Consider the following 56,947-nt stretch of genomic DNA (forward strand, 5'->3'; position numbering starts at 1 on the left):
GGGCATCTGCTTTTGACGTTCCAGCGTCCGCGGATGCTCGTCTTTTTTGTTCTGTTTTATCCATGAGTGTTTCGATTTCGTGTGCGAAGTCTTCCAACTCCCGGCCTAGTCGCTTTACCGCCCTATCAAACGCGGTTGTGTATGCTTCACCCAGAAAATGTTCAAAGGCGTTTTTCGTCAAAACGCTTGCGCCTACCTCCACGCGTAAGCCGCCATCAGTCAAATCCGCTTGCGCAAAGATCACGCATTTAGGTCCGGGGCTTTTTCTTCTACCGTTCTCTGCAATTTCCAAAAGCTTTTCTAAATCAAGCATGTTACTCCTCCTCTATATCTTGGCAGTCACAGCATTCTATTTCACTTGATTGCCCGCTCTCATCCATACAAGTATCAAGCAGCTTTACTCCGTCAATCTGTTTTAGGGTAATGCATAAATCTATGAAGTCTTCGTGATTTTGATCTAGCGCTTCATCTATTTTCGCATCTGCTTCCCCGTCTCGTATCTCAAGGTCAATGGTGTGATGGAACGCCACTTTCTCTTCTACTGTAATTCTTTGTTTCATGTTCTTCTGCCTCCTTCAATTCATTCTTCAACTCGTTCAGCCGATTTACGCAGTGAAGCTGTTTGTGTACTGCGGCCTTTTTCGCCTTGTTTACCTTTTCCATCTCCCGCAGAATTTCTTCTCTGCTTCTCATGCTTCCTCCTTACCTTGTATGTACCGTTAGCCGGATCGCTGTCCGATCCTCACCACGTACCTCAATGTCTTTAAATGCTGCTGCGATGAGTAGGTCAACGCCGCTTGGCGCAAGGTATCCTCTCGCGATAATGACAGCTTTCACCGCCTGATTGAGCGCTCCGGCCCCGATGGCCTGTAACTCAACTGTTTCTCTGTTATCTCCCCGAATCGTATTGGCCAGAGCGCCGGCGACTTTGTTCGGGTCTGATTTCGCTGCTACTTTGAATGGTTCCATAATTTATTTCTCCTTTCCAATCATTACAGACACGCCCAGTACTTTCAGGGCTTTGTCTGCCATTTCTATAGTGATCGCTCGCTGCCCTGCGTCCCAAAGCGAAACCGCCCTTGGCGAGCATCCAATCATTTTGGCGAATTTCCTGACTGATATTCCTTGTTTTACTCGCTCTATCTTAATTAGCTTTTGTATTTTAAACGCTTTTTCATTTATCATATTGACTTCCTTTCTCTACCATGTATACTATATGTAGTGTAGAACATACATTCTACATCTAAATATTTCAATTGGGATAATGGAAAGGAGGAAACGCTTATGAATATGTGCCCGGTTAGTTCAAGCAACTTAGTTGCTGTCGGATATGATGCAAGCACACAGGTTCTTCGAGTTCAATTTAAAAGTGGGACTTATGACTACTTCAATGTGCCTGAATCAATATACAACGGACTCATGTCTGCGCCGTCAAAAGGTCAATATCACGCTGCATACATCAAGAACGCTTACAGATATTCCCGCCTAGGTTAATCTGTAACAACCATGACTATAGCGGGTCCATTGGCATGAACACTTACATCTTCATAAGGAGCTGCTATAGTCGTTTTTACACCTTCGCGCCCTTGAAGCTCCTGTACTAGACTTTCTGTCCCCACATACGCCAAATTTACAATTTTATCCATCTTCCTCTCCTTTCAATTCCCTCCCAGCCCCATCAGCAGTAAGATCAGGGTGCCGAATAGGTAGTTGTACCATTTCATGCGCTGCCTCCTGTCAACTCTTCAATTCTCTGTTCCAGCACATCCACATCGACCAGGTACTTGTTGCCTGTTTTTATGCTCGGCACCATACCCTGCTTTATCATCTGCCGAACCAGGTACCGGCTGATCGCCGTGTCTGGATCCTTCTGCTTAATCTCATCGTAGGCCTGGTCGATCGTTCTGATTCGCTGCATGGCTTCACCTCCTATCCTGTTTTCTGCCCATTTCCACATAATTTACTTTTTGCTTATTTTTTTCTATAATGTGTTTATAGATTTAATAGAGCCAAGCATAAAACGAAAGGACTTAATTATGCCCACACCTTACAAGGATTTGGAATTTTCCATTTTGCAGCACCTCACGCTCTTACGCATAAAGTATAAAAAGATAAATAAGAATAAGGTTTACGCAAATCCTAAGTATGATTTTTTAAGAAGGTATAATCTTGTGGATTATCATCCTAAAGACAGCAATTACTTTATTCTCAGTGAGAAAGGCAAGATGTACCTCCGTTTTAAGCGTAAAGATAATTTTCGTTTTTGGACTCCGATTATTATTTCTATAATTGCTCTTCTGGGTGGATACAATATATACACCAACTCAGTAATCAAAGAAATTTTACAATCAATAATATCAGCACTGAAAACCATAGTGGAAAATTTGGGTGCCTTTTTTTAAAAGGTACTTTTATGATATGACAGTATCCAGGCTCCTCCCTTTTTAACGCCCTCTGTGTTCTTATCGCTTTAATGAGAGAGCCTGTCCTCTCTTCTTTGAAGTTTTTTGTCCAGCGCCTTATAATGTATTTTTGCACCTTATTCACTCTCACCTTCTATCCGGTTCTTTTGGGTTCATTTGCAAATTCCATTGGGTTTATATCAAGGAATTTACAGACTGCAATTAGTTCATCATCCCTCAAGCTTCGCTTTCTATCCTCATCACATAATGACGCATATAAAGCTTGATATGAAACGCCTGTATCTCTTGCCATTTTTGAAACATTAATTCCCTTTTCTTTTATATGTCCCGCAATTTCGGATGTGATAATCCCCATTTACAATCACCTCTCTTTCTTTTTATACGTACCGTATAATTTTCCTATATTATATTATGCGTTATGTATAAAGTCAAGCGCAAATTATGCGTTGAGTATAATTTTTTATTTACTTTGTATAATTTATGTGGTAAAGTAAAGATACTTAAGGTGGGGGGCGAATAATTATGGATAAAAAGATAGGTACTATTTTAAAGAAATTAAGAAAAAACTCCGGAATGTCAGTTTCCGAAGTGTTAGTAAAGTTAAAGGAATTAGGACAAGAGATTCAACAACCAACGTTATACGCATACGAAAACAATACACGAGCAGCTAATGCGGATATGTTTATTGCATTATGTCAAATATACGGATGCAATAACGTTCTCGAAACATTTGCGGGAATAGAAGTTGATTATTCTATTCCCGATGACAGTGAATGGAAGATGATTGAAAAATATCGCTTCATATCCGAAAATTCCCCAGACGGGGCTAAAACAGTAGACTACATACTAAACAGAGAATACAATATTGCCAACCAGCTTAAGGAAAATCAATCCGAATACACGGCCGAACAGCCAAACGTCAGGAATATCCAATACTATCAGCGTCTTGCATCAGCAGGAACCGGGCAGATTGTGTTTGACGGTATACCTACAGAGAGCATAGAAATTCCCAACATTCCTAAATACAGCCGGGTGTCTTATGCAATTGGAGTAAATGGAGATAGTATGGAGCCGCTTTACAGCAATGGTGATATGCTCTTAATAGAACCCACTTGCCAGATAGAGATTGGTGAAATAGGGATATTTATTGTTGACAACCACGCTTATGTAAAGAAACTGGGTGACGGGAAGCTTATTTCATTAAATAAGGGCTATGATGATATTCCTTTTACAGAGTATTCACAATGTATGGGTCGGGTAGTTGATAAATTAGAGTTATAAAAATGCAAGATGGTGTAGCATAAAGTGAATCACAATCTCAATTACGGTTATTATTAAAAAATATTTTTACTATTATTCTTAGGAGGAAGTTATGAAACGAATCGCAAAAATTATAGCTTTGAGCATGGTGCTCTTTGTTGGCTGTGCATTCACCGTTCCTGCTGCAACCGGCACGCTGGAATCTCATGCTGCGTCAAAGGTAAAGATCAGCAAGAAAAAGGCAACCGTGGTTAAGGGCAAGACTCTGCAGCTTAAAGTCAAGGGCACAAAGAAAAAGGCCAAGTGGACAAGCAGCAAGAAAAAGGTTGCTACCGTAAACAAAAAAGGAAAAGTCACTGCCAAGAAAGCCGGTAAAACCGTAATTACCGCAAAGATTGGTAAGAAAAAGTATAAGTGCAAAATCACCGTTAAAAACCCGACTGTGAAAATCAGCAAGACGAAGGTCACCGCCAATACCGGAACGTCAATAAAGTTAACCGCTACCACGAATGGAAAGAGCAAGAAAATTAAATGGAAGTCTTCAAACGGGCAAATCGCCTCTGTGACCAGTAAAGGCGTTGTCTATGCGAATAGGGCGGGCACCGCAACGATTACGGCAAGCGCAAATGGCGCATCTGCTCGTTGCAAAGTGACGGTCGTTACTCCTGTTGACCCTGTAGGTAGCCGGACAAATCCCGCAAATTTAGCAAATGGAGCCACAATAAAACTACCAGACGGTACAGCATATGTAAAGCTGGACAAAATACTTAAAGGCAATGCGGCCATTTCGCAGCTGGATGATATGGAACAATGGGATGAATTTGCAAGAGATGAATACAGCAATTACCCAAATACCAAGGTGGTTTATTTTGAGTATACCGTACAAGCTTCAAGCGGCTTTTCCAATCGTCCTTTCGAAGGTTTTGATATAATAAACCCTTACGGCTTATATAATTCTACTTGCACAGCGAATATATCCGCCATAGAATTCCTAAATATGCAAGGCGCATATGAAGGGCAAGATTACAGCAAATTAACTCTTTATGGTGGAGCCTCCAGTAAAATGTATATGGTTCTGTTTGTGCCTGAGAACCTTAATGCGTTTAGCTATCCAATATACAAATCTGACTATTCTCAGTTTTGGACGAAATACGCATTTTAAATAAAACAAAAGCCCCCATCTCTGGAGGCCAATGTCGATAGCTGTAATGATACAACCATCCGTCGCAAGATAATTGTATCATTGCAGCCCTGAGAAGTCAATTTTCAGGGTATTTTTATACCCAAAATTCGACAGAAAGGAATGATGCAATATGGCAAAAAAGACAAACTGCACGATCAATGGAAAGGAGTATTACCGGATTTATCGAAAAGTTGGAATGAAAGTTAATGAACTCGGGATATGGGTGGATGATCGTAAGGCGTTCTATGGCTCCTGTAAGCGGGAGGCTGAGGAAGAGTATCAAAAGTATATGGAGAGAAAAAAGGCAGGCACCGTGACAAATAAGTGCCTTGGACAGGTCATTGACCAGTGGGTTGAAAATGTCTTTAAAGCTTCCGATCTGTCCAACTCAACAAAAGGACATTACATCGCAGCTTATGAAAATTTGTTGCAAAAAAACGATATCGCTGGTCAGCTGCCGGAGGCCGTTACTGCGCTCGACCTTCAAGTGTTTTATAATTCCTGCAGCGCCCCTGCCGCATCCGTTAAGGCGCTGCATTACTTCCTTCGGCACTTTTATAAATACGCCGAGCTGAACGGAATATGCAGGGACATTACCCACAGCGTTACGCCGCCAGGGAAGCCCAAAATCGACGCGCAGGCCAATTTTTTAACCGTTGATGTATGGGAAGATGCCGACTTGCAAAAACTCGTTGCTTCAATGGGAAATCACCGTATGCGTTTTCTGGTGATATTGGCCGTCAATACCGGCTGCCGCATCGGAGAGCTGCTTGCGATCACCTACAAGGACATCAAAAACGGCAAGCTGTACATAACAAAGCAGCTTTCTGAGGCTCCGAGGATGGACGATTCCACAGAAAAATTGTATGAGGAGACCGTTAAAACATCTGCCAGTATCCGAATCATTCCCTTATCCAATTATGTGATCGCCGAGTTGGATCGCCATAAGGCATGGCAGCGCACGGAAATGATGAAGCGGGGATACCGGACGGAGTATCTCTTCACCACATCCAAGGGGACATGGTATCGCCAGCGAAATGTCAGAAAGTCCCTGGAGCGGTTCTATCGGCGCATTGATGTTCCTCATCATAAGTTCCATGCGTTCCGGGCAACGTTCGGGACAAACCTCTGCCGGGCAGGTGTTCCAATCGAGGAAACCGCCAAGTTGATGGGCCATGCGGATATCAGTATCACGGCGAAATATTACGTTCATGTCAATGCCGATCAGAAGAAACAAGCCGTCGAAAAAATTTCAACGTTCAGTATTTTAGAGTGATAAAAAAGTGATAATTTTTGTGTATTGGGCCAAGAAACAGGCTCAAACCGTTGAAAACACTTGGATGCACAAAAAGGGACCCGCAACTCGCATTGCAGGTCCCAAAGGTAATATGATGAAATTACTGTTTTTTGTATGACTTACAGGTTAAAGTCAGCCTTTGTAGCAGCCAGGGATTCATCCAGTGCAGTCAGTACCTTATCGATTGTTTCATAGGACTGAGTTGCAGGTGGTTCGATTCTTACGGTCTTGGCATTTACTAATGTACCAGCAACCATAACCTTTCTTTCGAACATGTGCTTAGTTACTGTGTATCCAACTTCTGCTTCTGGGAATTCCATACAGATCAGCATACCAGCTCCTCTGTAGTCTAACAGAACAGTCGGGTATTTTTCCTGTAATTTCTTCAGTCCAGCCAGGTAGTAGTCGCCCTTTTCCTTTGACTGCTTCGGAATATCGTTCTTCAGCATGTACTTGATTGTGGAAATGAATGCTGCGCAAGCCAGTGGGTTACCACCGAATGTCGGGGATCCCAGAATCCATGGGTTGTCAAACATCTTTCCTTCTGTACCTGTGCCAGCACCGGATTTTTCATAAGTCCAAGGTCTTGCGATGATACCAGTGATAGGAACTACGCCGCCGGAAGAAGCTTTACCGAATGTCATGATATCCGGAGTAACGTCTTCTGCTTCGCATCTCCACATTGTACCAGTACGTCCCAGACCAGTCTGGATTTCGTCAAAGATCAGAGCTACGCCATACTTGTCAGCGATTTCTCTTAATTTCTTCAGATATCCTTTTGGAGGAATGATAACGCCAGCTTCACCCTGAACCGGCTCAACGATGATAGCAGCAACCTTTTCGCCTACTGTCTGCAGATTCTTAACCGCAGTTTCCATAGCCTCAGCGTTACCGTATTCAACGTGCTGTACCTGCTGAATCATTGGGATGTAGTCTTCTCTGTAAGCGCCCTTACCACCCATGGAGATAGCACCCATGGATTTTCCGTGGAACGCGCCAACTGTGGATATGTACCATCTTCCGCCTGTAGCCAGTCTAGCCAGCTTCAGAGCCATTTCTACTGCTTCAGCACCACCGTTGGTGAAGAAGGAATACTGCAGATCTCCAGGAGTGATCATAGCCAGCAGCTTAGCCAGGTAACCTCTCAGCGGGTCTACCAGTTCCTGGGAGTGCAGTGAGAATCTATCTAACTGAGCGCGTACAGTCTTTTTGATTTCCTGATTGTTATGTCCGCAGATGAAGATACCAAATCCGCCCAGACAGTCAATAAATTCTGTTCCGTTCAAATCTCTAAATACATCATCTTCGTCTTCCCATTCGATGAAAGCGGAGTCAGTAGATACAGATTTTCTGTATTCCAACCAACCTGGGTTGTAGTTTTCATTAAAGTTTGCGATTGATTCATCATGGATCGCTTTTTTGTCTGCATCTGTCAGCGTATCCTTTTCGATGTAATCAACAACGCGAGTTGCCAGTTCTAGAGCTTTGTTCATATCAGTCATAATTAGTGACCTCCCTTTTCTTTCTTTTTGCTGCCCAATAATTTGACAGCAGAAGTATAACTTTTTACACCCTTATATATATACAAGACCCGTGCCAATTTTTTTCACAGAATTGTTGTCACTATGGAAATATTCTGACAAAGTCGTCAATTCCAATGGTTTCAAGGGATAAATTTTTTTAAGATTTTTTCTCACTCGTCAGATTTTATTGCTTTTTTAGTCTCAAACTCGTATCATTTCTCATAATTGTTCTCAATAATGAGAAATTTAATGGATTTTCTTTCTTTTTTCTTAACACTCTTTTCCTTTCTGGACAGGTCCCTTTTTTATGTGTACAATAAGTAGCGTAGCCAAAATTTTAAGATTCGGGCGAAACTATCAAAATTGTGCCGCGTCTTTACGTCTAGTGATATTTTCGGTTATGAGGCCTGCTGCAACGATGACTGACAGTCCGGCGCAGCTTGTAATTTATAATATAATAGGATGGTAAATATGGAACATATCAAAAACTTTATTTATGGAGCGCTTATCGGAATTGCCAACGCCATTCCCGGCGTCAGCGGCGGAACTATGGCTGTTATTCTCAATATATACGATAAAATTCTATATGCGGTCAGTCTGAAAAACCTGAAAAAGCACCTCATGTTTCTCATTCCGCTGGCTTTGGGCGCAATCGCCGGCATTTTCGCATTGAGTAATGTCATCGTTTCTCTCATGGAATCCCATGCCATGCTGCTCAATTTCTGTTTCATCGGCCTGGTTCTGGGAAGTATTCCTTCTATATATAAGAAGGCAAGAGATCAAAAGCTAAAAACCCGGAATCTGATATTGGGCATCATCGCTTTCGCATTTATGATCTTTATCAGTTATCTGAATCAGGATCAAATCGCAAATAAATCTCTGGCCGATTTCGGCGGGATCAGTCTTTGGCTCTGTCTATGGCTCTTCGCAGCCGTGGCAATCAGCACCATCGCAATGATACTCCCTGGCATCAGCGGTTCTCTGATGATGCTTCTCATGGGGGTTTATGCTGTAGTAATGGAGGCAGTAGCAAATATCGACCTGCTTCTGATGATCCCCATCGGCCTGGGCGTGGCTACAGGTCTGGTGGTCGGAATTAAGGTAATAAAGAAGATGCTGCGTTTTCACCCGCAGGCGCTTTATTTCATTATTCTGGGCCTGGTGGCCGGATCGATCTTTGCGATCTATCCCGGATTTGCTGTTTCCGGGGAAGGGTTTCTCTCTCTGGGCGGCATGGTTATCTTTGCCTTTCTTGCACATCTTCTTTCCAGCAGAAAATAAACACTGGATAAAAATCATACAGCTTACGAACGGTCTGGCAGGAAGATGATAGCTTGGCGCTTTTTGCTTTGAAATTGAACTGGAGCGGATAAAATATGTGGGTTTGCGGGTTTTGCAGGTTTATTTTTTGGAAATTTCCACTTAGGATTGGTCAGCAGGGGTAAGAAACGTTGAAAAAAGATCCGCTTTTACCCCTTATTTTTGATAAAAGATCCGGAAACCCTTTAGCACGGTACAATGCGAAATTGGATAAACGTTCCTTTCCGGCGAACGCAGTCCGGGTGCGGCAGTAAATCAGAGAATGGTTTTAGATTTGCGACCAAACCCCAATTTTACCGGAAAATCCTGCGACTATCGCCCTCAAAGAGGCCTCATGGTGGCAGGCCATTATAACTTTTCCGCAAAGCCCATGTACAGTTACGCAAAGCTGCAGGACCTTTGGGTCCTCGAAATCGCAAAAGTGAATATCCCATACGAAAAAGGAGCCTGTCGCTCCGGGCAAAGTTCCGGAGTGATAGGCTCCTCCTATCAGAAGATGAAAAAGTTGTACTTTATTTCGGTTTGTTCATCGCTTCATTCAGTTGTTCGAAATCATCTGAGGACAGCGGTGTTTTTTCAACGCAGTATACCGGCATCTCACGTTTTGCCAGTTCCTTAAAGTACGGGATCGGCGGCACGCACTGTTCTCCCGCCAAAGCACCCCGCTCCGTAATCTGTCCTTTGCAGATCATCTGCGCTACGATTGAAGGCGGTACTCCCGTATCCAGCGCACCGGCCATAAAGCCCCATTTTTCACTGGTACGGATAACGGATTCAACGATCACTTCTTTCTCTACGCCGTCCTTGGTTCCTTTTACCACAGCTCTCAGAACATCGCTGTCATTCAGCTGGCCGTCGTTGGAATCATCATAACGGCTCAGGTAGCGATTAACTACTCCTACCATCGTTTTCAGCGGATTGACCTGCTGTCCTCCCACTTCCAGAGGCTCTTCACTAGAGAAGCCCAGCTCGGCCAGGAACCGAATTCGCTCTTCGAACGCTTCCGGAAGGGAAAGCTTGAAGCTGGCTTCCTGAATTCCCTTCTCTTTAAAAGAGCGGGCAAACTGAGCCGGCTCCGAATGGATGCAGTAGAAGGCTTCCGCCAGACCGATAGGCTCCGAAAACGGGATCATTTCTTTTCCCGAACCGGCAGGAACCGGCTGCAGCTTTCCGTCTTTTAAAATCCACGGGTCCATAGTATGTTCTTCCATAACTGTAAGCAGAGAATAGGGAATTCCTATGATAGCTTCTGTTCTCGTAAAGTCGCCGCAGGCACAGATCGCGTGTGCTTCGCGGACTGTGTCCAGTCTGCTGGCCGCATAGCCCGCCATAACGTTCATGGTTCCTGGCGTGCTTCCCATACCCAGCACGGCTGTCAGGCCCGCTTTTTTAAACTCTTCGTGCAGATCGAACTGCTTTTTCGTTACATGGAACAGTCCGCCCAGGTCGACATAGTGAGCGCCTACCACCAGACAAGCCCGCATAATATCAATATTCCAATTATATTGTACGCAGTTCAGCACCACGTCCGCGCCTTTGATGATGGAAATTAAGGCGTCATGGTCCGATACATCGCACTGGAGCGCTTTGATCCCCAGACGGTCCGCGACTTCTCTGGCCTTGGCAAAGTCATAATCACAGATGGTGACATCCTTTTCGTCCGGGCTCAGTTCCTTGTCGCACAGATCGGTAGCTACGATGCTCCCCTGTATACCCGCGCCTAAAATAATTAGTTTCATCATGTTTAGTTCCTCCTTGATCCAAAAAATTATGCTAACGGTTTATTTATGCCATTATGAATCCTGTAACCAGGAAACCCATAATGGCCACGCCTCCGGCAATCAGAGCGTATGGGATCTGCGTAAGCGCATGATCCATGTTCTCGATTCCGGCAGCGGAAGATGACAGTACAGTCGCATCTGAGTAGAAGCAGGCATGTGCTCCGAAGGTGGCGGATGACAGAATGGCTGCTACGGTCAGAACCGGATCGGCTCCCACTGCCATTCCCAGCGGAACGATAATCGGCAGCGTAACAGCCGGAACACCCCAGCAGCTTCCTGTTACAAAAGAAAGCACCGCTACGATGATAAAGGCCATTGCCGGCAGCAGCGCCGGACTCATATAAGGAGCTACCGCATTAACGATAAAGTCGGACATTCCGATAGCTGCCAGAACTTTCTGCAGAGTAAGCGCAGAAATAATAATGGCAAACATCAGGAACATATCCGCGAATCCGGAAATGAACGCTTCTGAAAACTCGTTAAAGGTGATCCTGCGTCTGATCAGATACATGGCAGAAGCGACTACCGTACCGATGATGACGCCGTGCAGAAGATCCACATCAAAGTAGAAGGTTCCCGCTATCAGGGCGATCATAGGCAGGAAGAAATCCCATAAGCTGCTTGTATTTTCATCAGGGTCTTCCACAGTAAGATTAAACTTTTTGCTTCCTTCGTTGTAGGTCATGCCTGTATTCAGAGTCCTCTGATAAGCTTTTTTCATCGGGCCGATCTTTGGAATCACGCCCAGGATCACCAGCGGAACTATGACAGTCGCCGCCATAGCATAGAAGGAAAAGGGAATTGTTTTTATAAAGATGTCCATTCCGGATCCCAGATAAGCCAGTTCTTTTTCCTCTGCCAGCATTCCGGCCCAGTAAACAGCCTGTGTTGAAATCGGGATCAGCATGCAAACCGGCACCCCGGTGGAGTCGATGACATAAGCCAGCATTTCTCTCGGTGTCTTTTGCTTGTCGCACACGCTCCGCATTACGTTACCGATCGTCAGTACGTTCAGATACTCGTCCACGAAGATGATAATTCCCATGATCCAGGAAATCATCATCGACTTTTTCTCTGAATTGGAGTACTTGAGTACCAGAGCGGTAAATCCGGAAGTCGCTTTCGCCTTTCTCATAATGGCAATAAAGCTTCCGAAAATACCAACTGTAAGGATTACCCAGATGTTCCCCGTATCGGACATCGTCTCGTAGAGAAAATCCAGGTATCCTCCGAAGAAGCCCGTACCGTAGGCGATCACGCAGCCCACCAGGCCTCCCAGAACAAGAGCCTCAAAGGTCTTTTTGGTAATAAGCGCAAATACAATAATCAGTATCGGCGGAAGGAGGGTTATAATACCATAATTGTCCATTTGACCATTCCTTTCTTTTAATCGTGCGGTATGGTTTCCGCATTGTTTTACGGCGCCTTGGTTTGGATATCCGCCTATATATAGAGCAACTGCCGTACCAAAGTTTGCTAATTTTTCAGAAATATCGGCAAAAACCCTTGAAAGCCTTGCTATTAGTGGGTTTTATTTTTTTTACAACCGGTTTGAAATTCCTGCAGTTTGCCTATTGCGCAAACAAAAAAGCGACGCAGAATTGCGTCACCTTTGAGGGGTTTTTATATAAACTTTTAGTTGTTTTTATGCTTTTGTGTTTTAAGTCTTTATTTTTCAATAGATCTGCGCATCGAGTCAATTCCTGCGCAGATCTGCGTCAAAACGCAGCTTTGCGTTCATCGAATTTCATATTTTTTCAGCTTGCGATTGATCGTCGAGCGGGTAGTTTTCAAAGCTTTCGCCATCAGCCCGGAATCCTGATACTTCTCATAGGTTTCTTCCAGAACCGCCTTTTCAAAAGCATCCACCATTTCGGAAAGGGACCCTTCAGCAGGTACAGTGGAAGAACTCCATTCATCCGCTTCATCGAAAAGATATTCCTGCACGTCTCTGCGGGTAATGCTGGCTCCTTCCGCGGTTATTACGAGACTTTCGATCAGGTTTTCCAGCTCCCTGACATTTCCCGGCCAGTCATAGCCGGAAAGGATCTTCAGCGCTTTGCTGCTGAGCTTTCTGTTTAGGTTGTACTTGCTGTTGTAGCGGCCCATAAACAGCGTTGCCAGCTCGATAATATCTTCCTTCCGCTCCCGCAGGGGTGGCACATTGATCGTTGTAACGCTCAGCCGATAATACAGATCCTGGCGGAATTGTTCCGTCCTGAGCATATCTTTCAGCTTACGGTTTGTGGCAGCGATGATTCGGATGTCCAGAGGAATCGCCTCCGTTCCGCCCACCCGCATCAGCGTCCGCTCCTGTAGCACCCGCAGCAGCTTTACCTGGAGATTCAAAGGCAGCTCGCCAATCTCATCAAGAAAGATCGTTCCGCCGCTGGCAGCTTCAAAATAACCGGCTTTACCTTCTTTAGACGCTCCGGTAAAGGCACCTCCCATATAGCCAAACATCTCCGATTCCAGCAGGTTTTCCGGAATCGCTCCGCAATTGACTTTGATGTACGGCTTACCCCTCCGCAGGCTGTTTTTCTGGATATAATCGGCGATTACTTCTTTTCCGGTTCCCGACTCCCCCTGAATCAGAACCGTAGAGTCGATCTTTGCTAACTTTTGGGCCAGCATCATCGTCTTTGCCATGTTTTTGGAGGCGCAAACCACGTTGTCGATCCGCGGTAAAACACGCTTTAAATTCTGCAATTCCTGCTCATATCTGGATGTAAGCTTTTCCATCCACGAAAGGCTCCGCTGCAAATAGTTCAGCTCTGTGATATCTCTTTCACAGGCCACGACCATCTGCAGCCTGCCATCCTCAAAGTAGGGAATCCCTGTCACAATAAACTCTCTGCCGTCGCTCAGTTCCTGCTTAATGGTACTTTTTTCTCCGGTTTCAATAACCTTTTTCGTCACGAATTCCGAACAGTAGCCTTCCTTCTGCAAATCATCAATATTCCGTCCTACAAGCTCTTCCATCTTTTTGTTTCCGGTTTTCTCCACGGCCTTATTGACCATTATGATATTGCCTTCCGCGTCAGAAATAAAAACGCCGTCGTCAATTCCGTTGAGAACCTTTTGGAAATCCAGATTATAGTTGTCTATTTTCTTCACCCCTTTCTTTAATATATTCATAGCTGCAGCCCCCGGCAGGCGGGCAGCCCGGGCATTCTGCGCCGGGCCGCGAAAAAATCAGGCAAAAGCTGCCACGGCCCACTTATTTTCTATATATACCTGCCGATCAGAGCGTTCATCTTTTCGTTCCACTGGCTGTCATCGGGCGTCTCATCCACCAGCTGCTCAAATTTAGCCCGGCCCGCCGGCGAAAGACGCGGCATTTCCTTGAGACTGATTACATGGCCCAGCCGCCGGGCGATCTGAAAGAGTTTTCGCTCCCTTTCCGGCAACTCCAGGTAATCGTCGATGATTCTCAGCATCTTTTCTTTATCCGTTGTCAGGCTGCCTTTAACCGCCTGCAGCAGGTTGACAATATGATCGCTGACAATGCGGGTATCCACCCCTTTTGTTTCCGTAATCAGTGTACGGATCTCCATCGCCTTCTCATCGTCACTGCAGAGGACGAAATCGCCCCGCTCGTAATCTTCGTAGAGTTCCGTTCCCGGTTTGACGGCAGCCGTGCGGATGCGTACAAAGTCGGGGTTTACCTGGCTGACTACATTTGCCATCCCCTCAGCATTCTGGCGGCTCAGCGCCCTGCCTCCCAGCCCCGGCATGAAGTATACGGAAAGCTCCAGCCCGCCGGCTTTAATGTTCTGCCCCGCAATAATCTGCTGCTGAGCCGTGACGCCTTTGTTGGCCAGCTTCAGCACTTCATCGGATCCGGATTCATAGCCGGAATGAATCCTGTCCAGCCCTGCCGCTTTCAGCTCCGCGAACTCTTGCGCACTGACCCGCGAAAGGTTTTCCGCTCTGCCGTAAGATGTGATCCTCTCAATCTGCGGGAACACTTTCCGCAGGTAAACCAGAACTTCCGTCAGCTTGCCTCCGCTCAGCGCCAGGGTATTACCATCCTGCAGGAATACGCTTTTTCCGCCGTTGAGCAACCACATGGCTACTACGTAATAGCAGTTCTGCTGCTCCTGGGGCATTGCGGACAGCTCCTCATTGATCCGGTCAACGTCCCAGGTTCCGTCCTCCCTTTTGTTTTTAAGCGCTTTCTGCGCATACAGGGCCATCCGGTCGATATCTTCTTTGATGCTGTCGATGGTATAAGCGCGAAAGCGTGTATGCCTGTAAAGATTGCAGAATTTGCATTTGTTCCAGGTGCATCCCTGGGTCACCTGCAGCAGCAGGCTGGCCGCCTCGCTGGGCGGGCGTATGGGTCCTATGCGATATGTTTCCATGAAGGTTACTCCTTTCGAATTCGTGAAATGTTATAAAATATTATCAGATTAAATCAATCCCTTTTTACGGGAATTCTATCCAACTGTTGATTGGTGTCGTATGGGGATATTATAGCATGTTAGGTGAGATAAGAGAAAGCTGTAGAGTGGAGAAATTTTATTATTTGTATATAGGGCAAAGACAAAAAAGGATAGGCAGAAAGTTGCCCATCCTGTACAAGGAGAAATTGATAATGCGGTGAAATTCTATAGTGGATCGATTCAGGCATAATAGGTTATATCCCAATCAAGAAAAGGCCCTCAAAAGAGGGAGGGCAAACGAATCAGACGATCAGATCGACCCAGTTCTCCCTACTTGATGTACTATTTACCACTTCTTATAGCACTCCTCAGTAACTTTTGCCCACCAAGTGCTTGGAGGAGGAATCGCTCCAGCCGGATCAAACTGACTAAGCACATAAATATATAGCGTGCCATCATCGTCTACAAACTGATCCCCAGGCTGAACATCCCACAGTCTTCCCCAATTACCTATATCTTTTTTCCGCCATACCTTATCTGTAACCTTTATAAAATCAGGTACCCCCACCCAATCGGGGCCAAGCGGCACCCACTCTTTATGAACTGTTACACCCTTCACGACAGCATATAGGATACCATTATAATCTATAATGTCTCCCCGCACATAGCTTGTCGCTGCCCACTCTTTATTTGTAGTGATTTCCACTTTCCCCGTTCCATCTGAGTCACCGGAGGCACCCTCGGGCTCACCTTTCACAGATGTAACCTTTTTCCCCAGCACCGGCTTCAGCCGACTGTCCAAGCTGTACAGCTCCCGCCCGTCGGAATAGATTTTCAGGGTCATATCCACGCAGTTATCTACATTTTTCACATTGGCGGCCGTCATGCCCACGGTTTTATTTTTATAAAACTTATCGTCGAAGAGTTTCTGGGAATCTCCGCCGGAGGCGTTGGTCCTGACCAAAAATCCCTCCTTATCGACAGCAATCACTTTCTCGTCTATATTGATGTGCCCGTTTCCCTTTTCGTCGGTAGCTCCTGCCGTTAGACTGGTGGACAGATTCGCCTCGTGGCGGATTTCTTCCAGCAGACTTTCCGCCAACAGCCTGGCATCGGATGAATCCTCCGTCCTGTTGAAGATTTTTGTGGACGGGGAAATCAACGCAACGACGCACACCATAAAAATCGCCGCGACGCTCATGGCGACAATCAGTTCAATCAAGGTAAATCCTTTTTTATTGTTCATTGCCCATCACCCCTCGCTACTGGCACAAAAAAAGTAAAAGGCTCTGCGGTTTTCACATCAACATCGATTTCCACCGGGCTGCCGTCGCCAAAATCCAGAGTCATCTTACCCGGTCCGGCCGCATCTCCGGCGGACTGCTCCACCTTCGTGGCCGCTTGCTCGATCTTATCGGAATTTTCCTGCGCCTTTGTGTTCATTGCCGTGGCAGATCGTATCATGGATGTGATCGCAGCCAGCGCAATCAGCACAATGACAAAACTGACGATGGTTTCCACCAGTGTCTCGCCCTTGGTGTTTTTCAGATTGTTTTTCATTTTCTTTTTTACTGACTGATAGCCGTTGTTTCCCATTTCTGTGTCTCCCACATCAAACCGCCGCCGGTACCCAGGCGGGCAGTCCCATCATAGCGGTATGCCGCGTTCAATTTATAGATTTCTCCGTTGGACTCAGCGGTAAAGCTGAGTTTCACATTTAAAGAAAGCGTTTTCCGGTCCGTTCCCGACTCCGTCAAGGTACTCATATTGCCATCGTAAAGGATTTTCAGATCTTTTACGCTCATTCCTTCCAGCTCTTTGTTTCCATCCAGCTTTACGGCCTTCGCACTGAGCGCCTGATCCTTGATCGCAACCGATTCGCCGTCTGCCGAAGCCAGCTGCCCGTATGCCTTGTCGCGCACATACTGGCCCAGTTTTCCGCCGTGCATGGAATCATCGATTACATTAATCACCGATTTGGCGGCATAGTAGGCCTGTCTGCCCGCCTTTCTCTGGTTGACTGAGTTGAGACTGTTGGCAGCAGCGGTCAGAACAGCTACGCCGATGATAAGCAGCACAGCCATGATGATGACGGCAATGATGATGGTGTAGCCGTTTTTGTTGGTAAGGCCTTCATTTCTTTTCTGCATATTCGTCCTTCTCATTTTCGCTGTCCTTAATCCCCGGTCCGGTGGAAACTGCTTCCCAGGCCGCAAGGGGTTCCATTGATCTCAGTGACAGTCAGATACGGATATTCATAGTCGAAGGGTCCCACATCTCCTCCGGGAGACATACCATCGAACGGATTCTTCTGCAACTCCTTTTTGGGCAAGAACATCCGTCCCAGCGAATCTTTAGACGAATTCGAAGAACTGCTTGTTATTGCAGCGCAATTCACACAGGAATTCGGGCGGTCTCCAACCTTTGCGCAGAAAACCCCATTGGCAGTCCCCTTCTTGCTTTTTACCTTTCCAATATTATAGCAGTCGTGAATCTCCGTAAACATACCGTACTTTGCGATTATTCCGCCGGCCAGACCGTTTTCTCCCTTTGCTTCCACCTCTCCGGTATTGTAGCAGGAGCGAATTTCATTGTAGTAAGGATTCTGGTTCACCAGATCATTATTTTTATACGTGCCTACAACGCCTCCCGCGAAGTCCTTTGCGGAAACCTCGCCGGCATTGTAGGATAAAGTTACTTTAACAGGTATCGGATGAGATACGTTATTGATTTTGTGATCACTGCCAAACTGGCTGTAATACCGCCCCGCCAGGCCGCCGGCCGCTCCATTATCAGACTCTACCTCCGCCGCGTTGACGCAATAGCGGATTTCCGGAGAAACGCCGAATTCAGAGGCCCTGATCTGTCCGGCAATGCCGCCGGCGCCACGGGAACCGCTGATCTTATACACATCGTTTTCCGCCTCATCATAATCGTTCAGGTCGCTTCTGGACAAGTCCGTTTTAACACCGAAATAAGGTTCCGTCACGAACTCACCCCGGTCATCCTTTCCTTCATCGGAAGCAGTTCCGCTTTCGCAGTAAGTAATACGCCCGTAATTATCACCTACGATACCTCCGGCCAAAGCGCCTTCCGCTTCCTGCCCAACCTGCGGTTCTTCTGCCATAACATCAGCCGCCGCTACGCACTGCGTCACAAGTCCCGGGCCGTTTTCGCTTCCTCTTCCACCCATATTTTTCCCGATTATGGCTCCAACCTTTGCCTCGCCGCCGGCCGCGTAAAATCTGCCCTGCACGGTACACCTGGAAACAGTGCCCCAGTTTTCCCCGGCAATGCCGCCAACCCGGTTATATCCGCTGATAAAGTAGTCGTGATCGGAGTCTTTATCATTCCAATACGCTTCCGTATAGTCCAATTCCAGATCAGCCACGCTGCCCTGCGCGGAAATACAGCTGAACAGCCCGGTCATTGCATAGACCTTCCCGTTTTTATCCTTTCCATCCTTGCTGATGGTCAAATCATAGATCGTATGCTGCCTGCCTTCATATAAGCCGAAGAAGCCATGAGTACGTCCCCACTCATACTCCGTTTTCACCGCAGGCAACGCTTTTCCCTGATCCCCGATCGGCACCCATTCCAGCGCTTCATCCTTATAATCCCTGCACGCCACATCCTTCATCTGCACATATCTTTTATCAGCATCCGCAATGGTCTTAGAGGTATAGCGGATATTGTTCAGATGGCGCACGCTCTTAATCCCGTATGCCGTCTTGCCATCCTCACTGTATTCCTTTGAAAACAGCGCGTGAACCGGTTCCGCCTCATACGTCTTGCTCTCGTCCCCGTTTATCTGCATCTGGGCGGTAATGGTGCCGGTGCCAAGGCTCGAATGATTCTCGTAAATGCCCATGCCCTTGGCCTGAGAATCCAACACCCATACAAGAATTCTATGCCCATCCGCCGTATTTTCAATATACATCGGATAGTTCTTTATTTGGTTTCCCTCCTGTATCTTAAAGGGCTGTGTCAGAGCCGCAGTCACATCCGCCTTCTGACCGATCTGGTCCAGTGTAATGACATTTTGGATCTGCCCGGTTTTATCGTTCTCAATCGTGACGGATTCTAATCCCGCGCCTTTCAGGGTCAGGGTCAGAGATTTCACCCCAGCAAGCTCCGCCTCCGACGGCAGGGTACATTCCACTGTGAGAAGCCCGTAGTTCTCTCCCCTGTTAATATTGTGGCCCTTGCTCTCACCGGTTTCACCCTTCGCCATATCGTAATCCACCAGCTGGATGTTGGATTTTACTGTTTCCTCTTTCTCCCCGGCAATTCCGGTACTGTCCACGCCCCAGTAGCCCATTTTTCCGTCTTTTCTTTCCTGCTCGCTCCGTTTGTAGGCGTCATACGTGTCACCCGATCCTCCGCCATAGCCGATGGCAGGAACCACCTCGCTGTAAAAAGCGGCATAGACTTTGCCGGTCTTTTTATTGTATTCAATCAGCACCGTATTCTCCAGAATCTCTTTATCCGTCAGATAAGGATCCAGCAGCATGTACAGGGCCTGACTGTTTTTATCCTTCGTCGTTTGATTGATGGAAAGATACACGATATTATCCTTGTTCTGTGTATCGGTAAAGCCGGGGATCTTCGCGGCATCGACTTTCTGATCGGATGCCAGATACATCTTATCCCCTGAGGAAACTTTTGAAGTCAGCGCCTTTTGAGCAGCAAGAAATACGCTCCGGGCCACCTTGTCCCGGGCGGTCTGCTTGGCGTTCTCCATATACCGGATTCCCGTGGGAACGGCAATGGCCGCTAAGATGGCGAGAATCGTCAGAGTGACGAGTATCTCCACCAGAGTAAAACCTTTTTTCCTTCTTCCTGCGTCGCTGAACATGTTCCTCTCCCATTAAAAGCCTAAATCCGTCTCATAAACTGCTGCAGATCCGCCCGGTCCGTGGAAGCGGCCTCCGCAGTAGCCATGGTAATCGTCCCCATATGCACCAGTCTGGCAAGGTCGCTGTTGAGGGTGTGCATCCCCTGGGCCATACCGGAATGCATGGCTGTCGGCAGCTGGTAGCATTTATCCTCACGGATCAGATTGCCCACTGCATCGGTCCCCAGTAGGATTTCCGTAGCCGCGATTCTTCCGTCTCCGGCGGCGTTGGGCAAAAGCTGCTGCGTAATTACGCCCCGCAGAATCATGGAAAGCTGATTCCGCATCTGCTGCTGGGTCTGAGGCGGGCAGGTGTCCACGATACGGTCGATGGTTTGAGACGCTCCCGTCGTATGGAGCGTGGAAAGAACCAAGTGTCCCGTTTCCGCCGCTGTCACGGCTGTGGAAATGGTCTCGTAGTCACGCATCTCGCCCACCAGAATGATATCCGGGTCTTCACGAAGGGCGGACCGCAGCGCTCCGGCAAAGGAATCCACGTCCTCGCCCACTTCCCGCTGATGAATGATGCACTGATTCTGGTCAAATACATATTCCACCGGGTCTTCAACGGTAATGATATGGGCCGCCTTTTTCCGGGAAATATAATCGATCATGGCAGCTAAAGTCGTGGACTTTCCGCTTCCCGTAGGCCCCGTCACCAGGATCAGTCCCCGCGGTTCTTCCGCCAGCTTTGCCATTACCGGAGGAAGATACAGCTCTTCCAGAGATGGAATCTTATCGTTCAAAAGACGGATCGCCGCCGAAAGCCCGGTTCTGTCCTTGTAAACATTAACCCTGTGTCTGGTTTTATCGGGAAGCTGCAGGGCAAAGTCCTGGTCCGCTCCCTGCTGCAGATCTTTTTTCTGACTTTCGCTGAGCATGGAAAGAATCAGCTCCCGCAGCTCTTCCCGCGAAAGTACGGCTTCGGAGCGAAGCAGGCGCCCATGCTTTCTCATGGCTATGCCCAGCCCTTCGCTGATGTGCAAGTCCGAACACTGCTGCTTTCTGGCTCCTGTGAGCAATTGCTGTATATAACTCATATCAATCATCCTCTTCTGCGTAATACGCGATTTTATAGAATTCCTCCATCGTGGTGATGCCCTGCAGGGTCAAGGTCCTGGCCGCATCGTAGAGGCTTTTGAAATTCTGCTCAGTTCTCAGGTAATGGCGGATCCGGCTCATCTCAACTTCCTCGGTAATCATTTTGCGGATTGCCTTGTCGATGAGCACCATCTCGTGGATCGACCGTCTTCCCATATACCCGGTATGATTGCATTTGGAACATCCCGCTCCCTTTCTCAGGGAAACCTTCTCGTCGATGTCCAGTCCCAAAGCCTTCAGCTCCGCAGGCGAAGCCTGATAGGTCTCTCCGCAGTGGGGGCAAACCTTCCTCATCAGACGCTGGGCCACCAGTCCCACCAGTGAGTTGGCTACCATATAGGAAGGGATTCCCATATCTCTGAGCCGGACAATGGAGGAAATGGCATCGTTGGTATGAAGGGTGGAAAACACCTGATGTCCGGTAATCGCCGCACGCACGGAAATGGAAGCCGTTTCGCTGTCTCTCGTTTCGCCGACCATGATGACATCCGGGTCCTGACGCAGCAGCGCCTTGAGGCCCACATCAAAGGTCAACCCGGCGGTATTGTTCACCTGCACCTGATTGACCTGAGGGAGATTCCGCTCCACCGGGTCTTCTATGGTGGAAACATTGACCGCTTTCCTCGCTACCTGTTCCAGCACCATGTAAAGGGTCGTCGTCTTACCCGAGCCGGTAGGCCCTGTGATATAAATGATGCCGTGGGGGCTGGAAATCATGGAACGGAACTTTTCGTAATTTTCTTCCGTCATGCCGTAGGTCTGCTCCTGGTCCACCACCACATTGGTATATAAAAACCGGATAACGGCTTTTTCTCCAAAGACTGTGGGCACGATGGAAACACGAGTGTTGATCTCCATATCTTCCAAACGGATCTGGAAGTGGCCGTCCTGCGGCAGCCGCCGCTCCGCGATGTCCATTCCCGATAAAATCTTAATTCTGGCAACCAAAGGCAGCTGCAGCGCCGGAGCCAGCTTTACAATCTCCGTGATTACGCCGTCCACACGCATTCTCACCTGTATATGCTTTTTGAAGGGCTCGATATGAATATCACTGGCCCCCATTCGGTAGCCCTGAACCAGCAAATTGTTGAGCGCCTGAACGATCGGCGCCTCGTCGCCCGTAGGTTCCAGCTGAGCCAGCTCTTCCGCCGGCATAACCACATCGACCTTTTGGAAGGCCTGCTTGGTTACGATCTCCGAATAATACCGGTCAATGGCCGCTTTGATATGCTCGCTGACATCCAGCACCACGCTGATGGTCTTCTGGGTGATCTGTCTCACATCCTCGACAGCGTAAAAATTCAGAGGGTCGCTCATGGCTACTGTCAAAATGCCGTCTTTTTCCTCTACGGCGATCAACTCGTACTTCTGCGCCACCTGACGGGGAATCAGGCTGACAGCCTCGGTCTCCAGCGTTTTTCCCGATATGTCCACAACCGGCAGTTCCATCCGGTGGCCCAGGGCATCCAGCATCTGATGCTCCGTCACAAAGCCCATTTCCATCAGGATGGAACCCAGACGCTTTCCCTTGTTCTGGCTCTGATACTCCAAAGCCTGCCGCAGCTGCTGATCATCGATATATCCGTGTTCTATGAGGACATCTCCAATTCGAACGTTTTTCATTGCCATGCCGCTTTCCCCTCGCTTTCCTTATCTATATCTATTTCCGGCTGCTCTGATAAACTTCAAACACCAGCTCAGCCGTATACGGATATTCCTTTGTTTTCTTATCTCCATTGAGTACCTCTGCCAGAGCGGAGGCCGTCTCGTCCTTTTCCTGACCAGTGAGGGCAAAGCTCCTCACGGCTACGCCTTTTTTAGCGGCCGCCCTGCCGATCAGCGCGGAAAACTGTCCCATGCTGCCCTTTACCTTTGCCGTTACCATGGTTGTCGTTACCACAGAATCGTTTCCCGAAGCAATGGTCTGAGTCTGGGGAGAGCTGACATCCGTATTCTGCTGGTCCGCGGTTCCGCTTTCCTGGGAATTCCTGTTCTGGGATTCTTCGGACGCTCCTGTTTCGCCGTTCTGCGCCGTTCCGTTTTCTGTGGAAGCAGCGGTTCCATCCGTTGTCTGTCCGCCGGAAGCCTGCTGGTCTCCGTTTTCCTCTGTGCTGCCGATCGTAAGGGACACCGGCCGCAGGCCGCTGGAGGTAATCATACCGGTAATCAGGGTGTCGATGTCTTCATTGACCATGATCTCATTGAACTGGTCCGCCAGCTTGCTGATACCCTTTTTGTATTCCGTAACCTGATCCTGCAGAGCAGGCTTTTGCGTAATCATCAGATCAACCTCGTTTTTCTGCTGTTCCGCGGCCATCAGCGCGTCGGACACATCGCTGTGGGTTTCCGATGCCGGCAGGATCAGAAAGGTAACGCCTCCGGCCACGATCACCAGAAGGACCAGGATATAGATCAGGACCAGTTCCCGCTTGGACAGCTTTCCCAGCTGACCCATTATGTCAATGCTTTTCTTCTTTTCTTTGCCCATGCCCTTCTCCTTATCTGAACATTACGCAGCTGATCGTCGCCACGTATTTGGAATCATTATCCTCATACCCTTTATATTGCACATCGGAAAAGCATCCCACCGCTTTGAGCCGCTTTACCACTCCCGGCATCTGTGCCGCTGTCTTGGTCTTGGTCACGATCACAAAGGTTCCCAGTCCGGAATCATAGGTATGGGATACGATTTTGGAACCGGAAAGAGCTGCGTTGATCCTTCCGATGACGGAGGAATCCATATCCGGAAGTCCATCGATCTGAGAAACGATGCTTTCCATGGAACTGTGGACTCCGGCCAGTTCATCCCGTTTCTGCTGCAGTTCCACAGCCTCGTCATAGCTCTGGGTCGTCTGCGGCGAGCTGAGATATTCTTCAATCTCTTTGATCTGGTGTTTCTGCACCGCGTCACTGATTTTAAAGAAACCGAAAACGCCCAGTATAATGACCAGCAGCGCTGCCACCGGAATAACCGCTGTGGCGAAAAACTTTTTCTTGGCCTCAGCTTCCGGATCATAGTAATAGCGCTCATAAAAATTGATCTCTTTTTTCTTCAGTTTTTTTACTTTCGCTGTCTTCGCTTTCTTCATCTGGCTTTTTCTCCGCATTCCTATAATAAAGTGCCTATGGCATATACGTATTCATCCACGCGAACCTTCTTGTCGCTGCCGGTGTTTATGAGTCCTTCTCTGTCCCGCAGAAGATCGGTGGGAAGGGAAAACCGCTCGGCGATGTTCTTGAAAATAAAGATTTCATCCCTTCTGCACCCGCAGACATAAATCTTTTTGATGTCCTGCGCATAGCCCTCCGTATGGGAAAACTGCATCAGGTTGGATACCATGCGCTCGATCTCTCCGCTGATGGGCGGCGTGCTCCGCTCGCTGAACAGTCTGGTCCAGTTGGAAATCCGAAAGATGCCGTCCACATAAATGCTGGCGTAAAGGCTGCTGCCGTCCAGCGTCAGGAAGATAAAGCTGTCATCGCAGGTTTCCGGCAGAAACTCCAGCAGCTTGATCTGGCTGTCCAGCCCCGCTCCGATGCTTTCCAGTTCAACGCCCAGCTCATCAAAGATGTCGATATAGGAGCCGATCATTTCCTTCTGCGCCGCGCAGATCAGGGCCAGATCGCCCTCTTCATCCCTGCGTATGACGCGGTAATCGTAAAGCATCTCTTCTTTTGTTTCCGATTCTGAAAACTCGCCTTTGATCCATTCCAGCATCTGCTTTTCGGGGATCCGGGGAGCTATGGAAAGTTTGGTGAGAATCTGGTCTCCGCCGATGAGCAGCCGTACTTTCCGGTCCAGCATGTCCGGGTGTTCCGTCATCAGCTGGCGAAAGGACATGACAAAAAGTTCCTCATTGGTGATGACCCCGTTGAGGACCGCGCCCTCCGGCAGGCTGACCTGCGCAAAGGTGTCGAGGTTGAGGGAATCGCCCTTCCTCGCTCCGCAGACCATCTGCATTTTTTCGTTTCCTATGTAAATCGCTGTATCCATGTTTTCCCTCATTTCCAGGTTGTTTTTTGTTTGCTGATCTCAGGAGTTTCCCACTGCTTATGCGCCTGAGCCGATGGCGTTGTACAGCGTCGGCAGGGGCAGCATTACGGAAATCATTACTGAGCCGATGACAATGGCCATGAGAATAATCATCACCGGTTCCATCAGTGTGGTCATTCTCTGCAGGGCGATTTCCGCGTCGTAGTCAAAGGTATCGGCGATGGATTCCAGCATGGAGTCCAGGCGCCCCGTCTCTTCTCCGATGAGGATGCTCGCCGGCAGCTTGTTGTCGATGCCCTGAATCTTTCCTATGGAAGCGGACAGGGGCTGACCTTCCCGGACATCGCTGATCAGCTGGTCGAACTGGCCCGCTATGTAGGAGTTGCCGATGGTGTCTCTGGTATTTTCCAGGGCGTTAATCATGGAAATACCGCTGGAATAGGAAGAACTCAGCGTTCTGGCAAAACGGGAAGTGTATATGGTCCGCAGAAGCTTTCCTACAATGGGAATACCCAGTTTCTTTCTATCCAAAACAGCCTTTACCCTGGGCTGTGCGATTACCCCCTTAATCACGAGGATCAACACCAGAATTACAATGAGGATCACCAGCCAGTGACTTTGAATTCCCTTACTGAGGCCCAGCATAAACTGGGTTATGCCCGGCATAGGAGCGTCCATGTCCTCGTACAGTTCAAAGAATTTAGGCAGCACGGCCAGAAATACCACCAGCAGCACCACCAGGGTCACTACCATCAGTATGATTGGGTATACGGCCGCCGATACGGCCTTTTGATTAATCTTGTGCATTTTTTCGAAGTGGGCCGCCATCTTCTTTGAGGTGACGTCCATGCCGCCGGTGCTTTCACTGGCCTTATACATATTGATTAAAAGGTCGGGGAAAACGTTTCCCTGCGCAGCCATGGCTTCCGACAGCATCATGCCTTTCTGCAGGTCCCGATAAAGGTCGGTGTAGATTTTTTTGACCTGCGGTTTGACATCGCGCTGCGCCATAATGCTGATCGCACGAATCAGCGGAACGCCGGAGCTGATCATCATACCCAGTTCCCGGCAGAATTCCGCCAGCTGCTTTGCTTTCATTTTTTTGGTATCCCGCTTGTCTTTCGTTTCCTCGCAGGAAATCAGAAAGATGCCCTGCTCTCTCAGATCTGCTCTGAGCGCTGCCGGGTCGGCCGCCTGCGCGGTTCCTTTTACTGATTTTCCGTTTTGTCTGGCGGCTCTGTATTGATATGCAGGCACAGTCGTTCTCCTCTCATGCAAGATTAAATATGGCTAAATAGCTTTGGATCAGGAAGTTTCCCGCAAACAAAGCTACGATAATTCCAAAACTCAAAAATGGACCGAAGGCGAAGTGGTCCTTTCTGTCTTTTTTCTTTGTAATCAGCAGGTACGCCCCGTAAATGCCTCCCGTAACCAGCGCGATCAGTGCCGCCGCCAGCATCTGCTGCCATCCCAGCATGAGGCCGCAGGCCGCGCAGAGCTTGATGTCTCCGCCGCCAAAGCTGTCTTTGATGATAAGGTTCATCAGCAGCATGGGCAGTGATATCACGAAGAATCCGATGACGCCGGAGATCCAGGTGATGTCTCTGAAGCAGATCAGGCTGACCACCGCCAGTACCAGTAAAGCCAGCACCAGCCCGTCGGGGATCTCCATGGTGTCGATATCGATGAAGGCGATCACAAGGAGAATGCAGGAAACGGCAAAACCCACTACTGCCTGCCAGGTAAGCCCGAAGCTCAAAGCGCTCCACAGCGCGAAGGCCCCTCCCAGCAGCTCGATCAGTGGGTAACGAAAGGATATTTTATCGCCGCAGTAGCGGCACTTCCCTTTCAGGAAAAGGAAGCTAATTACAGGGACCAAATCAATCGCCCGCAGCTCGTGTCCGCAGGCCGGGCAAAAGGATCTTCCCTTGGCGAAACTTATTTTCTCCGGTATGCGGTAGATGAGGACGTTGAGGAAACTTCCGATGCAGATGCCTGCGATCAGAATGAATCCGTATATGACTCCGTATGCTATGTATAGCTGTCCCATAAGTTCTCCCTTTGTTTGATTTTTAGAAGTGGGCGGAATTAAGGCCTTCTGCCCGCCCGGGCGGCCCGTCTTCGCCGCCTTTCCCACAAGGCAGATTCGACAAAATCCGCATTAGTTCTATTTTATCTTAATTTGGCTCTATGGTAAACCCCGCAGTGTAACTATTTTCACCCGAACCGCCGGGTTGGGCATGGTAAGTTATGGTGGCGGCGGGGATTTTGTAGGTGAAGGTGTCTACTTTGTAGTTTTTGAAGATTATATCGTCTTCTAATTCGCCACTGGCAGCATCAGGGTCAGACAGCTCGGCCAGTTCCATAATTTCTTTTACACTTCCACTGTATGGCGGGCCAAAGTTTTTCAATACAATCGTTCCATCATTTTCTTTCCATTCCGCATCTGGGTTTGCCGCCATCTCGACAGCAAACGTCTGGGCGGCCCGCAAAATATTTTCGGCTTCAACGATCGCCGCCTTTTCGTTGGCTTTCCTGATCCATCCGATCATCGTCGGTACTAAAACCGCCGCTAGGATCGCCAGAACCACCAGCACTACGATGACCTCCACCAACGTGAAGCCTCTTCTAGTATTTTGTTTTTTAGTGACTCTTTTTTCTATTATCATGATGGGCCCCACGATCCGTAAGTATCTTCAAAACAGGTTTCTTCCCGGCGCTCAGCGAAGGCAGCGCTGTTGTCTTGGTTCCTTCAAATCCGCAGCTTTGTGGAACTGCGGTTGATTTGAAGAAAGAGTTGCCGTTGCCTGCTATGAGCTTTTCGTCAGCTCTGGCCGGGTTGGTAGCATGCAGGCTGTTCCCGGGAGCAGGCAGACTGGTTCCTTCAGTCGACAACAGAGTGCAGATTTGCGACCAAATTGCCGGTCCACTGTGATTTCCCGCGACCATTGGCCGAAAAGAAACACCTTGGTCGCAGATTTGATGAGCAAACGTTTCGCTTCAAGCCACATCTTCCAAAAGTATCGTTTCAGATTAAACGAAGAAAAGGCTGCCGCCTCGCGATTTTCATCGCTGGTTGCGGCAGCCTTTGGCTTGTTAATACATCTCCTGAGCTAAACAGCCTCGTTTTATGGTTGTGTTTTCTGTCCTTTAACAGGATCAGCAAATTTATTAGCACCAGTATAGTCTACATAATATTCGTTCGTTTGGTAAGTAAAGCTCGTAATGTTACCATTCGTTACTACTAAGTTTTGGCATTTGGTTTGTATATTAGTATCTTCTGTTAACTCTTTCATGGAATCCCACGCTTTCGTTGAATCAGCGCTTCTATCAAAGCCAGTAGTACCAGCAGTTGGATCATAGGTCATGGATGCGACCGTCTGAAGTGCAAGCAAGGCATTTCTAGCCTCTACCAGCACTGTCTTCTCATTTGCTTTTCTAATCCATCCAATCATCGACGGAATCAAAATCGCCGCCAGGATCGCCAGGATTACCAGTACTACGATAACCTCTACCAAGGTAAATCCTTTTTTCTTACCTTTGGCTAATTCACTTCTTTTCTTATTTACTAATTCAAACATTTTGGAATTCTCCCCTCTCTATGCATTAATAATGTATTCCGTTTGGTTACAAGTCATTATAACCTCGTGTCACCAAATTTACAACACCATTCGACACTTTTTTTGGCAGGTCTGCTGTCATAAACCCATCGCTCCCCAATTGTTACACGCTATCCATATAGTCGTGTAACCAGTTTCACTATTTATTGAACAATTATTACATAAAACGTCCATTTTATTACACAATTCATCGTTTTTTACGAAAAAAGGTTACATGGACTTTATCGTTACCATGCAACCCTTTTTTTGAATAAATTCCGTTTCTTTTTTTAAATTACATAACTTTCAGCGCCCGTTCCCGCAAAGTCGCTTCTTCCTCATTTTCCGGCTCATCTAAAACGATACCATGTAACCTTTTTTTCTTCGTGTCCGGCTCCACGCAGACAAAGGTAACAAAGCCTTCCACGTTCTGCCCCGTATCAATCTCGCAAAGAGCTTTTACGTGGACCATCAGGCTGGTGTTTCCTGTCTTAACGATGCGGCTGTGAATCGTCAGAATATCGCCCTTCTGTACCGGCTTTTTAAAGGTAAATCCGTGAACATTGACGCACAGAACATCCTGCGGCCTGCCGTGGGTCGCGGCGGCAGCGATAAAGGCCGCTTCCACCAGCCACTCGGCTGTTCTCCCGGCGAACAGGGTGCCGTGATGATTCAGGTCCTCTGACTTTACTAGGTGAGATATTTTATACTCTTTCATTTTGTTTTCCTCCTGATTGCTTTTATATTGCCTCATTACTAAACATATGCAGATCGCGTCCCGACGTGTCGCGAGTCGCGAAAAAGCCGTCCCGGTAACTATTGATGTTTTTTGCGGAAAGTTACGCACTTTTCAACGATCCCGCAGCCTTCGAACCCGCTTGCAGCACAAATTTTCACGTTTCACGGTTTCGAGCACCCGCAAACCCACAACTTTGCGTAACTTTGCACTGCTTTTTGCAGAAAGTTACCGCAGTCCACCAGACAGTCCGTCAAGCAGCCCGCAGGGCTGTTCAGGTTCCTTCCGGCCCGCGCCTCATCAAACAAGTTTCACAATTCCGCACCTTGCTTTTTCAAAACGTGTACAAAGTATAGCATTTTTTATTTTTGTACACGTTTTTCATGGATAAATTTGTAACAATTACAAATTTATGTGTATTTTCCCGTTTAAAGCGCAAATTTTGGTTAAAAACAAGACTTCCTAAAGAAAATAGCCGATTTTACGTGTACAAAATGTACTTTTTTCTTATTTTGTACACGTTTTTCCAATAATTAATACTTCATCGCCGAACCCAAACCCGCGCTCCCGCAAGATACCTCAAGCAAACTCCAACAAGCAAGCCATATCGAGCAGCTTGTTTCACTCGTTCCGCACCTTACGACAACGCCGATACGATCCGGTCAGAACAATATAACAAGCGAGCAACGTCGAGCTTGTTTCACTCGTTCTGCTCCTTACGGCAACGCCGTATTAATCCAGTCAGAACAGTATAATCCATTTATCCCAAAAAGAACACACATATATATAGGTATACAATATATTTTTCCGCTGCTTTTTCCGGGCAAAACGCAGCTCCGGGTCACTGCCGCTTTACACGCCGCCGCACATTCCCGCAGCTCCCGCCTGGCCTTCTCATCAAAACCTTCCGCCCCGCATTGACTTTTCCACACATATTAATTATAGTGTTAGCATAAACTCACTATTGAAAATATTACAAATAAGAGAAAAGGAATTATAGATACATGACACTGGACAAACTTCAGCCCGGAAAAAAGGGCTACATTGTTTCCGTGGGCGGCGAAGGCGCATTGCGGAGACGACTGCTGGATTTGGGACTCACCCCGAAAACCATCGTGCTGGTGCGGAAGGTCGCTCCGCTGGGGGACCCCATCGAAATCTTCCTGCGGGGATACGAATTGACCTTGCGCAGGGAAGAAGCCGCACGAATCGAAGTTGCGGAGGTGCATTAATGGGAATCGACATTGCGCTGATCGGAAATCCCGGCTGTGGGCTCACCACCCTCTTCAACCAGATGACCGGAGGGTCGGTCCATACCGGCCACTTTTCCACGCCGGGCAACAAGACCAAGGAAGGTCCCGTAAAAAACCACAAGGATGTAAACGTCATTGAGCTTCCCGGTACTTATTCGCTTTCCGCCTATTCCATAGACGACGTAGCTACCAGAGAGATCCTTCTGCGGGGGAAGCCGGACGTCATCGTCAACGTCATCGACGCCACCGGTTTTGAACGCAACCTTTATCTGACCCTTCAGCTGATGGAGCTGGAGCTGCCCATGGTTCTGGCGCTCAATATGATGGACGAGATGGAAAACAATCAAATTGATATTGACCTGCAAAAGCTTTCCCAGGAGCTGACCATACCGGTCATCCCCATCGCGGCCAGCAAGAACCGAGGCACCCACGATCTGATCCATTACGCGCTGCAGGCGGCCAGGGAGCATCACGTACCGCAGAAGATCGACTTTTGCTCCGGACATGTACATACGGCCATCCATACGGTCAGCCATCTGATCGCGGAGGATGCGAAAAAAGCAGAGCTTCCTCTGCGGTTTTGCTGCACCAAGATTGTGGAAGGCGATGAACCGACTCTGGAAGCCCTTCGCCTGGGCGATCCGGAACTGGATATCATTGACCACCTGATCGAGGATATGCAGAATCATCTGGGAACTGACCGGGAATCGGCAATGGCTGACATGCGCTACGCTTTCATCGAAAAGCTGTGCAAGAAGGTTTTGAGCCGTCCGGTACAGAGCACTAAGGAGCACGCGCGTTCTGTGCGCATGGACCGGATTCTCACCCACCGGATCTTTGCCATTCCGATTTTCCTGTGCATCATGCTGCTGGTGTTTTATTTCACCTTCGGTTCCCTGGGGACCTGGCTCAGCGACCTCCTGTCGGCAGGCATCGACAAGTGCGTAGAGGCCATCAGCTACGCGCTGCTGGGAGCGGGGGTCAATCCGGCCTTTCATTCGCTGGTGATCGACGGAATCTGCGCGGGCGTGGGAAGCGTTCTTTCCTTCCTGCCGATCATCGCCGTGCTGTTCTTCTTCCTTTCGATTCTGGAGGACAGCGGCTATATGCCCAGGGTCGCCTTTGTCATGGACAAACTGCTGCGCAAGCTGGGGCTGTCGGGCCGCTCCATCGTGCCGATGCTCATCGGCTTCGGCTGCTCGGTTCCGGCGATCATGGCGACCAGATCCCTGCCCAGCAAAAGGGACCGCAGCCTTACTATGGCTCTGATTCCCTTCATGTCCTGCAGTGCCAAGCTGCCCATTTACGCCATGTTCACCGCCGCCTTTTTCACGGATCACAAGGCGCTGGTCATGATCGGGCTGTACGTGACCGGGATCATCGTCGCCATCGTCTGCGCCCTGGCCTTTAAGGGCACGCTTTTCAGAGGCGACCCGGTTCCCTTTGTGCTGGTGCTCCCGCCTTACCGGATTCCGGCCATGAAAAGCGTGGCTCTGCGCATGTGGGAAAACGTAAAGGGCTTCATAAAAAAAGCCTTCACCGTCATCTTTGTGGCTACCATTGTCATCTGGTTTCTCCAAAGCTTTGACACCGGGTTTAATATGGTGAGCAGCAGCGATACCAGCATCCTCGCGGACATCGGAAAAATCGCGGCTCCGATCTTCGCTCCGCTGGGTTTCGGCGACTGGCGCGCGGCCACGGCTTTGATTACCGGCATGTCCGCCAAGGAAGCGGTAGTCAGCACTCTGGCGGTCCTCACCGGAGCCGCGGACGGCGCTTCGCTCTCTGCTATGCTGACTCAGGTATTCACGCCTCTGTCCGCCTTTGCCTTTCTGGTTTTCTGCCTGCTGTACATGCCCTGCGTAGCGACCCTGGCTACCATCCGCAGAGAAATGGGCGGCTGGCGTTATGCTTTTGGAGTCATGCTGTTCCAGTGTGTGGTGGCCTGGATCGTTTCCTTTATTGTTTTTCATGTGGGAGGTTTGTTCCTATGAGATTTTATATCGTAGATGCCTTTACCGAAGAGCTGTTCGGCGGCAATCCCGCCGGTGTGGTCCTCCTGGATAAAGGAGAAGATTTTCCCCAGAAGGACATCATGCGAAAAACTGCCGCAGAATTGCGGTATTCGGAAACCGCTTTTATCAAACAGCTGGATGCGGATCGCTTTCACGTCCGCTACTTTACTCCTACTGACGAGGTGGATCTGTGCGGCCACGCCACCATTGGCTCATTTGCCGCCCTCTCGGAATCCGGCGTCGTGGATTCCGACTGCGATCTGACCGCCGAGACTCTGGCCGGCCAGCTGACCATAAAGCTGCAGCGCGGCTTTGTCATGATGCAGATGGCGGAGCCCCAATATCTGCGCACCCTCAGGGAGCCCCAGGAGCTGAGCGAGCTCTATTCCGTTATGGGTCTGCCTTATGAGGATCTGATCGTCCCTCAGAGCTGCAGCACGTATGTCCGGCTGTTTCCCATGATTATTTCCACGGGGCTTCCCGATATCATTCTCCCTGTAAAAAACCGGCAGGCGCTGGCCGCCATAACGCCGGATTTTCCTGCGCTGGCCGCACTGTCGGAAAAACATCAGGTTACGGGGGTCCACGTTTTTACCCTGGACAGAGCTGACTTCAGCGTAACCGCCCACTGCCGCGACTTCGCTCCGCTCTACGGCATCAATGAGGAAGCCGCCACCGGCACCGCAAGCGGCGCTCTCACCTATTACCTGTTCTCCCATAACCTGATCGCAGATGAAAGCGAATGCACCTTTATTCAGGGGGAAGCGATGGAGCGCCCTTCCAGGATTCTGACCCATGTCCGCCGGCAGGCCCCGGACAAGCCGCCTCTGATTCAGGTGGGCGGCAGCGCAAAGATCCTGGCCAGTGGGACCATTCAACTCTAACTTTCTTTTTCCGTTACAGCCGTCCTATGCTGCGCCGGGGGAAAAGCCTTGTCGCTTTCCCGATGTATAGCAGTAAAGCGAATCCGGATCTTTCCCATGAAAAGTTGGCAAAAAGCGGATCTTTTTTCAACGTTTCGCAGCCCCGTCCGTCAAATTCAGGTAAGAATCTCCCCTAAACAAATGGGAGAAACCTGCAAACCCACAGATTTCGTCCGCATCGGGCTAAATTTCAGGCAAAAAGCGCCAAGCCACCCATCGCGTCCCAGGCAACTGTAGTGGTAAACTAAAAGTAGACACCCACCCACTTTTTGTAGACACCGTAATGAATAAGGGTTACACTAAAGTGAAACCTGGAACACTTCTACAAAAAGTATCCATAGGAGGTATCAAATGAAATACACAAAAGAACAACGATTGGACATAGGCCGGCGGATTTACACCCGTGAAATCAGCAAAGCGGACGCGATGGTCCAATATGAAATCAGCAAGTCCTGCGCGGAGGGGTACGTCACGGACTACAAACGAGCGCATGGCATTCCAGTAAAGCGGCATAAATCCATTTCAGCGGTTGCCATTGAATCCGGATCCGATGGAGATATGGAATCGTATCAATCGATGTCAAAAGAAGAATTAATCCAAGCGTTAATTCGATCAAAGGCGAATGAATTGCGCGCAAAAAAAGGGTACGAAGTGAAAGGGGGTGGGCAAAACAAGGAGTTCATTTCTTTAAACAGCAAGAATTTGAAATAGTTTTTGAACTTTCCGCGAAGTTTCCCATAAAGGTGCTTTGCGACCTTCTAGGCGTCAACCGAAGCGGTTTTTATAAATGGAAACGCCGTCTTGAGCATCCTTCGGAGCGTTTGAAAACCTTTGCGAACAATTTGATGCTGTTCAAAGAATATCACGAAAAATATCCTTCCCATGGGTATCGATGGCTTAACGCGAAAATACGCCTTGACACGGGCCTGGTCTTGTCGGACCCTTACGCGCATAAATGCTGTAAAACGGCGGGAATTGTCAGCAAGTCAAAGCACTATCGATATAAAAAACCGGGAGACCCTTTTAAAGTTTATCCGAACCTTCTGATGCAAGGACTCCAAGTCAACGGACCCCTTCAATGCGTCGTAAGTGACATGACGGCCATTTCCTTCAAAGGGGTCTACTATGAACTGACCGTTTTCATGGACCTGTGGAACCATGAGATTCTGGCCCATCGTCTATCGCGAAAGCGAGGAGACCGGATGACCTATATCAGTGGCCTCCATGATTTGATCGACATCAAAAGCCAATACCCAAAGCTCGACATGGTGCTCCATACGGACCAGGGTTGCGTATACGCGTCAAAAGCCTTCAACGAATTGCTCCCTCTACATAACATCCTGCATTCCATGTCACGCGCCGGTACGCCAACGGACAACGCGGCAATGGAAGCCATGAATGGGTGGATCAAGGCCGAGCTCTTTACGGACCTTCATATTACCAGTAACGAGCACATCCAAGAAGAAGTGGCGGATTACATCGTGTTCTACAATGAACAGCGTCCTGCCTACTCTCTGAGCTACCTGACTCCAAAACAGTATCGGCAATACTTCGCGGATCCATCAATGACTACTTATTAAGATAACTGTCTACTTTTTGTTGACTAGTGCAAACCCTATCTCACTCCCCATCCCAGCCACCCCCACCTCAAACCTTCACCCCACCTCAAACCTTCATCCCATCCTGGGCCGTCCCAGGCAACCCCACCTCAAGCCTCCATCCCACCTCAGCTCCTTAAAAACAATAATTCCTGAGGCCGCAAGACCGTTGACTGACAAATTTAACAAATGCCCCGCGCAGCTAGACTGTTCATATTATTTTGTATACAGTATCTCCTTTTATTGACACAATAGTATCAAATATGATAAAATTTCTTATTGTCAATACATTTTACGCATATTTTAGACGGGACTAACTATGCGTCTCACTCGGATTTATGTTTTATTTATTGTTGAAAGGAGTACTTTATCATGACCACAAATTGCGCCGGCTGTGCCGAGGCAAGCGAGAAGGCAAAAGAACTCAAAAAGATCATTGCCAAGTACAAGGACACCCGCGGAGCGCTGATCCCTGTCCTCCACGAGGCTCAGGAGGTTTACGGCTACCTGCCCCTGGAGGTTCAGCGGGAGATTTCGCTGGGACTCGACATTCCTCTGGCAGAGGTCTATGGGGTCGTAAGTTTCTATACGCAGTTTTCCATTAACCCAAAGGGCAAATATCAAATCAATGTCTGCATGGGAACGGCCTGCTATGTAAAAGGTTCCAATGAAATTCTGGACAAATTCAAAACAAGACTTTCCATCGACGTCGGAGACTGTACCGACGATCAAAAGTTTTCTCTGGATGCCTGCCGCTGTATCGGAGCGTGCGGACTTGCGCCTGTCGTAACGATCAACGACGAGGTTTACGGCAAGCTGACTGCCGATGACGTAGACGACATTCTTGACAAGTACGAAGATAAATAACGGATTGCAGAAGGAGAAACGATCATGATTAAAAATATTGAGGAACTGAATGCTTTAAAGGACCGTGCTCTGGGCAATATTACCGTCCGCCTGGACCGCACGGAAAACCCGTCTCCCGAAGGCGGAAAAATACATATCCTGGTCTGCGGCGTTGCCGGATGCGCATCTTCCGGTTCATTGAAGGTGGCCGCAGCCATTGAGGATGAAATCAAAAAGAACAATCTGGGCGCTGATGTAAAAGTAATCAAGACCGGATGTTTCGGCCTCTGCGCCGAAGGCCCGATCATGATGATCTGCCCGGAGCATGTCATGTACACAAAGGTGGCGCCGGAAGATGTTGCGGAAATTTTTGAAAACCATATTATGGGCGGAAAGATCGTAACCAGACTTCTGGCCGGAGAAAAAGAATACGAAGAGATCGAGGATCGCCTTCCGCAGATTCCGTTTTTTGCTATGCAAAAAAGAATCGCGCTTAACAACTGCGGCATCATCGATCCCGAAAACATCGACGAATATATCGCCCTGGACGGCTACCAGGCCCTGGCCAAGGTTCTGAACGAATACGAACCCGACGAAGTCATCGACGAGATCAAAAAGTCGGGACTGCGCGGCAGAGGAGGCGGCGGCTTCCCGACAGGACGCAAATGGGAGTCTTCGGCAGTTGTGCAGGATCACGAAAAATATGTTATCTGCAACGCTGACGAAGGAGACCCCGGCGCGTTCATGGACCGTTCCATTCTGGAGGGAGATCCCCACTCAGTAATTGAGGCCATGATTATCAACGGCTATGCGGTAGGCGCTCGCCAGGGCTACATCTATGTGCGCGCCGAATATCCGGTAGCTGTAAAGCGGCTGGGCGTTGCCATCCGTCAGGCGGAAGAGTACGGACTTCTGGGAAACAACATCCTGGGAAAAGGATTTAATTTCAATCTGGAAGTCAGACTGGGCGCCGGAGCTTTCGTATGCGGCGAAGGAAGCGCGCTGATGACCTCAATCGAAGGCAAGCGGGGCGAACCTCGTCCAAAGCCTCCAAGATCCGCAGAAAAAGGTCTCTGGAAAAAACCGACCGTACTCAATAACGTAGAGACCTACGCCAACATTCCGCAGATCATCCGCAAGGGCGCGGACTGGTTCAATTCCATTGGTACGGAAAAATCCAAGGGAACCAAGGTATTCGCTCTCGGCGGCAAGATCAACAACATCGGCCTGGTTGAGGTTCCTATGGGAACGACACTGCGTCAGATCGTTTATGATATCGGCGGCGGAATTCCCGACGGCGGAACCTTTAAAGCCGCGCAGACAGGCGGACCTTCCGGCGGCTGTCTTCCGGCAGAGCATCTGGATACGCCCATCGATTACGACTCTCTGACCAAGCTGGGCTCCATGATGGGCTCCGGCGGGCTGATCGTAATGGACGAGCACACCTGTATGGTAGACCTGGCAAGATTCTTCCTCGACTTCACCGTGGACGAGTCCTGCGGCAAATGTCCGCCATGCCGGATCGGAACAAAACGTATGCACGAGATCCTCGTACGGATCACGGAAGGAAAAGGGACCCTGGAAGATCTGGACAAGCTGGAAGTTCTGGCAAGAAACATCAAGGCCTCCGCGCTGTGCGGACTGGGCCAGAGCGCTCCGAATCCGGTTCTTTCCACATTGAAATATTTCAGAGATGAATATATCGCTCACGTTGTAGATAAAAAATGTCCTGCCGGAGTCTGCGTATCCATGATCAAATACAAAATTGACACCGATGTATGTAAGCGCTGCGGCATCTGTAAAAAAGGATGTCCGACCCAGTGTATCTCGGGAGACAAGAACACACCGTTTGCTATTGATCAGGATAAATGCGTCAAGTGCGGCCTCTGTATGGAAAAATGTCCGTTCAAGGCAATACTTAAGAACGCGTAAAGGAGGAGCACGAAACCATGAACAAAGTTCATATTACAATAGACGGAATCAAGTTATACGTACCGGAAAACTACACCATCCTGCAGGCGGCAAAAGAAGTGAACATCACCATCCCTACCCTGTGTTTCCTGAAGGATATCAACGAGATCGGCTGCTGCCGGATGTGCGTTGTGGAGGTCAAGGGATCAAAGGCCCTGCAGGCCGCCTGCGTACACCCGGTAAAGGAAGGCATGGAAGTATTCACCCATACGCCGAAGGTTATGGAAGCCAGAAAAGTCAACCTGGAACTGATCCTTTCCAACCACGACGCCATGTGCCAGACCTGTACCAGAAGCTGGATGGACTGCGAGCTGCAGACCCTTGCCAACAAGCTTTCTGTGGAAAACGTGCGCTTTGAGGGAGACAGAAAGCGTCTGCCTCTGGACATCGGCGTTTCCATCGTCCGCGACCCTAACAAATGCATTCTCTGCAGAAGATGCATCGGGGCCTGCAAAAACATTCAGACTGTGGGCGTTATTGACACCATGAACCGCGGATTCAATACGGTCATTGGTTCCCCGTTCGGCATGAAGCTGGAGGATACGCCTTGCACCAACTGCGGGCAATGTATCAATGTCTGCCCGGTTGCCGCTCTCCACGAAAAGGGAGACGCGGACCGTGTATGGGAAGCCCTCAACGATCCGAAAAAGCACGTAGTCGTACAGACGGCTCCAGCGGTCCGGGTTGCCCTGGGAGAAGAATTCAATATGAACATCGGCGAAGCCGTAACCGGCAAGATGGTTACAGCGTTGCGTATGCTGGGCTTTGACAAGGTGTTCGATACCGATACGGCGGCCGACCTGACCATTATGGAAGAAGGCGCCGAGCTGATCGACCGCATCCGGGGCGGTGGCAAGCTGCCGCTGATCACCTCCTGCTCCCCAGGATGGATCAAGTTCTGCGAGCATAACTTCCCGGATCTTCTGGACAACGTATCCAGCTGCAAGTCGCCGCACCAGATGTTCGGCGCAGTCCTCAAATCCTATTACGCGGAAAAAGAAGGCATCGATCCTGACGATATTTTCGTAGTTTCCGTTATGCCTTGTACCGCCAAGAAATTCGAGGCCGCAAGACCGGAAATGCAGGTGGACGGACACGCTGATGTGGATGTGGTACTCACCACCCGCGAACTGGGTAAAATGATCTATGACGTGGGAATCGACTTCCCGGATCTGGGAGACAGCGATTTCGACGATCCATTCGGCGAGGCTACCGGTGCCGGTGTCATCTTCGGAACTACCGGCGGCGTTATGGAAGCAGCGCTGCGTACAGTTGCCGATCTGCTCAACGGAACTTCCGCCGACAACATCGAATACGAAGAAGTCCGCGGCCTGGAAGGTATCAAAATCGCCAAGCTGCAGGTTGCCGATCTGGAGCTGCGCGCGGCCGTAGCCCATGGGCTGGGCAATGCCAGAAAGCTGATGGACGCCATCCGCAGCGGAGAAACCTTCCACTTTGTAGAGATCATGGCCTGCCCCGGCGGCTGTATCAACGGAGGCGGCCAGCCGCTGCAGCTGTCTGATGTCCGCAACTGGATCGACATCAAAGCGGAGAGAGCCAAATCCCTCTATCAGGAAGACCGGAAAATGTTTATCCGCAAATCACATAACAATCCGGCTGTTAAGAAATTATATAAAGAGTATCTGGGCATGGCCGGCGGCAAACAGTCCCACAAACTGCTGCACACCCACTACACTCCAAGAAAGAATTACGAAGACTAGTTGCAAAATCGCAAAATCGTGTTCAAAAAAAGACCTGTTTGTTAAAAAACAGGTCTTTTTTCTATGTCTATTTTCAGGCAAATTCTGAATTTTAGCAAATTTGTTAATTTTTCATAAATGAAAGCAGTTTCAAACCCCTGTTTTTTGAACCTCAAAATCACAATCTTGCTGTTTTTAATTTCGTACAACGATTAGCATTGACTTGCCGCTAAACGGCATGTTATGGTTTTAACGAGGAGTTATAAATATATTCTGAATATATTTATTAATTTACACAAAACTCACCTGTTTTATTGATGAATGAAAGGAGTTTCCGATGACTGACAAATGCACCGGATGTGCTGAATCACAGGAAAAGGCAAAAGAGCTTCAGAAAATTATTGCCAAGTATAAGGACACGCGTGGAGCGCTGATTCCGGTACTGCACGAAGCTCAGGAGGTTTACGGGTATCTTCCTCTGGAAGTACAGCGTGAAATCGCAAATCAGCTGGACATTCCTCTGGCTGAAGTGTATGGGGTTGTAAGCTTTTATACCCAGTTCTCGATCAATCCGAAGGGGAAATACAGAATCAACGTATGTATGGGTACTGCCTGCTACGTTAAGGGAGCAAATGAGATTTTAGATAAGTTCAGGACCAGATTATCCGTTGATGTGGGCGAGTGTACGGATGATCAGAAGTTTTCCCTGGACGCCTGCAGATGCATCGGCGCCTGCGGTCTTGCACCGGTCGTTACAATCAATGATGAAGTTTACGGTAAGCTGGTTCCGGATGACGTGGACGACATTCTTGATAAGTATGAAGAACTGTAAGGGGGTGCCGAAATGATAAAAAGTATTGCTGATATTAGCAAAATAAGAGAATCAAAGCGTGCGGACATGATGATCCGTGTGGATAAAGACGCTGAACCTACCAAGGAAGGCGGCCGGATGCACATCATGGTCTGCGGAGGTACGGGATGTACGTCTTCCAGTTCCATGAAGATCATTGAAAATCTGGAAGAACTGATTCGCATCAATAAGATGCAGGATGATGTAAAGGTTGTAAAGACCGGCTGCTTTGGTCTCTGCGCCGAAGGCCCGATCGTAATGATCTATCCGGATCATATTATGTACACAACCGTACAGCCGGAGGATGTTTCCGAGATTTTTGAATCCCACGTTCAAAAAGGCGAAATCGTCAAGAGACTCCTTGCAGGAGACAAAACTGCCGAAGAAATTACCAACGCCCTGGACAACGTTGAGTTTTTCTCCCGTCAGATGCGTGTCGCCCTGAGAAACTGCGGTGCCATCAATCCGGAAGAAATTGACGAATACATAGCAAGAGACGGCTATCTGGCTCTGGAAAAGGTTATTACCGAAATGGAGCCGGAGGACGTTATTGACACCATCAAAGCTTCTCAGCTGAGAGGACGCGGCGGCGCCGGATTCCCGACCGGAACAAAATGGAGCTTTGCCGCGGCTCAGCAGGTTGCTCAGAAATACGTATGCTGCAACGCCGACGAAGGTGACCCGGGCGCGTTCATGGACCGTTCGGTTCTGGAAGGCGACCCTCATTCTCTCATCGAGGCCATGGCCATTGCCGGCTATGCCATCGGCGCCAATCAGGGCTACGTTTACGTAAGAGCGGAATATCCTATCGCTGTTGAGCGTCTTTCCATCGCCATTGAGCAGGCAAAAGCCTACGGCTTAATCGGCAAGGATATTTTCGGAAAGGGCTTTGACTTTGACCTGGAAATCCGTCTGGGAGCCGGAGCTTTCGTATGCGGAGAAGAGACCGCTCTCATGACTTCCGTAGAAGGAAAGCGCGGCGAACCGAGACCGAGACCGCCGTTCCCGGCAGTAAAGGGTCTGTTCGGCCAGCCGACCATCCTCAACAATGTGGAAACCTACGCCAACGTTCCTGTCATCATCTTAAAGGGCGCGGACTGGTTTGCGAATATCGGTACGGAAAAATCCAAGGGTACCAAGGTATTCGCGGTCGGCGGAAAGATCAATAACACGGGACTTGTTGAAATTCCAATGGGGACGACCCTGCGCGAGATCGTTTATGACATCGGCGGCGGAATTCCCAACGGAAAACAATTCAAGGCCGCTCAGACAGGCGGACCTTCCGGCGGCTGTATTCCTGCCAGTGAGCTGGATACGCCGATCGATTACGAATCCCTCATCGCACTGGGCTCCATGATGGGCTCCGGCGGTTTGATCGTCATGGACGAAGATACCTGCATGGTTGACCTGGCGAGATTCTTCCTGGAATTCACAGTAGACGAATCCTGCGGCAAATGCCCGCCTTGCCGGATCGGTACCAAGCGGATGCTGGAAATCGTAACCAGAATTACCGAAGGTAAAGGAACTATGGAAGACCTGGATAAGCTGGAAGTTCTGGCAAAGAACATCAAAGCTTCCGCTCTTTGCGGACTGGGCCAGACGGCTCCCAACCCGGTACTTTCCACCATGAAATATTTCCGCGATGAATACATCGCCCACGTTGTGGACAAAAAATGTCCGGCCGGTGTTTGTAAGTCGATGGTTAAATACATCATCGATACCGATACCTGTAAACGGTGCAGCATCTGTAAGAAGGGCTGTCCGACCCAGTGTATCTCCGGTGATAAGAATACGCCGTTCTCAATTGATCAGGATAAATGCGTTAAGTGCGGACTGTGTATGGAAAAATGTCCGTTCAAGGCCATCCTCAAGAATGCGTAAGAAGGGAGCGTAAAACAATATGAATAAAGTACATATAACCATAGATGGGATTAAGCTTTACGTGCCTGAGAATTACACCATTCTCGAGGCCGCGAAGGAAGTAAACATTACCATCCCGACTCTTTGTTTCTTAAAAGATGTAAACGAAGTGGGATGCTGTCGTATGTGCGTCGTGGAGGTCAAGGGAGCAAGAGCTCTGCAGGCTGCCTGCGTACATCCGGTAAGCGAGGGTATGGAGGTATTCACCCATACGCCGAAAGTTATGGAAGCCAGAAAGGTCAACCTGGAACTGATTCTCTCCAACCACAACTCCATGTGTCAGACATGTACGAGAAGCTGGATGGACTGTGAGCTCCAGTCTCTGGCCAACAAGCTGTCGGTGGATAACGTTCGTTTTGAAGGCGAGCAGAAAAAGCAGCCTCTGGACATTGGCGTTTCCATCGTCCGTGACCCCAACAAGTGTATCCTCTGCAGAAGATGCGTCAGCGCCTGCAAAAACATTCAGACTGTGGGCGTCATCGACTGTGTCAACAGAGGCTTTGAAACGAAAATCGCAGCTCCTTTCAACCTGTCCCTCGCGGATACGCCATGCGTAAACTGCGGACAGTGCATCAACTATTGTCCTGTCGGCGCGCTCCACGAAAAGAGCGATATCGACAAGGTTTGGGAAGCGATCTATGATCCTGACAAGCACGTTGTTGTGCAGACTGCTCCGGCAGTCAGAGTCGCTCTGGGCGAAGACTTTGAAATGCCCATCGGTACGCCTGTAACAGGCAAGATGGTTACGGCCCTGCGGATGCTGGGATTTGACAAGGTATTCGATACGGATACCGGCGCGGACCTGACCATTATGGAAGAAGGCGCTGAGCTGATCGACCGCATCAGAGGCGGCGGCACCCTTCCGTTGATTACCTCCTGCTCACCGGGCTGGATCAAGTTCTGCGAACACAACTTCCCGGATATGCTGGATCACCTGTCCAGCTGCAAGTCGCCGCACCAGATGTTTGGCGCTGTGCTCAAGACATACTACGCACAGAAGGAAGGCATTGATCCGGATAAAATTTTTGTTGTATCCGTTATGCCTTGTACGGCCAAGAAATTTGAGGCCGCAAGACCTGAGATGAACGTGGACGGACGCGCTGACGTGGATGTGGTTCTGACTACCAGAGAACTGGGCAAGATGATCTACGACGTAGGTATCGACTTCCCTGATCTGGGAGACAGCGACTTTGACGATCCGTTCGGCAACGCTTCCGGCGCGGGAGTTATTTTCGGTACCACCGGCGGTGTTATGGAAGCAGCCCTGCGTACGGTTGCCGATATCCTCAACGATTCCTCCGCAGATAACTTTGAATATGAAGAAGTCCGCGGTCTGGAAGGCATCAAAATTGCGACAATCGAAATCGCAGATCTCAAGGTCCGCGCGGCAGTAGCTCACGGCCTGGGAAATGCCAGAAAGCTGATGGACGCCATCCGTTCCGGCGAAGAATTCCACTTCGTAGAGATCATGGCCTGCCCCGGCGGCTGTATCAACGGCGGCGGCCAGCCACTGCAGCTGTCCGATGTCCGCAACTGGATCGATGTTCGTGAAGAAAGAGCCAAGGGCTTGTACAAGGAAGACCGCGCGACTTACATCCGCAAATCCCACAACAATCCTGCAGTTAAAAAGCTGTATAAGGAATTCCTGGGAATGGCCGGAGGCAAAAAGTCCCACGATCTCCTGCACACCCATTACCACGAAAGACCGAATTACGAAGAATAAACGACCACTTCTTTCCCCCGAAGCTTTTGCTTCGGGGGTTTTTTCATGGAGGCCTTTTATGCTCTTAGCAGCAAAGCACCCCCGGCCGCAGCGGCGGTAACTTTTCCTCTTTTTTGCAAAAAGTTACGCACTTTTCAATGCTCCCGCAGCCTCGGAAAGAGCCGATAGCACAAATTTTCATTTTCTGCCGCTTTGAGGGCCCGCAAACCCACAACTTTGCGTAACTTTTCCTTAATTTTGCGAAAAGTTACCGCAGGATGACGCGGGCGCTCCCCGCCGCTCTCCACCTCTCTGCCGTTTTTCTGCCGCCGTTCCGCCGCCTTGGCTTGGTGCTTTTTGCCCGAAACTATCCCTGAAGCAGACGAAACAAGTGGGTTTGAGGAAGGTGCCGTTTTGTTTTTCAGGAATTTCTATCTGAAATCCTTTAGCGAAGCTGAGAAACGTTGAAAAAAGATCCGCTTTTTGCATAGCATAGCACAAAAAGCGCCGGATTCGCTTTATCACATTATGCTGTAAAAGCAAAATGTTTACTATACAGCTGAAAGGCAAAAGACTTGCACTTGCCCAAGTCTCAAATAAGTGATATCCTATCGCTATGGAGGTACAAATATGGAAACAAGAACTGCACTGATTGGAATTGTAGTCGAGAATCCCGATTCTGTCGATAAGCTCAATTCCATTTTACATGATTACAAAAAATTCATCATCGGCCGGATGGGTGTGCCTCATCCGACTAAAGAAATTTCGATTATCAGCATCGCCATGGAAGCACCGGCTGATACTATCAGCGCGCTGTCAGGCAAACTGGGCGCCTTGCCGGGAATCAGCACTAAGACGATATACGCAAAAGTATGAGGAAACTCTTTTCTGCCCCAGCTATACGTAAACAAAAAAACCCTCGAAGGTCAGTTCCGATCATTGACCGGCTCTGCTTTCGAGGGGTTATTACGATTTCTTTTATAATGCCACACTATCAAAATAAATTTCATCCGGGCACAAGTCCTGTCCATGCGGCCAGCAAACGGTAAATCCATCGGCAGCTACAGATTTAAAATAACTTTCATCCCCAAGCTCTTCATACCATTCGCCCTTTATATACGGTTTAACGTCAAAGAGTTTTCTTTCCCCATTATCAAATTCAATCATAATTTGATAATCTGATACAGGAACGACTTTTTGAGCCACTGGCCTCAACATTGCGCACACCTCCTAACTTAAGGGATCAATTTTAAAATATCCATCACCAGCGAGCAGCAGATTCCAATTGGCCAGCAATTCATCCTCATGCAGGGATATCCATGCCTGCAGAAAACGCATCTGTTTTTTGGGGAAATCACCTTCGATAACCTCTCCATCTAAGCCCACGACAACTTCATGATCTCCATAAAGCGCATGAATGTGCGGCAGATTATGCTGCGCTCCGCTCTCGCTCTGCATTCTAATAATGATTCCATAGAACATTGATAACGTTGGCATTTATTTCTCCTTTTATTATATTCATTACTTGATTTAAATACAAGTGGTATTTGATTACATTTATTTACATGTAATATTTTACCATTGCACGTATCCTGCTGTCAATCCCATTTATTTCCTAAATTTGGAAAACAAAAAAACTGACCGGATGCCAGACTGCAATACAGTCTACTTCCAATCAGTTTTATCGCTTTAGTTTCTTATTTTACCGTTTTCTCCGCGCTCCGCCTTCGGCCACGTTCATTCTGGTAATGGCCTTGGCGATAGCGATCTGCGCCCTCGAAATTTCATCCGGGTCATGCTTTGTCTCGTGGGTCAGCCAGTCTTCCGCTTTGGCCTTCTCGCTGAGTACCCGGTCCATGTCAATATCTTCCGACCACTCTGCCGCATCGGTATAGATGATGATGCTGTCCCGCACATCGATAAAGCCCCCGGCAATGGCCGCGATGCGAAATTCGTTGCTGCCCTTGCCTTCCTCCTGAATCCACAGCTCTCCGATTTCCAAAAGCTTGCAGGCCCAGGAGTGGCCCGCCATAAAGCCCTCGTCGCCTTCCAGCGTCCGGGCTATGACCAGCTGCACCTTGCCGCGGTAAAAGACCTTTGACGGTGTAATGACCTCAAGTTTTACCGTTCTACTCATGGCTCTTCTCAAACCTTTCTACAACTTCATCAATGCCTCCGGCAAAGAGGAACATGGATTCCGGTATTTCATCATGCTTGCCTTCGAGGATTTCCTTGAAGCCTCTGACCGTTTCTTTCAGCGGCAGATATTTACCCGGAGTGCCTGTAAACTGCTCGGCTACGCTGAACGGCTGAGACAGAAATCTCTGGATTTTTCTGGCTCTGTTAACCACCAGTTTGTCGGAGTCGGACAGCTCATCCATACCCAGGATGGCGATGATATCCTGCAGGTCCTTGTATCTCTGCAGCACTTCCTGAACGCCTCTGGCGGTGTTGTAATGCTCATCCCCCAGGATCAGCGGATCCATGATTCTGGAAGTGGATTCCAACGGGTCTACGGCCGGATAAATGCCCAGCTCCGTGATGGCACGGGAAAGTACCGTGGTCGCATCCAGATGGGCGAATGTGGTGGCCGGCGCAGGGTCAGTCAAGTCATCCGCAGGCACGTAGATAGCCTGTACGGAAGTGATGGAGCCCTTCTTTGTGGACGTGATTCTTTCCTGCAAAGCGCCCATTTCCGTAGCCAGTGTAGGCTGATAACCTACGGCTGACGGTACACGGCCAAGCAGCGCCGATACTTCGGAACCCGCCTGGGTGAAACGGAAAATATTGTCGATAAACAGGAGCACGTCCTGCCCTTCCTGATCTCTGAAGTATTCCGCCATGGTCAGGCCGGTCAGGGCCACACGCATTCTGGCTCCGGGCGGTTCGTTCATCTGCCCGAATACCATGGCTGTATTGTTGATTACACCGGATTCGATCATCTCGTAATACAGATCGTTACCCTCTCTGGTACGTTCTCCTACTCCCGCGAATACGGAAATACCGCCGTGTTCCTTGGCGATGTTGTTAATCAGCTCCTGGATCAGTACGGTTTTGCCTACTCCGGCACCGCCGAAGAGGCCTACCTTACCGCCTCTGGTATATGGCGCGATCAGGTCGATTACCTTAATTCCGGTTTCAAAGATCTGTGCGCTTGTATCCTGTTCTTCAAATTCCGGTGCAGCTCTGTGAATGGAGGAACGGATGTCTGTGCCTACAGGCCCCTTTTCATCGATGGTTTCTCCGATTACATTGAACATTCTGCCCAGGACTTCCTTGCCCACCGGCACGCTGATAGGCGCTCCGGTGTCGATGGCCTCCATACCCCTTGTGAGGCCGTCGGTGGATGACAGCGCCACGCAGCGCACCACGTCATCCCCGATATGCTGAGCCACCTCCGTTACGATGTTCTTGCCTTCGAACTCAACATTGACGGCGCTCAGCAGTTCCGGCATTTCCTCCGGGTCAAATTTTATATCGATAACAGGCCCTATGATCTGATGTATGATTCCTTTGCCCATATCTACCTCCTACTATTTCTGCGCTTCTGAGCCGGCAACGATCTCTATGATCTCATCGGTAATTGCCGATTGACGCGCTCTGTTGTAATACAGGGACAGGCTGTCCAGCATCTCCCTGGCGTTGTCGGTGGCGCTTTCCATTGCCATACGTCTGGCGGCATGTTCGCAGGTGGCCGATTCCACCACTGCCGCGTAAATCATCATCTCTACGTACTTTGGAACCAGATAGTTGAATACGGCTTCCACCGACGGTTCGTATTCCACTGTTTTATCCAGCTTCATGATTTCCGGGTCGTTCTCAATGTCGAATGGCAGCAGAGTAACGTTTTTTACTTCCTGCTCCAGACTGCTGATAAACGATGTGTAGATCAGCACCACTTCATCGATCTTCCCTTCATTGTACATCTCAATGATCGGCTTACTCATCTTCTGTGTTTCCAGGAAGGAAATGCTTTCAGGCGGCGCCAGATACTCACTGTAGATCTCATAGCCCCGCTTCTCAAAGTATTCCTTTCCCCTGCTGCCAATGGCAACAATCAGAGGTTTTTCCCAGTCGGCCAGAATCTCTCGTTCCGCTTCCTTGATGATGTTGGAATTGAACCCGCCGCAAAGTCCCTTGCAGCTGGTCACGATAATATAGCAGGTGGTCTTGATCTCCCGGTTTCCCAGAAGATACTGTTTGGGAACCTCGCTGCTGTTATTAAAGATTTCCGCAATGGAATGGGTTATATAGTGAAAATTTTCATTGGTCTTTTCAAAGGTGGCCTTGGCCTTCCTCAGTTTGCCCGCAGAAACCAGTTTCATGGCATTGGTGATATGTTCCGTGCTGTTGACACTTTTAATCCGCCGCTTTATGTCCTGCATGCTGCTGGTTGCCATTTCCTCACCCCCTTCTTTTCGGATAATTTATTGATATGTCCCATTAGACACCTAGTTTTATGAAGGATTCTTTGCACAGCTTAATGCCTTCCTGCAGCTGCTTTTCCGCTTCTTCTTCCAGTTTTCCCGTTGCCTTGATGGACTTGCCGACTTCCGGATAATGGGTATCCATAAAATCGTAGAGCTCCTTCTCAAAAGGCTTTACTTGCTCGATTTCCAGATCAGCCAGATAATTATTGATGGCCGCGTAGATAATCATAACCTGATGGGCAACCGGGATCGGCTGATACTGGGGCTGCTTGAGAATTTCCATCAGGATCAGGCCGTGATCCAGCCGTTTTTTCGTGTCCGCGTCCACATCGGAACCGAACTGTGAAAAGTTGGCCAGTTCTCTGTATTGGGCCAGCTCCAGCTTAACCTTGCTGGAAACCTGTTTCATTGCCTTGATCTGCGCGTTTCCGCCTACACGGGATACGGAAATACCTGCGTTAACGGCAGGGCGCTGTCCGGTGAAGAACAGTTCCGTTTCCAGGAAGATCTGACCATCGGTAATGGAAATTACGTTGGTCGGAATATAGGCCGATACGTCGCCGGCCTGGGTCTCAATGATCGGCAGCGCCGTGATGGAACCGCCGCCCAGCTCATCGGAAAGTTTGGCCGCCCGCTCTAAAAGTCTGCTATGGAGATAGAATACGTCTCCCGGATAAGCTTCTCTTCCTGGCGGTCTCCTCAAAAGCAGGGACATGGCTCTGTAAGCCACCGCATGTTTGGAAAGGTCATCGTAAACGATGAGTACGTGCTTTCCTTCGTACATAAAGTATTCGCCAATGGCGCAGCCTGCATACGGCGCAATATACTGCAGCGGAGCAACCTCCGAGGCAGTCGCCGAAACTACGATGGTATAATCCATTGCGCCTTTATTTTCCAGCGTCTGTACCAGCTGTGCCACGGTGGACTGTTTCTGTCCGATGGCAACGTAGATACAGATCACGTCTTCTTCTTTCTGATTAATGATGGTATCGATGGCAATAGCCGTTTTTCCGGTCTGCCTGTCGCCGATAATCAGCTCTCTCTGGCCTTTTCCGATGGGAATCATGGAGTCGATGGCCTTGATTCCGGTCTGGAGAGGCTGGTTTACGGATTTTCTCTGCAAAACTCCGGGCGCAGGGTATTCGATCGGCCTGTGCTCTACCGCAGTGATTGGCCCTTTGCCGTCGATCGGCTGCCCCAGTGCGTTTACGACACGCCCGATCATCTCGGGACCCACCGGCACTTCTACCACTTTTCCGGTCGGCTTTACAATGTCGCCCTCTTTTATTTCTTTATCGGAACCCAGTATTACGGCGCCCACGTTGTCTTCCTCCAGATTCAGCGCCATGCCGTAGGTATCTCCCGGGAATTCCAGAAGTTCACCCGCCATGCACTTTTCCAGTCCGTAGACTCTGGCAATACCGTCCCCGACCTGTATAACTGTTCCAAAATCAGATATTTCAAGCTGATTTTCATAGCTCTTAATTTGTTCCTTTATGACAGCGCTTATTTCCTCAGGTCGTAAGTTCATATGGCTATCTCCTCTCTGTTAAAGTATTTTATTTCCCAGATCCTCAAAACGTTTGCGTATGGAAGCATCGATGATGCGGCCATCCACCAGGATCTTCACACCCCCGATCAGTTTGGGGTCCAGCTGATTTTCCAGCTTCACCTGCGTTTGCATCAGCTGCGAAGTCTGCTCCTCAAACTTGGCCAGCTGTTCCGGTTTTAAAGGCTCAACCGAATAGATACTTCCGTAGGAGTACCCCTCTTCGTGATTAATCATCTCTTTATATGCCTTTATGATCTTCGGAAAGTGCCGTGTTCTGCCCTTATCCACTAAAACGTAGAGCAGATTGAGGAGTTCCTGGCAGATCCGATCCTGAAACACTTTTTTAAGAACATCCTTCTTTTCTCTCGCAGAAATAGCCGGATAATTGATAAAAGCATAGAAATCCGGCTCCTGCTCAAAGATGCCCAGCATCTCGCAGGCTTCTTCCAGGATAAGATCCTTTTTTCCCGTTTCTTCGGCAGCCTGGAAAAGCGCGCTGCCATATGTCAGATCTACTGTTAATTCTGCCATTGACTTGCACCTGCCTGTTCAATGATCTCGTCTACAATCTGGTCCTGCCCGATCTGCGCGATATCCCGCTCCACGATCTTCTCGGCAGCCATCAGAGCCAGCGCGGCAACCTGCTGTTTCATCTCTGCCAAAGCCTTCTGCCGTTCCCGTTCGATCTGCTTTTCAGCCGCTACGATCATTTCGCTTGCTTTGTTGTTGGCATCCTCAACAATCTCTGCGGCCTGAGCTTCGGCGCGGATCTTAGCTTCTTTGATAATCTCGCGGCCTTCGCCCTCAATCTTGGCAATCCTTCTGTTGTAGTTCTCCATCTTTTCGTCAGCCTTGCGATTGACGGCTTCCGCACTGTCAAAAGCATCTTTTACCGCATTTTCTCTCGCTTCAATAAACTTGTGTACTTTCTCAAAGAAAAACTTTTTCAAAACAAGAAATAAGATGATGACGGTGATCCAGATCATTAATAAGGTCCAGTTAAATTCTATAAGCCCCGTATATTCCATTCCTACACCTCCCCGTCAAATATATGCTTCATCTTCATCTTATCCCAGCATTCCAACCAGCGGATTCGCAAAGAGAAGAACAATAGCGACTACGAACGCGAAAATGGTCGGAGTCTCCGCAACACCCTGCCCAACCAGCATGATTTTGAGAATGTCGCCCTGTGCTTCCGGCTGTCTGGCAACGCCCTCAACGGCGCGCCCTGCCGCGTATCCCTGTCCAACTCCTGTACCAATACCGCAGATCATCGCCAGACCTGCTCCTAATGCTGACATACCAAGTACAAATGCTTCCGGTGTAATTCCTGTCATTTTATAAATCCTCCTTAAAAATCTTTTGGTTTTATGTTACTCTCCCTTATGGGCACTGATAACGATCGCTTCCTGGGCAATGTATACCATGGATAGCATGGTGAAAATATACGCCTGCAGAACCGGTTCAAACATATCGAAGAACGCGTTGGCCGGCAGCGGCAGGATCGTATCGAAAATCGGCAAGCTCACCAGCTTGTAGGACAATGTCGCCAGTCCGCTGTAGACCAGAGACATAACGATCAATCCGCCGAGTATGTTTCCAAAAAGTCGAAATCCCAGCGAAAGAGGCCTTGCGATCTCCTCTATGATCTTGATCGGGAACATCCATGCCATCGGCGAAGCTAACTCTCTAAGTCTTCCCACAGGTCCCTGATAGCGGATAGCCGTTACCTGGACGAGCGCAAAAGTAGTCAGCGCCAGCGCAAAGGTACAGTTGAGATCCGTGGTTACCGGTCTGAATCCGAAAAGTCCCAGCATATTGGAAACCAGCAGGAAAAAGAAAATCGTTCCCATATACGGCGCGAATGCCTCGCCTACCTCTTTTCCCATGATCTGCTTTACCATATCGTAGGTCTTTGTTACAACCAGCTCCGCGACCACCTGTTTTCCTCTGGGAACCCGTTCCATCTTGCGAACGGACCATAAAGCCAGGGCTGCGATAATCACTGCTACAATGATGCCCCAGACAACGGTCTCCGTCAGATAAAAGCTCCCGTCACCGAATATGAATACCTTTTTTGGTCCAAGGTGAGCCAAATCATGCATAGTCACTCCTCCCTTCCGTAATATTCGTCTTCCGCCTGTTTGTCCTCTTCATCATACATGGCCTGGACCTCCGGGCGGATCTTGCGCTCCGTATTAAATTTGGGCTTAATCGCATAAAAATAATACATGGGCACCTTTAAAGTCAGAAAACCGATCAGACACGCGGCTCCGGCCGCATAGCTTTTGGTTATGCAGAAATAAAACGTCACACAATAGAGGATCATTCTCACGAAGAACCCGATTGAAGAAGTTCCTTTATTCCCGCTTTTCAACATTCGATCCAAGGTAAACGCCAGGATGCTGAAATTGATGATGGCTACGGCCAGACCGGCGATTAATCCAACAAGAAATCCGGTATCCCATCCCAAAATAAAAAAGGAAATCAGCTCGCACACTACGGCGACTAAACTCCCATACAGAAATATCTGTTTCTTTAAGTTGCGGATATCATCCATCGTTGTCATAATTTCCCCTTCTGCTTTCTGATTTTAGTAACTTTCTTGCCATATTAATATATTATAAACCTTTTCTTTCAAAAGTAAAGAATTGTTAAAAATTAGCCAAATATTTTTTGATAAAAACCGGTTGAAATCCGACAAATTCCAACATTTGTATCATTTTCTCAGTTGTGATAATGAAAAAAAAGCCCCTTCCCCTTAGGGGGAGGCTTTTTTTATTTTCCATAAACTTGCCTATGGCGCCTTTCATTTGGTAACTAGTTTGCTGTATCGTTGCCGTTGAGGTCCCGTATCACGTTTTTTGCCCATTTTTTTGAGAAAAACCGTCTCGTTAATGCGATTCCTTTCACCACATCTTCCAGCTTTACAGCCAGAACCGCGAAGTAAATCGGCCACTCCAGCACCAGGGCCGTGATGAAGGCCATCGGCACGCCGATACACCATACTGCCAGGACTTCCGCAAGCATGGCAAAGCGGGTGTCCCCGCCACAGCGCAGAACGCCGGTTATATTGGTGGCATTGTAAATTCCCATCCACATCGTACATCCGTATACCACCAGAATCCAAAACGCGAAGTGAGCGCCTTCATCAGTAAAATCAAAGAGGCTCAGCAGCGGCTTTCCGCACAGGATCAGTCCCGCTCCCGCGCAAATACCGATAATCAGACTGATGCGTATAAGTTTTTTTGCCAATTGATAAGCGTAATCCAGCTTTCCTTCACCCAGCTTCTGCCCCACCAGAATCAATGTGGCGTCTCCTACACTGAACGCCGCCATCATAAACAGGTTATTGATGGTATTGCACGCCTGAACCGCTGCGCCTTCCGTAACGCCGATCCTGGCAAAGGCCGCTATGTACAGCGCGGTGCCCAGTCCCCACATGGTTTCGTTGATCGTCGTGGGAATGGCATTTTTAACGATCTTCACAGCAAAGGCTTTATCAAACCCGAAAAATTCCTTCAGCCTGCCGCCGATCATATTCTTGCGCCCAAAGACGACAATCAGAGTCAGCGACATCTCGATGGCCCTTGCAATCATTGTAGCCAGGGCCGCTCCCGTAACGCCCAGCTTTGGCGCGCCGAAGCTGCCGAAAATGAACAGGTAGTTGAGGAAGGTATTGGTCAGGAACGCCGCTCCGCTGATATACAGCGGCAGTTTGGTCTGCTGGGTAGCCCGCAGAGCCGCGGTCAGCGGTACATTGATGGCCACGAACAGAAAGGCCGGGGCCGCCATCCTCACGTATCCGACACCCAGGTCGATCACTTCCGGGAATTTCGTAAAGATCCTCAGAACATAGTGTGGGAAAAACATGGCAGCAATAAAAAACAGGATGCTGATACTCATTGCCACAGTAATAGCAAACCCTGCCGTTTTCCTTATGTTGCGAAGGTCTTTGGCCCCGAAGAACTGAGCCATGAATGTGGATGAGCCGCTGGTAAACCCGAACATTACCATCCAGTGAATAAAATAAATCTGCACGGAAACCCCCACTGCGTTGAGCTCCGCTTCTCCCAGGCTGCCCACCATCAGGTTATCCACCAGATTGAGGGATGAGCCGATCAGGCTCTGCAGCGCGATCGGCAGGGCTACTACCGCCAGGGTTCTGTACAGCCCGTTTACTTTCGTGTTGTTTAAATTCTCTTCTCTTCTTGACATTCTTTTTTTACTTGTTGTGTTTCTTCTCCTTATTCTCTTTATTTTCTTTTTTCCTTATATTAACGGCATTGATCTCAATTTTCTTGTTGCTGGTATCGGAAAGGAGCACGTACAGCAGCATGACCGCGATAGCCAAAAGGCCCAGACATTCCACCATATAGTGCCTGCTGTATTCCACGGCCATTACACCCATGATACCGCTGATACAATACATAATCATCACTGATCTGCGCTGACCGAATCCGGCCCGCATGATCCTGTGGTGCAGGTGTTCTTTATCTGCCACCACAATGGACTGTCTCCGAATCACCCTCCGCAGAATCGCAAAAGCCGTATCAAAAATCGGCAGCCCCAGAACCAGCGCCGGAATGGCTACCGCCACCACAGTGGCGCTCTTCACCGGCTGGATCAGCGAAAAGGTCGCCAGACAGAATCCCAGCAATTGAGAGCCGCTGTCCCCCATGAAGGTCTTGGCCGGGTGGAAATTATAAGGCAGGAATCCCAGGGCGCCGCCCGCCACTGCCAGCATGGCCGTGGTCGCCACATAATGGCCGTGAATATACCCCGCATAGGCGATACACAGCGATGCGATGGCTGCGATCCCCGCTGCCAGACCGTCAAGTCCATCCACCAGATTGACGGCGTTGGTAATGCCCACAATCCACAGAACCGTCACCAGAAACGCTGCCGCGCTGCCAAAGATCAAATCATTCCCGCCCAGAAAGTCATTGATAAAATTCAGCCGGATGCCGGACGCGTAAACGATGCACGCGCAGATAAACTGCCCCAGAAATTTCAGCTTGGGGCTGATGTCCCACAGATCATCCACTACACCGAATATATAAATGAGAACCCCTCCGATCAGAATTCCCTCGATGCTCTTGCCCGGTATAAAGGCCGGCATAATAAAAATCAGGGTCGATGCCATGATTCCTATAAAGATTGCCATGCCGCCGAACCGCGGCACGGGCTTGTCGTGGACCCTTCTTTCATCCTTAGGGACATCCATTGCTCCGATTTTGGGCGCCAGCCAGATCGCCAGCGGTGTAAACGCCAGGGCCAGTACAAAAGATGTCAGAAAGGAAGCCCATAATACAAAATAGTTGAACCCCACTGTTACTGATCTCCTAACATTACAATTTTCAGTCCGGCTTCCGCCAGAATGTCCACGGACATCTGATCCGGATACCCTTCTTTCACTACGATTCTTCGGATACCTGCGTTGATAATCATCTTCGCGCAGATGATGCAGGGCTGATTGGTTATATAGATCGTAGCGCCTTCAATACTGTGGCCCAGAGTGGCGGCCTGAATGATCGCGTTCTGTTCCGCATGAAGCGCCCTGCACAGCTCATGCCGTTCCCCCGAAGGGATTCCCAGCTTCTGGCGCAGACAGCCTCCTTCCAGCTCGCTGCAGTGTTTGAGGCCCTGCGGCGCACCGTTATATCCTGTAGCGATTATATGTTTATCCTGAACGATCACCGCGCCTATCTGCCTGCGCAGACAGGTGGATCGCTTTGCCGTAAGTTCCGCCATTTCCATGAAATATTCATCCCATCCGGGGCGTTCATTCATCATATCCTGGTACCTCCTGTATTTCATAATAAATCTCTCCCAGATACAGACCCTGCGGCGGCGCCGTATGCCCCGCGTTCTGCCTGTCCCCGCTTTCAATTATGGACGCCGGCGCCATGGGATGGATCTTTCCCATACCGACTTCCACCAAGGTTCCTGTTATAATTCTTACCATATTATAGAGGAATCCGTCCCCTGTAATTCTTATCTGGATATCGCCGTCCGATTCCGTAATGTCCAGCTTATAAACTGTCCTGACCGTTGTCTCCCGTTCAGTTCCCCCGGAAGACTGAAAGCATTTGAAATCGTGGGTTCCGACAATCTGCGCCGCTGCCAGCCTCATGGCCTCAAGATCCAGCGGCTTTGCTATCTCATAGCAGTAATTTCTGCGGAACACATCCACGTGCTGCGAATTGCGTATTTTATAGATGTAAGTTTTACCTTTGGAATCAAATCTGGCATGAAAGTCCATGGGCATTTCCCGGACATCCGTAATTCGAATCGGCCCGGTGGCAGTCTTGCCCCGCATTCCGCCGGCAAGCCGGTGGTTCACGGCCAGCGCCAGCCTGTCCGTAGGAATCCCAAACTCTCCTTTAAAGCTGGCCCGCTGTCCATAGGCGTGAACGCCGGCGTCCGTTCTGCTGGTGCCGTCCACGCGGATTTCCTGTCCGCATACAGCCGACAGAGCCTCCTCCAGAGTCCCCTGAACCGTCTTCCGCTTCGGCTGTCTCTGCCATCCGGAAAACTCCGTGCCATCGTACTCAATGGTAAGAAGAAGGTTTCTTTCCATACCGCGCCTACCTTTTGGGCAGAAGGATCTGCTTGTTATCCCTTGATTCTCTGTAAAGCACGAATTTTCGCCCGATAGCCTGTACAAATTCCGCGTTCAGTT

At 49.1% G+C, this 56,947-nt stretch carries 60 protein-coding genes (1 of these 60 cut by a window edge); 17 read left to right on the forward strand and 43 right to left on the reverse strand.

Features of this window, described 5'->3' with window-relative positions; translation table 11 throughout:
• From NE619_RS14595 to NE619_RS14615, 5 genes are all read right to left on the reverse strand, one after another.
• Positions 1-313 (reverse strand): hypothetical protein (locus NE619_RS14595; protein WP_256133187.1); only part of this gene is annotated, 313 nt, incomplete at its 3' end.
• Position 314: 1 nt separating this feature from the next.
• Positions 315-560, reverse strand: a complete 246-nt coding sequence (locus NE619_RS14600) for a hypothetical protein (protein ID WP_256133188.1) — start codon at positions 558-560, stop codon at positions 315-317.
• Positions 508-693, reverse strand: a complete 186-nt coding sequence (locus NE619_RS14605) for a hypothetical protein (RefSeq protein ID WP_256133189.1) — start codon at positions 691-693, stop codon at positions 508-510. The genes NE619_RS14600 and NE619_RS14605 overlap by 53 nt, the downstream gene beginning before the upstream one ends.
• A gap of 9 nt (positions 694-702) precedes the next feature.
• Complete coding sequence (locus tag NE619_RS14610) at positions 703-969, reverse strand: stage V sporulation protein S (protein ID WP_256133190.1); 267 nt, start codon at positions 967-969, stop codon at positions 703-705.
• A 3-nt stretch (positions 970-972) separates the two neighbouring features.
• Complete coding sequence (locus NE619_RS14615) at positions 973-1,185, reverse strand: helix-turn-helix domain-containing protein (protein WP_256133191.1); 213 nt, start codon at positions 1,183-1,185, stop codon at positions 973-975.
• 105 nt (positions 1,186-1,290) lie between these two features.
• Here NE619_RS14615 and NE619_RS19160 point away from each other — a divergent pair, with 105 nt between their 5' ends.
• On the forward strand, positions 1,291-1,494 hold the full coding sequence (locus NE619_RS19160) for a KTSC domain-containing protein (RefSeq protein ID WP_256133253.1): 204 nt from the start codon (positions 1,291-1,293) through the stop codon (positions 1,492-1,494).
• On the opposite strand, the gene NE619_RS14625 is transcribed toward NE619_RS19160, so the two are convergent.
• The 3 genes from NE619_RS14625 to NE619_RS14635 form a co-directional block, all read right to left on the reverse strand.
• A complete protein-coding gene (locus tag NE619_RS14625; protein WP_256133192.1) occupies positions 1,491-1,646 on the reverse strand; it encodes a BC1881 family protein in 156 nt (51 codons plus the stop codon). The two genes, NE619_RS19160 and NE619_RS14625, sit on opposite strands and share 4 nt — an antisense overlap.
• Before the next feature lie 74 nt (positions 1,647-1,720).
• Entirely contained in the window at positions 1,721-1,918 is a 198-nt protein-coding gene (locus tag NE619_RS14630) for a DNA-binding protein (protein ID WP_256133193.1), read from the reverse strand.
• A gap of 638 nt (positions 1,919-2,556) precedes the next feature.
• A complete protein-coding gene (locus NE619_RS14635; RefSeq protein ID WP_256133194.1) occupies positions 2,557-2,778 on the reverse strand; it encodes a helix-turn-helix domain-containing protein in 222 nt (73 codons plus the stop codon).
• 167 nt (positions 2,779-2,945) lie between these two features.
• On the opposite strand from NE619_RS14635, the gene NE619_RS14640 reads away from it, so the two are divergent.
• From NE619_RS14640 to NE619_RS14650, 3 genes are all read left to right on the forward strand, one after another.
• A complete protein-coding gene (locus NE619_RS14640; protein ID WP_256133196.1) occupies positions 2,946-3,704 on the forward strand; it encodes a LexA family transcriptional regulator in 759 nt (252 codons plus the stop codon).
• Positions 3,705-3,795: 91 nt separating this feature from the next.
• Positions 3,796-4,845: an Ig-like domain-containing protein gene (locus NE619_RS14645; protein ID WP_256133197.1), complete on the forward strand. Its 1,050-nt coding sequence runs from the start codon at positions 3,796-3,798 to the stop codon at positions 4,843-4,845.
• Positions 4,846-4,996: 151 nt separating this feature from the next.
• A complete protein-coding gene (locus tag NE619_RS14650; RefSeq protein WP_256133198.1) occupies positions 4,997-6,142 on the forward strand; it encodes a tyrosine-type recombinase/integrase in 1,146 nt (381 codons plus the stop codon).
• Positions 6,143-6,282: 140 nt separating this feature from the next.
• Here NE619_RS14650 and NE619_RS14655 read toward each other — a convergent pair whose 3' ends face one another.
• Positions 6,283-7,665 carry a putrescine aminotransferase gene (locus tag NE619_RS14655; protein ID WP_256133199.1) on the reverse strand — a complete coding sequence of 461 codons (1,383 nt, stop codon included), beginning with the start codon at positions 7,663-7,665 and terminating at the stop codon, positions 6,283-6,285.
• Between the two features lie 492 nt (positions 7,666-8,157).
• Here NE619_RS14655 and NE619_RS14660 point away from each other — a divergent pair, with 492 nt between their 5' ends.
• Positions 8,158-8,967: a DUF368 domain-containing protein gene (locus NE619_RS14660; protein ID WP_256133200.1), complete on the forward strand. Its 810-nt coding sequence runs from the start codon at positions 8,158-8,160 to the stop codon at positions 8,965-8,967.
• 551 nt (positions 8,968-9,518) lie between these two features.
• Here NE619_RS14660 and NE619_RS14665 read toward each other — a convergent pair.
• The 18 genes from NE619_RS14665 to NE619_RS14750 all read right to left on the reverse strand — a co-directional run bounded on the left by NE619_RS14665 (position 9,519) and on the right by NE619_RS14750 (position 29,484).
• The gene (locus NE619_RS14665; RefSeq protein ID WP_256133201.1) at positions 9,519-10,748 is read right to left on the reverse strand and encodes a saccharopine dehydrogenase family protein; all 1,230 of its coding nucleotides are present in this window, start codon (positions 10,746-10,748) and stop codon (positions 9,519-9,521) included.
• Positions 10,749-10,791: 43 nt separating this feature from the next.
• Positions 10,792-12,156, reverse strand: a complete 1,365-nt coding sequence (locus NE619_RS14670; protein ID WP_256133202.1) for a Na+/H+ antiporter NhaC family protein — start codon at positions 12,154-12,156, stop codon at positions 10,792-10,794.
• A gap of 368 nt (positions 12,157-12,524) precedes the next feature.
• Positions 12,525-13,925, reverse strand: coding sequence for a sigma-54 interaction domain-containing protein (locus tag NE619_RS14675; protein ID WP_256133203.1), 1,401 nt, complete (start codon positions 13,923-13,925; stop codon positions 12,525-12,527).
• Positions 13,926-14,014: 89 nt separating this feature from the next.
• On the reverse strand, positions 14,015-15,154 hold the full coding sequence (locus NE619_RS14680; RefSeq protein ID WP_256133204.1) for a radical SAM protein: 1,140 nt from the start codon (positions 15,152-15,154) through the stop codon (positions 14,015-14,017).
• Between the two features lie 367 nt (positions 15,155-15,521).
• Positions 15,522-16,421: a type IV pilus modification PilV family protein gene (locus NE619_RS14685; protein ID WP_256133205.1), complete on the reverse strand. Its 900-nt coding sequence runs from the start codon at positions 16,419-16,421 to the stop codon at positions 15,522-15,524.
• Entirely contained in the window at positions 16,418-16,771 is a 354-nt protein-coding gene (locus tag NE619_RS14690) for a hypothetical protein (protein WP_256133206.1), read from the reverse strand. Before NE619_RS14690 ends, NE619_RS14685 begins: the two co-directional genes overlap by 4 nt.
• Positions 16,744-17,325 (reverse strand): hypothetical protein, encoded by a 582-nt coding sequence (locus tag NE619_RS14695; protein WP_256133207.1) that lies wholly within the window; start codon positions 17,323-17,325, stop codon positions 16,744-16,746. The genes NE619_RS14690 and NE619_RS14695 overlap by 28 nt, the downstream gene beginning before the upstream one ends.
• Positions 17,326-17,351: 26 nt before the next feature.
• Positions 17,352-20,033, reverse strand: a complete 2,682-nt coding sequence (locus tag NE619_RS14700) for a type IV pilin protein (RefSeq protein ID WP_256133208.1) — start codon at positions 20,031-20,033, stop codon at positions 17,352-17,354.
• Positions 20,034-20,053: 20 nt separating this feature from the next.
• Entirely contained in the window at positions 20,054-21,112 is a 1,059-nt protein-coding gene (locus tag NE619_RS14705; RefSeq protein WP_256133209.1) for a type IV pilus twitching motility protein PilT, read from the reverse strand.
• A 1-nt stretch (position 21,113) separates the two neighbouring features.
• A complete protein-coding gene (locus NE619_RS14710; protein ID WP_330640785.1) occupies positions 21,114-22,802 on the reverse strand; it encodes a GspE/PulE family protein in 1,689 nt (562 codons plus the stop codon).
• A 31-nt stretch (positions 22,803-22,833) separates the two neighbouring features.
• The gene (locus NE619_RS14715; protein ID WP_256133210.1) at positions 22,834-23,661 is read right to left on the reverse strand and encodes a hypothetical protein; all 828 of its coding nucleotides are present in this window, start codon (positions 23,659-23,661) and stop codon (positions 22,834-22,836) included.
• A gap of 10 nt (positions 23,662-23,671) precedes the next feature.
• Positions 23,672-24,262, reverse strand: coding sequence for a hypothetical protein (locus NE619_RS14720; protein ID WP_256133211.1), 591 nt, complete (start codon positions 24,260-24,262; stop codon positions 23,672-23,674).
• 20 nt (positions 24,263-24,282) lie between these two features.
• Positions 24,283-25,167, reverse strand: a complete 885-nt coding sequence (gene pilM, locus NE619_RS14725) for a type IV pilus biogenesis protein PilM (RefSeq protein ID WP_256133212.1) — start codon at positions 25,165-25,167, stop codon at positions 24,283-24,285.
• Between the two features lie 57 nt (positions 25,168-25,224).
• Positions 25,225-26,424, reverse strand: coding sequence for a type II secretion system F family protein (locus tag NE619_RS14730; RefSeq protein WP_256133213.1), 1,200 nt, complete (start codon positions 26,422-26,424; stop codon positions 25,225-25,227).
• Between the two features lie 13 nt (positions 26,425-26,437).
• Positions 26,438-27,217: a prepilin peptidase gene (locus tag NE619_RS14735; RefSeq protein ID WP_256133214.1), complete on the reverse strand. Its 780-nt coding sequence runs from the start codon at positions 27,215-27,217 to the stop codon at positions 26,438-26,440.
• Positions 27,218-27,344: 127 nt separating this feature from the next.
• Positions 27,345-27,836, reverse strand: a complete 492-nt coding sequence (locus NE619_RS14740) for a prepilin-type N-terminal cleavage/methylation domain-containing protein (protein WP_256133215.1) — start codon at positions 27,834-27,836, stop codon at positions 27,345-27,347.
• A gap of 459 nt (positions 27,837-28,295) precedes the next feature.
• Positions 28,296-28,748 carry a prepilin-type N-terminal cleavage/methylation domain-containing protein gene (locus NE619_RS14745; protein ID WP_256133216.1) on the reverse strand — a complete coding sequence of 151 codons (453 nt, stop codon included), beginning with the start codon at positions 28,746-28,748 and terminating at the stop codon, positions 28,296-28,298.
• A gap of 313 nt (positions 28,749-29,061) precedes the next feature.
• Positions 29,062-29,484, reverse strand: a complete 423-nt coding sequence (locus tag NE619_RS14750) for an acyl-CoA thioesterase (protein ID WP_256133217.1) — start codon at positions 29,482-29,484, stop codon at positions 29,062-29,064.
• Positions 29,485-30,506: 1,022 nt separating this feature from the next.
• Between NE619_RS14750 and NE619_RS14755 the strand changes: the two genes are divergently transcribed.
• The 12 genes from NE619_RS14755 to NE619_RS14810 all read left to right on the forward strand — a co-directional run bounded on the left by NE619_RS14755 (position 30,507) and on the right by NE619_RS14810 (position 45,156).
• The gene (locus NE619_RS14755) at positions 30,507-30,734 is read left to right on the forward strand and encodes a FeoA family protein (RefSeq protein ID WP_256133218.1); all 228 of its coding nucleotides are present in this window, start codon (positions 30,507-30,509) and stop codon (positions 30,732-30,734) included.
• Positions 30,734-32,749: a ferrous iron transport protein B gene (gene feoB / locus NE619_RS14760; RefSeq protein ID WP_256133219.1), complete on the forward strand. Its 2,016-nt coding sequence runs from the start codon at positions 30,734-30,736 to the stop codon at positions 32,747-32,749. Before NE619_RS14755 ends, feoB begins: the two co-directional genes overlap by 1 nt.
• Positions 32,746-33,654: a PhzF family phenazine biosynthesis protein gene (locus NE619_RS14765; protein WP_256133220.1), complete on the forward strand. Its 909-nt coding sequence runs from the start codon at positions 32,746-32,748 to the stop codon at positions 33,652-33,654. The genes feoB and NE619_RS14765 overlap by 4 nt, the downstream gene beginning before the upstream one ends.
• Positions 33,655-34,044: 390 nt before the next feature.
• Entirely contained in the window at positions 34,045-34,404 is a 360-nt protein-coding gene (locus NE619_RS14770; protein ID WP_256133221.1) for a hypothetical protein, read from the forward strand.
• Positions 34,401-35,273 (forward strand): IS3 family transposase, encoded by an 873-nt coding sequence (locus tag NE619_RS14775; protein WP_256133255.1) that lies wholly within the window; start codon positions 34,401-34,403, stop codon positions 35,271-35,273. The genes NE619_RS14770 and NE619_RS14775 overlap by 4 nt, the downstream gene beginning before the upstream one ends.
• A 390-nt stretch (positions 35,274-35,663) precedes the next feature.
• The gene (locus NE619_RS14780) at positions 35,664-36,158 is read left to right on the forward strand and encodes a complex I 24 kDa subunit family protein (RefSeq protein WP_256133222.1); all 495 of its coding nucleotides are present in this window, start codon (positions 35,664-35,666) and stop codon (positions 36,156-36,158) included.
• Between the two features lie 24 nt (positions 36,159-36,182).
• Positions 36,183-38,069, forward strand: coding sequence for an NADH-quinone oxidoreductase subunit NuoF (locus NE619_RS14785; protein ID WP_305146650.1), 1,887 nt, complete (start codon positions 36,183-36,185; stop codon positions 38,067-38,069).
• A gap of 17 nt (positions 38,070-38,086) precedes the next feature.
• The gene (locus NE619_RS14790; RefSeq protein WP_256133223.1) at positions 38,087-39,829 is read left to right on the forward strand and encodes an NADH-dependent [FeFe] hydrogenase, group A6; all 1,743 of its coding nucleotides are present in this window, start codon (positions 38,087-38,089) and stop codon (positions 39,827-39,829) included.
• Between the two features lie 316 nt (positions 39,830-40,145).
• A complete protein-coding gene (gene nuoE / locus NE619_RS14795; protein ID WP_256133224.1) occupies positions 40,146-40,640 on the forward strand; it encodes an NADH-quinone oxidoreductase subunit NuoE in 495 nt (164 codons plus the stop codon).
• Positions 40,641-40,706: 66 nt separating this feature from the next.
• Entirely contained in the window at positions 40,707-42,539 is a 1,833-nt protein-coding gene (nuoF, locus tag NE619_RS14800) for an NADH-quinone oxidoreductase subunit NuoF (protein ID WP_420314511.1), read from the forward strand.
• A gap of 19 nt (positions 42,540-42,558) precedes the next feature.
• On the forward strand, positions 42,559-44,301 hold the full coding sequence (locus NE619_RS14805) for an NADH-dependent [FeFe] hydrogenase, group A6 (RefSeq protein ID WP_256133225.1): 1,743 nt from the start codon (positions 42,559-42,561) through the stop codon (positions 44,299-44,301).
• 609 nt (positions 44,302-44,910) lie between these two features.
• Positions 44,911-45,156: a TM1266 family iron-only hydrogenase system putative regulator gene (locus tag NE619_RS14810; protein WP_256133226.1), complete on the forward strand. Its 246-nt coding sequence runs from the start codon at positions 44,911-44,913 to the stop codon at positions 45,154-45,156.
• A gap of 102 nt (positions 45,157-45,258) precedes the next feature.
• Here the strand turns inward: NE619_RS14810 and NE619_RS14815 are convergent, their stop codons facing one another.
• The 16 genes from NE619_RS14815 to yhbY all read right to left on the reverse strand — a co-directional run.
• Positions 45,259-45,498 (reverse strand): DUF2442 domain-containing protein, encoded by a 240-nt coding sequence (locus tag NE619_RS14815; protein ID WP_256133227.1) that lies wholly within the window; start codon positions 45,496-45,498, stop codon positions 45,259-45,261.
• Positions 45,499-45,510: 12 nt separating this feature from the next.
• On the reverse strand, positions 45,511-45,777 hold the full coding sequence (locus NE619_RS14820; RefSeq protein WP_256133228.1) for a DUF4160 domain-containing protein: 267 nt from the start codon (positions 45,775-45,777) through the stop codon (positions 45,511-45,513).
• 205 nt (positions 45,778-45,982) lie between these two features.
• Positions 45,983-46,417: an ATP synthase F1 subunit epsilon gene (gene atpC, locus NE619_RS14825; protein ID WP_256133229.1), complete on the reverse strand. Its 435-nt coding sequence runs from the start codon at positions 46,415-46,417 to the stop codon at positions 45,983-45,985.
• Positions 46,410-47,801, reverse strand: a complete 1,392-nt coding sequence (atpD, locus tag NE619_RS14830) for a F0F1 ATP synthase subunit beta (RefSeq protein ID WP_256133230.1) — start codon at positions 47,799-47,801, stop codon at positions 46,410-46,412. Before atpD ends, atpC begins: the two co-directional genes overlap by 8 nt.
• Positions 47,802-47,813: 12 nt before the next feature.
• Positions 47,814-48,680, reverse strand: coding sequence for an ATP synthase F1 subunit gamma (gene atpG, locus NE619_RS14835; protein ID WP_256133231.1), 867 nt, complete (start codon positions 48,678-48,680; stop codon positions 47,814-47,816).
• Between the two features lie 43 nt (positions 48,681-48,723).
• On the reverse strand, positions 48,724-50,241 hold the full coding sequence (atpA, locus tag NE619_RS14840) for a F0F1 ATP synthase subunit alpha (protein ID WP_256133232.1): 1,518 nt from the start codon (positions 50,239-50,241) through the stop codon (positions 48,724-48,726).
• Positions 50,242-50,259: 18 nt separating this feature from the next.
• Positions 50,260-50,793, reverse strand: a complete 534-nt coding sequence (gene atpH / locus NE619_RS14845; RefSeq protein ID WP_256133233.1) for an ATP synthase F1 subunit delta — start codon at positions 50,791-50,793, stop codon at positions 50,260-50,262.
• Positions 50,781-51,290: a F0F1 ATP synthase subunit B gene (atpF, locus tag NE619_RS14850; protein WP_256133234.1), complete on the reverse strand. Its 510-nt coding sequence runs from the start codon at positions 51,288-51,290 to the stop codon at positions 50,781-50,783. Before atpF ends, atpH begins: the two co-directional genes overlap by 13 nt.
• A 39-nt stretch (positions 51,291-51,329) precedes the next feature.
• A complete protein-coding gene (atpE, locus tag NE619_RS14855) occupies positions 51,330-51,599 on the reverse strand; it encodes an ATP synthase F0 subunit C (protein WP_256133235.1) in 270 nt (89 codons plus the stop codon).
• Positions 51,600-51,635: 36 nt separating this feature from the next.
• Positions 51,636-52,367: a F0F1 ATP synthase subunit A gene (gene atpB, locus NE619_RS14860; RefSeq protein WP_256133236.1), complete on the reverse strand. Its 732-nt coding sequence runs from the start codon at positions 52,365-52,367 to the stop codon at positions 51,636-51,638.
• Positions 52,368-52,369: 2 nt separating this feature from the next.
• The gene (locus NE619_RS14865) at positions 52,370-52,831 is read right to left on the reverse strand and encodes an ATP synthase subunit I (RefSeq protein ID WP_256133237.1); all 462 of its coding nucleotides are present in this window, start codon (positions 52,829-52,831) and stop codon (positions 52,370-52,372) included.
• 251 nt (positions 52,832-53,082) lie between these two features.
• Positions 53,083-54,480 (reverse strand): MATE family efflux transporter, encoded by a 1,398-nt coding sequence (locus tag NE619_RS14870; RefSeq protein ID WP_256133238.1) that lies wholly within the window; start codon positions 54,478-54,480, stop codon positions 53,083-53,085.
• A 7-nt stretch (positions 54,481-54,487) separates the two neighbouring features.
• A complete protein-coding gene (locus NE619_RS14875) occupies positions 54,488-55,594 on the reverse strand; it encodes an MraY family glycosyltransferase (RefSeq protein ID WP_256133239.1) in 1,107 nt (368 codons plus the stop codon).
• Between the two features lie 2 nt (positions 55,595-55,596).
• Positions 55,597-56,058, reverse strand: a complete 462-nt coding sequence (locus tag NE619_RS14880; protein WP_256133240.1) for a deoxycytidylate deaminase — start codon at positions 56,056-56,058, stop codon at positions 55,597-55,599.
• Entirely contained in the window at positions 56,048-56,845 is a 798-nt protein-coding gene (gene truA, locus NE619_RS14885) for a tRNA pseudouridine(38-40) synthase TruA (RefSeq protein WP_256133241.1), read from the reverse strand. Before truA ends, NE619_RS14880 begins: the two co-directional genes overlap by 11 nt.
• Before the next feature lie 7 nt (positions 56,846-56,852).
• Positions 56,853-56,947, reverse strand: partial view of a ribosome assembly RNA-binding protein YhbY gene (gene yhbY, locus NE619_RS14890; RefSeq protein ID WP_256133242.1) — the 3' portion only. The gene runs 202 nt beyond the window's last position; 95 of the gene's 297 nt are visible here — the last part of the coding sequence; the start codon falls outside the window, past its right edge; it ends in the stop codon at positions 56,853-56,855.

The sequence above is a fragment of the Anaerovorax odorimutans genome, from assembly GCF_024459955.1.
Taxonomy (GTDB): domain Bacteria; phylum Bacillota; class Clostridia; order Peptostreptococcales; family Anaerovoracaceae; genus Hominibacterium; species Hominibacterium odorimutans_A.

What these genes read in the sequence shown, in the direction of transcription:
- NE619_RS14600 (WP_256133188.1), bottom strand. Translation starts at nt 560, where the DNA reads ATGAAACAAAGAATTACAGTAGAAGAGAAAGTGGCGTTCCATCACACC.
- NE619_RS14605 (WP_256133189.1), bottom strand. Translation starts at nt 693, where the DNA reads ATGAGAAGCAGAGAAGAAATTCTGCGGGAGATGGAAAAGGTAAACAAG.
- NE619_RS14610 (WP_256133190.1), bottom strand. Translation starts at nt 969, where the DNA reads ATGGAACCATTCAAAGTAGCAGCGAAATCAGACCCGAACAAAGTCGCC.
- NE619_RS14615 (WP_256133191.1), bottom strand. Translation starts at nt 1,185, where the DNA reads ATGATAAATGAAAAAGCGTTTAAAATACAAAAGCTAATTAAGATAGAG.
- NE619_RS19160 (WP_256133253.1), top strand. Translation starts at nt 1,291, where the DNA reads ATGTGCCCGGTTAGTTCAAGCAACTTAGTTGCTGTCGGATATGATGCA.
- NE619_RS14625 (WP_256133192.1), bottom strand. Translation starts at nt 1,646, where the DNA reads ATGGATAAAATTGTAAATTTGGCGTATGTGGGGACAGAAAGTCTAGTA.
- NE619_RS14630 (WP_256133193.1), bottom strand. Translation starts at nt 1,918, where the DNA reads ATGCAGCGAATCAGAACGATCGACCAGGCCTACGATGAGATTAAGCAG.
- NE619_RS14635 (WP_256133194.1), bottom strand. Translation starts at nt 2,778, where the DNA reads ATGGGGATTATCACATCCGAAATTGCGGGACATATAAAAGAAAAGGGA.
- NE619_RS14640 (WP_256133196.1), top strand. Translation starts at nt 2,946, where the DNA reads ATGGATAAAAAGATAGGTACTATTTTAAAGAAATTAAGAAAAAACTCC.
- NE619_RS14645 (WP_256133197.1), top strand. Translation starts at nt 3,796, where the DNA reads ATGAAACGAATCGCAAAAATTATAGCTTTGAGCATGGTGCTCTTTGTT.
- NE619_RS14650 (WP_256133198.1), top strand. Translation starts at nt 4,997, where the DNA reads ATGGCAAAAAAGACAAACTGCACGATCAATGGAAAGGAGTATTACCGG.
- NE619_RS14655 (WP_256133199.1), bottom strand. Translation starts at nt 7,665, where the DNA reads ATGACTGATATGAACAAAGCTCTAGAACTGGCAACTCGCGTTGTTGAT.
- NE619_RS14660 (WP_256133200.1), top strand. Translation starts at nt 8,158, where the DNA reads ATGGAACATATCAAAAACTTTATTTATGGAGCGCTTATCGGAATTGCC.
- NE619_RS14665 (WP_256133201.1), bottom strand. Translation starts at nt 10,748, where the DNA reads ATGATGAAACTAATTATTTTAGGCGCGGGTATACAGGGGAGCATCGTA.
- NE619_RS14670 (WP_256133202.1), bottom strand. Translation starts at nt 12,156, where the DNA reads ATGGACAATTATGGTATTATAACCCTCCTTCCGCCGATACTGATTATT.
- NE619_RS14675 (WP_256133203.1), bottom strand. Translation starts at nt 13,925, where the DNA reads ATGAATATATTAAAGAAAGGGGTGAAGAAAATAGACAACTATAATCTG.
- NE619_RS14680 (WP_256133204.1), bottom strand. Translation starts at nt 15,154, where the DNA reads ATGGAAACATATCGCATAGGACCCATACGCCCGCCCAGCGAGGCGGCC.
- NE619_RS14685 (WP_256133205.1), bottom strand. Translation starts at nt 16,421, where the DNA reads ATGAACAATAAAAAAGGATTTACCTTGATTGAACTGATTGTCGCCATG.
- NE619_RS14690 (WP_256133206.1), bottom strand. Translation starts at nt 16,771, where the DNA reads ATGGGAAACAACGGCTATCAGTCAGTAAAAAAGAAAATGAAAAACAAT.
- NE619_RS14695 (WP_256133207.1), bottom strand. Translation starts at nt 17,325, where the DNA reads ATGCAGAAAAGAAATGAAGGCCTTACCAACAAAAACGGCTACACCATC.
- NE619_RS14700 (WP_256133208.1), bottom strand. Translation starts at nt 20,033, where the DNA reads ATGTTCAGCGACGCAGGAAGAAGGAAAAAAGGTTTTACTCTGGTGGAG.
- NE619_RS14705 (WP_256133209.1), bottom strand. Translation starts at nt 21,112, where the DNA reads ATGAGTTATATACAGCAATTGCTCACAGGAGCCAGAAAGCAGCAGTGT.
- NE619_RS14710 (WP_330640785.1), bottom strand. Translation starts at nt 22,802, where the DNA reads ATGGCAATGAAAAACGTTCGAATTGGAGATGTCCTCATAGAACACGGA.
- NE619_RS14715 (WP_256133210.1), bottom strand. Translation starts at nt 23,661, where the DNA reads ATGGGCAAAGAAAAGAAGAAAAGCATTGACATAATGGGTCAGCTGGGA.
- NE619_RS14720 (WP_256133211.1), bottom strand. Translation starts at nt 24,262, where the DNA reads ATGAAGAAAGCGAAGACAGCGAAAGTAAAAAAACTGAAGAAAAAAGAG.
- pilM (WP_256133212.1), bottom strand. Translation starts at nt 25,167, where the DNA reads ATGGATACAGCGATTTACATAGGAAACGAAAAAATGCAGATGGTCTGC.
- NE619_RS14735 (WP_256133214.1), bottom strand. Translation starts at nt 27,217, where the DNA reads ATGGGACAGCTATACATAGCATACGGAGTCATATACGGATTCATTCTG.
- NE619_RS14740 (WP_256133215.1), bottom strand. Translation starts at nt 27,836, where the DNA reads ATGATAATAGAAAAAAGAGTCACTAAAAAACAAAATACTAGAAGAGGC.
- NE619_RS14745 (WP_256133216.1), bottom strand. Translation starts at nt 28,748, where the DNA reads ATGTTTGAATTAGTAAATAAGAAAAGAAGTGAATTAGCCAAAGGTAAG.
- NE619_RS14750 (WP_256133217.1), bottom strand. Translation starts at nt 29,484, where the DNA reads ATGAAAGAGTATAAAATATCTCACCTAGTAAAGTCAGAGGACCTGAAT.
- NE619_RS14755 (WP_256133218.1), top strand. Translation starts at nt 30,507, where the DNA reads ATGACACTGGACAAACTTCAGCCCGGAAAAAAGGGCTACATTGTTTCC.
- feoB (WP_256133219.1), top strand. Translation starts at nt 30,734, where the DNA reads ATGGGAATCGACATTGCGCTGATCGGAAATCCCGGCTGTGGGCTCACC.
- NE619_RS14765 (WP_256133220.1), top strand. Translation starts at nt 32,746, where the DNA reads ATGAGATTTTATATCGTAGATGCCTTTACCGAAGAGCTGTTCGGCGGC.
- NE619_RS14770 (WP_256133221.1), top strand. Translation starts at nt 34,045, where the DNA reads ATGAAATACACAAAAGAACAACGATTGGACATAGGCCGGCGGATTTAC.
- NE619_RS14780 (WP_256133222.1), top strand. Translation starts at nt 35,664, where the DNA reads ATGACCACAAATTGCGCCGGCTGTGCCGAGGCAAGCGAGAAGGCAAAA.
- NE619_RS14785 (WP_305146650.1), top strand. Translation starts at nt 36,183, where the DNA reads ATGATTAAAAATATTGAGGAACTGAATGCTTTAAAGGACCGTGCTCTG.
- NE619_RS14790 (WP_256133223.1), top strand. Translation starts at nt 38,087, where the DNA reads ATGAACAAAGTTCATATTACAATAGACGGAATCAAGTTATACGTACCG.
- nuoE (WP_256133224.1), top strand. Translation starts at nt 40,146, where the DNA reads ATGACTGACAAATGCACCGGATGTGCTGAATCACAGGAAAAGGCAAAA.
- nuoF (WP_420314511.1), top strand. Translation starts at nt 40,707, where the DNA reads ATGATGATCCGTGTGGATAAAGACGCTGAACCTACCAAGGAAGGCGGC.
- NE619_RS14805 (WP_256133225.1), top strand. Translation starts at nt 42,559, where the DNA reads ATGAATAAAGTACATATAACCATAGATGGGATTAAGCTTTACGTGCCT.
- NE619_RS14810 (WP_256133226.1), top strand. Translation starts at nt 44,911, where the DNA reads ATGGAAACAAGAACTGCACTGATTGGAATTGTAGTCGAGAATCCCGAT.
- NE619_RS14815 (WP_256133227.1), bottom strand. Translation starts at nt 45,498, where the DNA reads ATGTTGAGGCCAGTGGCTCAAAAAGTCGTTCCTGTATCAGATTATCAA.
- NE619_RS14820 (WP_256133228.1), bottom strand. Translation starts at nt 45,777, where the DNA reads ATGCCAACGTTATCAATGTTCTATGGAATCATTATTAGAATGCAGAGC.
- atpC (WP_256133229.1), bottom strand. Translation starts at nt 46,417, where the DNA reads ATGAGTAGAACGGTAAAACTTGAGGTCATTACACCGTCAAAGGTCTTT.
- atpD (WP_256133230.1), bottom strand. Translation starts at nt 47,801, where the DNA reads ATGGGCAAAGGAATCATACATCAGATCATAGGGCCTGTTATCGATATA.
- atpG (WP_256133231.1), bottom strand. Translation starts at nt 48,680, where the DNA reads ATGGCAACCAGCAGCATGCAGGACATAAAGCGGCGGATTAAAAGTGTC.
- atpA (WP_256133232.1), bottom strand. Translation starts at nt 50,241, where the DNA reads ATGAACTTACGACCTGAGGAAATAAGCGCTGTCATAAAGGAACAAATT.
- atpH (WP_256133233.1), bottom strand. Translation starts at nt 50,793, where the DNA reads ATGGCAGAATTAACAGTAGATCTGACATATGGCAGCGCGCTTTTCCAG.
- atpF (WP_256133234.1), bottom strand. Translation starts at nt 51,290, where the DNA reads ATGGAATATACGGGGCTTATAGAATTTAACTGGACCTTATTAATGATC.
- atpE (WP_256133235.1), bottom strand. Translation starts at nt 51,599, where the DNA reads ATGACAGGAATTACACCGGAAGCATTTGTACTTGGTATGTCAGCATTA.
- atpB (WP_256133236.1), bottom strand. Translation starts at nt 52,367, where the DNA reads ATGCATGATTTGGCTCACCTTGGACCAAAAAAGGTATTCATATTCGGT.
- NE619_RS14865 (WP_256133237.1), bottom strand. Translation starts at nt 52,831, where the DNA reads ATGACAACGATGGATGATATCCGCAACTTAAAGAAACAGATATTTCTG.
- NE619_RS14870 (WP_256133238.1), bottom strand. Translation starts at nt 54,480, where the DNA reads ATGTCAAGAAGAGAAGAGAATTTAAACAACACGAAAGTAAACGGGCTG.
- NE619_RS14880 (WP_256133240.1), bottom strand. Translation starts at nt 56,058, where the DNA reads ATGATGAATGAACGCCCCGGATGGGATGAATATTTCATGGAAATGGCG.
- truA (WP_256133241.1), bottom strand. Translation starts at nt 56,845, where the DNA reads ATGGAAAGAAACCTTCTTCTTACCATTGAGTACGATGGCACGGAGTTT.